Annotated in this window: 41 protein-coding genes; 27 read left to right on the top strand and 14 right to left on the bottom strand. The window is 66.5% G+C overall.

All coding sequences use genetic code 11. The features are described from left to right. Positions 1–91: 91 nt before the first annotated feature. Positions 92–973: a protein-methionine-sulfoxide reductase heme-binding subunit MsrQ gene (locus FHS74_RS28855; RefSeq protein WP_184807722.1), complete on the bottom strand. Its 882-nt coding sequence runs from the start codon at positions 971–973 to the stop codon at positions 92–94. 253 nt (positions 974–1,226) lie between these two features. Between FHS74_RS28855 and FHS74_RS28850 the strand changes: the two genes are divergently transcribed. From FHS74_RS28850 to FHS74_RS31245, 4 genes are all read left to right on the top strand, one after another. After that, entirely contained in the window at positions 1,227–1,685 is a 459-nt protein-coding gene (locus FHS74_RS28850) for a spore coat protein U domain-containing protein (protein ID WP_184807721.1), read from the top strand. 276 nt (positions 1,686–1,961) lie between these two features. After that, entirely contained in the window at positions 1,962–3,476 is a 1,515-nt protein-coding gene (locus FHS74_RS28845) for a DUF4153 domain-containing protein (RefSeq protein WP_184807720.1), read from the top strand. Next, entirely contained in the window at positions 3,476–4,201 is a 726-nt protein-coding gene (locus FHS74_RS28840) for a response regulator transcription factor (RefSeq protein WP_246463450.1), read from the top strand. Before FHS74_RS28845 ends, FHS74_RS28840 begins: the two co-directional genes overlap by 1 nt. After that, a complete protein-coding gene (locus FHS74_RS31245; RefSeq protein ID WP_211106615.1) occupies positions 4,198–5,835 on the top strand; it encodes an ATP-binding protein in 1,638 nt (545 codons plus the stop codon). The genes FHS74_RS28840 and FHS74_RS31245 overlap by 4 nt, the downstream gene beginning before the upstream one ends. A gap of 7 nt (positions 5,836–5,842) precedes the next feature. Here FHS74_RS31245 and FHS74_RS28830 read toward each other — a convergent pair whose 3' ends face one another. The 4 genes from FHS74_RS28830 to FHS74_RS28815 all read right to left on the bottom strand — a co-directional run bounded on the left by FHS74_RS28830 (position 5,843) and on the right by FHS74_RS28815 (position 9,830). Further along, positions 5,843–7,063: a YbfB/YjiJ family MFS transporter gene (locus tag FHS74_RS28830; RefSeq protein WP_184807719.1), complete on the bottom strand. Its 1,221-nt coding sequence runs from the start codon at positions 7,061–7,063 to the stop codon at positions 5,843–5,845. Positions 7,064–7,104: 41 nt separating this feature from the next. Further along, positions 7,105–7,812: a glutathione binding-like protein gene (locus FHS74_RS28825; protein ID WP_184807718.1), complete on the bottom strand. Its 708-nt coding sequence runs from the start codon at positions 7,810–7,812 to the stop codon at positions 7,105–7,107. Positions 7,813–7,844: 32 nt separating this feature from the next. Beyond that, positions 7,845–8,426, bottom strand: coding sequence for a TetR/AcrR family transcriptional regulator (locus FHS74_RS28820; RefSeq protein WP_184807717.1), 582 nt, complete (start codon positions 8,424–8,426; stop codon positions 7,845–7,847). A 159-nt stretch (positions 8,427–8,585) separates the two neighbouring features. After that, complete coding sequence (locus FHS74_RS28815; protein ID WP_211106614.1) at positions 8,586–9,830, bottom strand: dipeptidase; 1,245 nt, start codon at positions 9,828–9,830, stop codon at positions 8,586–8,588. Between the two features lie 214 nt (positions 9,831–10,044). On the opposite strand from FHS74_RS28815, the gene FHS74_RS28810 reads away from it, so the two are divergent. Further along, positions 10,045–11,754, top strand: coding sequence for a saccharopine dehydrogenase family protein (locus tag FHS74_RS28810; RefSeq protein WP_184807716.1), 1,710 nt, complete (start codon positions 10,045–10,047; stop codon positions 11,752–11,754). Here FHS74_RS28810 and FHS74_RS28805 read toward each other — a convergent pair whose 3' ends face one another. After that, the gene (locus FHS74_RS28805; protein ID WP_184807715.1) at positions 11,755–12,606 is read right to left on the bottom strand and encodes a LysR substrate-binding domain-containing protein; all 852 of its coding nucleotides are present in this window, start codon (positions 12,604–12,606) and stop codon (positions 11,755–11,757) included. Positions 12,607–12,743: 137 nt separating this feature from the next. Here FHS74_RS28805 and FHS74_RS28800 point away from each other — a divergent pair, with 137 nt between their 5' ends. The 9 genes from FHS74_RS28800 to FHS74_RS31070 all read left to right on the top strand — a co-directional run bounded on the left by FHS74_RS28800 (position 12,744) and on the right by FHS74_RS31070 (position 21,190). Beyond that, a complete protein-coding gene (locus FHS74_RS28800) occupies positions 12,744–13,805 on the top strand; it encodes a bile acid:sodium symporter family protein (protein ID WP_425491388.1) in 1,062 nt (353 codons plus the stop codon). 183 nt (positions 13,806–13,988) lie between these two features. Then, on the top strand, positions 13,989–14,210 hold the full coding sequence (locus FHS74_RS28795) for a hypothetical protein (protein WP_184807714.1): 222 nt from the start codon (positions 13,989–13,991) through the stop codon (positions 14,208–14,210). Positions 14,211–14,251: 41 nt separating this feature from the next. Continuing rightward, a complete protein-coding gene (locus FHS74_RS28790; RefSeq protein ID WP_184807713.1) occupies positions 14,252–15,790 on the top strand; it encodes a hypothetical protein in 1,539 nt (512 codons plus the stop codon). Beyond that, complete coding sequence (locus tag FHS74_RS28785; protein ID WP_184807712.1) at positions 15,775–16,575, top strand: GNAT family N-acetyltransferase; 801 nt, start codon at positions 15,775–15,777, stop codon at positions 16,573–16,575. The genes FHS74_RS28790 and FHS74_RS28785 overlap by 16 nt, the downstream gene beginning before the upstream one ends. A 591-nt stretch (positions 16,576–17,166) precedes the next feature. Beyond that, complete coding sequence (locus FHS74_RS28780; RefSeq protein WP_184807711.1) at positions 17,167–18,120, top strand: sulfotransferase family protein; 954 nt, start codon at positions 17,167–17,169, stop codon at positions 18,118–18,120. Next, positions 18,110–18,979 carry a phosphotransferase gene (locus tag FHS74_RS28775; RefSeq protein ID WP_184807710.1) on the top strand — a complete coding sequence of 290 codons (870 nt, stop codon included), beginning with the start codon at positions 18,110–18,112 and terminating at the stop codon, positions 18,977–18,979. The genes FHS74_RS28780 and FHS74_RS28775 overlap by 11 nt, the downstream gene beginning before the upstream one ends. Before the next feature lie 91 nt (positions 18,980–19,070). Next, positions 19,071–19,898 carry a transketolase gene (locus FHS74_RS28770; protein WP_184807709.1) on the top strand — a complete coding sequence of 276 codons (828 nt, stop codon included), beginning with the start codon at positions 19,071–19,073 and terminating at the stop codon, positions 19,896–19,898. After that, on the top strand, positions 19,895–20,827 hold the full coding sequence (locus FHS74_RS28765; RefSeq protein WP_184807708.1) for a transketolase family protein: 933 nt from the start codon (positions 19,895–19,897) through the stop codon (positions 20,825–20,827). Before FHS74_RS28770 ends, FHS74_RS28765 begins: the two co-directional genes overlap by 4 nt. 120 nt (positions 20,828–20,947) lie before the next feature. Then, complete coding sequence (locus FHS74_RS31070) at positions 20,948–21,190, top strand: hypothetical protein (protein WP_211106613.1); 243 nt, start codon at positions 20,948–20,950, stop codon at positions 21,188–21,190. An 11-nt stretch (positions 21,191–21,201) separates the two neighbouring features. Here FHS74_RS31070 and FHS74_RS28755 read toward each other — a convergent pair whose 3' ends face one another. Further along, the gene (locus tag FHS74_RS28755) at positions 21,202–21,531 is read right to left on the bottom strand and encodes a hypothetical protein (RefSeq protein ID WP_184807707.1); all 330 of its coding nucleotides are present in this window, start codon (positions 21,529–21,531) and stop codon (positions 21,202–21,204) included. A gap of 193 nt (positions 21,532–21,724) precedes the next feature. Between FHS74_RS28755 and FHS74_RS28750 the strand changes: the two genes are divergently transcribed. After that, entirely contained in the window at positions 21,725–22,672 is a 948-nt protein-coding gene (locus FHS74_RS28750) for an NAD-dependent epimerase/dehydratase family protein (RefSeq protein ID WP_184807706.1), read from the top strand. A 114-nt stretch (positions 22,673–22,786) separates the two neighbouring features. Here the strand turns inward: FHS74_RS28750 and FHS74_RS28745 are convergent, their stop codons facing one another. Genes FHS74_RS28745 through FHS74_RS28735 form a run of 3 tightly spaced genes read right to left on the bottom strand, consistent with a single transcriptional unit; the run spans position 22,787 to position 26,321 of the window. After that, positions 22,787–23,818 carry an adenosine deaminase gene (locus FHS74_RS28745; RefSeq protein ID WP_184807705.1) on the bottom strand — a complete coding sequence of 344 codons (1,032 nt, stop codon included), beginning with the start codon at positions 23,816–23,818 and terminating at the stop codon, positions 22,787–22,789. A gap of 44 nt (positions 23,819–23,862) precedes the next feature. Continuing rightward, a complete protein-coding gene (locus tag FHS74_RS28740; RefSeq protein WP_184807704.1) occupies positions 23,863–26,103 on the bottom strand; it encodes a TonB-dependent receptor in 2,241 nt (746 codons plus the stop codon). A 14-nt stretch (positions 26,104–26,117) separates the two neighbouring features. Next, positions 26,118–26,321, bottom strand: coding sequence for a hypothetical protein (locus tag FHS74_RS28735; protein ID WP_184807703.1), 204 nt, complete (start codon positions 26,319–26,321; stop codon positions 26,118–26,120). 134 nt (positions 26,322–26,455) lie between these two features. Here FHS74_RS28735 and FHS74_RS28730 point away from each other — a divergent pair, with 134 nt between their 5' ends. From FHS74_RS28730 to FHS74_RS28680, 11 genes are all read left to right on the top strand, one after another. Beyond that, entirely contained in the window at positions 26,456–27,463 is a 1,008-nt protein-coding gene (locus FHS74_RS28730) for a LacI family DNA-binding transcriptional regulator (protein WP_184807702.1), read from the top strand. 196 nt (positions 27,464–27,659) lie between these two features. Then, positions 27,660–30,188, top strand: coding sequence for a TonB-dependent receptor domain-containing protein (locus FHS74_RS28725; protein WP_184807701.1), 2,529 nt, complete (start codon positions 27,660–27,662; stop codon positions 30,186–30,188). A 55-nt stretch (positions 30,189–30,243) separates the two neighbouring features. Beyond that, a complete protein-coding gene (locus FHS74_RS28720) occupies positions 30,244–31,329 on the top strand; it encodes an alkaline phosphatase D family protein (RefSeq protein ID WP_184807700.1) in 1,086 nt (361 codons plus the stop codon). Between the two features lie 34 nt (positions 31,330–31,363). After that, complete coding sequence (locus FHS74_RS28715) at positions 31,364–32,263, top strand: nucleoside hydrolase (RefSeq protein ID WP_184807699.1); 900 nt, start codon at positions 31,364–31,366, stop codon at positions 32,261–32,263. Further along, positions 32,260–33,330, top strand: a complete 1,071-nt coding sequence (locus FHS74_RS28710) for a BMP family ABC transporter substrate-binding protein (RefSeq protein ID WP_184807698.1) — start codon at positions 32,260–32,262, stop codon at positions 33,328–33,330. Before FHS74_RS28715 ends, FHS74_RS28710 begins: the two co-directional genes overlap by 4 nt. Next, positions 33,327–34,877 carry an ABC transporter ATP-binding protein gene (locus tag FHS74_RS28705; protein ID WP_184807697.1) on the top strand — a complete coding sequence of 517 codons (1,551 nt, stop codon included), beginning with the start codon at positions 33,327–33,329 and terminating at the stop codon, positions 34,875–34,877. Before FHS74_RS28710 ends, FHS74_RS28705 begins: the two co-directional genes overlap by 4 nt. Continuing rightward, positions 34,870–35,952 (top strand): ABC transporter permease, encoded by a 1,083-nt coding sequence (locus FHS74_RS28700; protein ID WP_184807696.1) that lies wholly within the window; start codon positions 34,870–34,872, stop codon positions 35,950–35,952. Before FHS74_RS28705 ends, FHS74_RS28700 begins: the two co-directional genes overlap by 8 nt. After that, complete coding sequence (locus tag FHS74_RS28695) at positions 35,949–36,950, top strand: ABC transporter permease (protein WP_184807695.1); 1,002 nt, start codon at positions 35,949–35,951, stop codon at positions 36,948–36,950. The genes FHS74_RS28700 and FHS74_RS28695 overlap by 4 nt, the downstream gene beginning before the upstream one ends. 29 nt (positions 36,951–36,979) lie before the next feature. Then, complete coding sequence (locus tag FHS74_RS28690; protein WP_184807694.1) at positions 36,980–38,041, top strand: ADP-ribosylglycohydrolase family protein; 1,062 nt, start codon at positions 36,980–36,982, stop codon at positions 38,039–38,041. Beyond that, positions 38,038–39,087 (top strand): SIS domain-containing protein, encoded by a 1,050-nt coding sequence (locus FHS74_RS28685; RefSeq protein ID WP_184807693.1) that lies wholly within the window; start codon positions 38,038–38,040, stop codon positions 39,085–39,087. The genes FHS74_RS28690 and FHS74_RS28685 overlap by 4 nt, the downstream gene beginning before the upstream one ends. Beyond that, a complete protein-coding gene (locus FHS74_RS28680; RefSeq protein ID WP_184807692.1) occupies positions 39,084–40,061 on the top strand; it encodes a carbohydrate kinase family protein in 978 nt (325 codons plus the stop codon). Before FHS74_RS28685 ends, FHS74_RS28680 begins: the two co-directional genes overlap by 4 nt. Before the next feature lie 45 nt (positions 40,062–40,106). On the opposite strand, the gene FHS74_RS28675 is transcribed toward FHS74_RS28680, so the two are convergent. The 4 genes from FHS74_RS28675 to FHS74_RS28660 all read right to left on the bottom strand — a co-directional run bounded on the left by FHS74_RS28675 (position 40,107) and on the right by FHS74_RS28660 (position 44,259). Further along, positions 40,107–41,339 carry an NAD(P)/FAD-dependent oxidoreductase gene (locus tag FHS74_RS28675; protein WP_246463449.1) on the bottom strand — a complete coding sequence of 411 codons (1,233 nt, stop codon included), beginning with the start codon at positions 41,337–41,339 and terminating at the stop codon, positions 40,107–40,109. 11 nt (positions 41,340–41,350) lie between these two features. Next, positions 41,351–41,668, bottom strand: a complete 318-nt coding sequence (locus FHS74_RS28670) for a 2Fe-2S iron-sulfur cluster-binding protein (RefSeq protein ID WP_184807690.1) — start codon at positions 41,666–41,668, stop codon at positions 41,351–41,353. A 387-nt stretch (positions 41,669–42,055) separates the two neighbouring features. Further along, a complete protein-coding gene (locus FHS74_RS28665; RefSeq protein ID WP_184807689.1) occupies positions 42,056–43,195 on the bottom strand; it encodes an FAD-dependent monooxygenase in 1,140 nt (379 codons plus the stop codon). Further along, complete coding sequence (locus FHS74_RS28660) at positions 43,192–44,259, bottom strand: aromatic ring-hydroxylating dioxygenase subunit alpha (protein ID WP_184807688.1); 1,068 nt, start codon at positions 44,257–44,259, stop codon at positions 43,192–43,194. The genes FHS74_RS28665 and FHS74_RS28660 overlap by 4 nt, the downstream gene beginning before the upstream one ends. 151 nt (positions 44,260–44,410) lie before the next feature. Here FHS74_RS28660 and FHS74_RS28655 point away from each other — a divergent pair, with 151 nt between their 5' ends. Further along, on the top strand, positions 44,411–45,388 hold the full coding sequence (locus tag FHS74_RS28655) for an AraC family transcriptional regulator (protein WP_184807687.1): 978 nt from the start codon (positions 44,411–44,413) through the stop codon (positions 45,386–45,388). Positions 45,389–45,477: the final 89 nt, after the last annotated feature.

The following is a 45,477-nucleotide window of genomic DNA, read 5'->3' as shown; positions in this document are numbered from 1 at the left end:
ATATGACTTGCCCATGATCCACCTCCGACAAAGGGGAATCACATTCGACCTTCAATGGGAATCCTCTGATTCCGACTTCTGGTGCGATGCTCTAGGCGCGCGCCCGGACAAGTTGGCGCGCCCGTTGCCGGGCGTCACCCACCACCGCCGCCAAGGTCAGCCCCAGCCCGCCCGCCAGCACGTACCAGGCGGGACGGATGCCCACATCCAGGTCGAAGCTGAGGTTGGCCTCAAGCACCAGGTCGGGCGGCAAGTGGCGCACCGCCCAGAAACCCACGGCCTCCGCCCCCGCCGTGGCCAGCGCCACCAGGACGCTGAACCCCAGCAGCGGCGGAACGGCCCGCGCCTGCCCGTCCGGCAAGACGCGATTGAGCGCGCGGTATCCCAACAACCAGGTGAGCCATCCGGCCATCAGCGTCGGCTCCGTCACGTCGGCCTTGGCCTGCAGGAAGAAGTGGACCACAGCCAGGATGGCGATGGGATAGGCCAGGGCGTGCAGCCGGCGCCAGCGCGGCCCGCCCAGACGCCGGATCATGCCGTCGGTGGAGGTGACCCCCAGCGCCACCAGGCCCAGCAGCGCCACGAAGCCGATGGTGAGATAGATCCGGCGCGCGATCTCGGACGCGATGTGAACCAGATCAAGCGACTGGTCGACGGCATAGCCCGCGAGATGCACGACGGCATAAAGGCAGGCCGCCACGCCGATGCGCCGCCGCACCGTCATCAACGCCGGCCAACGGGCGATGCGCGCCAGCGGGGTCACCAGCAGCGACAGCAGCAGAAAGCGGAAGGCCCACAGACCCACCTGATGGATGAAGGCGCTGTAAGGCCGGGGCCCCAACTGGCCCAGAAAGGCGTCAGCGGCGATCAGCAGGATGGGCAGGCACAGGCCCACTAGGACCACGGTCAGCAGCCAGGAGAAGCGGCTGGCCCGGTCCCGCCACAAGCGCCAGTTCGCAGGCCGCCCCGTCATGCCCGCCCCCGATGGGGGGAAACCCCAATGCATTGCGCAATACTATTTGCAAAACTGCTATCCGCTCCGGTCGCCGGCCTCATTGCGTATTGCACTGCTTTCGCCTCTTCAACGGGATAGGGGTACGTGCCCCTACCTGATTAATCCCTTATTTACCGTACTGAGTGCGGCCATGCGCCGCATCTGGCCCGATGTTTGCGTAATACGGTCCCAAACGGGCTCCGAAGCCCCAGGAACCGAAGGACGCCTTCCCATGACCCGCCTCTTGTCAGCCCTGCTTGTGGGCTGGCTGGCGCTGACCGCCATCGCGCCGGCCCGCGCCGCCAGCCTCAACCGGACCATCGCGCTGAAAGCCAGTGTGGCCACCGCCTGCACGGTGGCCGTCACCGATCTGGGCGTGGCCCTGGATGTGGTGGCGGGGGAGACCGCGCGCCAGGTGGGCAGCGTGGTTGAGAACTGCAACGACGGCAAGGGCTACAGCATCAGCGTCTCCTCCGCCAACAGCGGCAAATTGAAGTCCGGAAAGGACACCGTCAGCTTCACCACGCTGTACGACGGCACCACCGGCAACGCCAGCGGCGCCGTCGCCGTCACCCGGGCCAAGGCCACCTTCGCCAAAACCGCCGCCCTGGCCGTCACCATTCCGGCCAACGCCAAGACCATCGCCGGCAGCTATAGCGACACGCTGACCGTCACCATCAAGGCGAAGTGACCCCGGAACGGCGTCGCGCAAGGCCAAGGAAGGCAGCGGTGGCCCTTCTGCATAAAATCTGCACGAAATCCCGGGAATATCTGCGGAGGTGCGCCCCCAGGGCTGCACGGGAGGGCGGCATAACGGCGGCATGACACCCGCCAGCCCCCACCCCCTGACCACCCCCAAGCCGCTACCCGATCGCGTCCTGCGTGACGGCTGGTGGCTGGTGGCGCCCCAGCGCGCGGCGGGGCCGGCCGTCATCCTGCCTTTCCAGCCCCGGAAGCCTCCGCCCAGATGACCGACATCCCCAGCATCGCGACCGCCAGCCCCCAACCTGGCGGTGACGCCCCCTCCTTGCCCGCTCCCAACGCGTGGGCCGAGATCGCTCTGGCTGGCCTGGCCACCCTGGCCACAGCCCTGTTCTACGGCACGCCCTGGGGCATTGCGCTGCCCGCCTTCCTGGCGCTGGTGTGCGGCGGCGCCCTGGCGCTGAACCCACCGGTGGCGGGCGGAGACGCACGACTGGGAGGGATCGCCACGCTGGCCGCCGTGCTGATCCTGCTGGCCGACGCCGTCACGCCGCTGTCGCTGTTGCTGGCCATCCCCGCCGTGGCCGCCAGCTTACTCGCCCTGACCTGTCGTTGGCTGCCCGACTTGGCGGACAGGGTCCGCGCGGTGGGCGCCATGCTGGTGCGGGGGCCGCAGCTGCTGCTGCGCGACGGCCGGGCGGCCTTCGCCTGGTGGTCGGCCCACGGCGGGCGCCAAGCGGCGGTGAGCGGCATTGGCCGCTGGATCCTACCGCTGGGGCTGGGCCTCATCTTCTGCCTGTTGTTCACGGCGGCCAACCCGGTGCTGCGCGGGTGGCTGGACCAACTGCCGGTCGGTGATGTTGATGCAGGCCGCGTCGTTTTCTGGATGATGGCGCTGGCCTTGCTGTGGCCCTTCCTCCGCATCCCGGCCCCCGCTGGCAACCGGGCACCCAAGCCCATCTCACCCGACGACTGGCGGCAGGACCCGCTGTTGGGTCTGCTGCTCTCCCCCGCCGCCATCGTGCGGGCCCTGATCCTGTTCAACGCCCTGTTCGCCTTACAATCGGCACTGGACGTCTATTATCTCTGGACCGGCCACGCCCTGCCGCCGGGCATCACCCACGCCACCTACGCCCACCAAGGGGCCTATCCCCTGATTCTGACGGCCCTGCTGGCCGCCCTGTTTGTGCTGGTGGCGCTGGAGCGGCGACCGGTGCCCAGGGCTGTACATGGCCTGATCATCGCCTGGATCGCGCAGAACATTTTGCTGGTGCTATCGGCCATGCTGCGGCTGGCCACCTATGTCGAGGCGTATTCTCTGACCCTATTGCGCTTGGCAGCCTTCATCTGGATGGGACTGGTGGCGGCGGGCTTGGTCCTGATCCTGGCGCGGATGGCGCTGGGCCGGCCCAATCGCTGGCTGGTGGGGGCCAACCTGTGCAGTCTGGTTCTGACCCTCTACGTCGTGGGCTGGGTCAACGTGCCCGCGCTGATCGCCGAATATAACGTCAGCCACTGCCTTGAGATGGCGGGCGGCGGCCCGGCCCTGGATTGGGAGTATCTGGGGCGCCTGGGACCCCAAACCATCCCGGCGCTGGACCGCTACACCGCCTTGCCGGCAAACGACGACCTAGCGGGCGCGGCCGAGTTGCGCCGAGAATTGGCCCAACGCTTCCTGTCCACCCACACCGACTGGCGGAGCTGGACCCTGCGCGACCAGCGCCTGAAGGACTATCTGGCGGCGCATCCCGATGGTATCGATCATGGGGGCCAACCTTGATGGGCATCATGCACCGCATCCTTGTCGTCGACGATGATCCGCATATCCGCGACGTCCTCTGCTTCGCGCTGGAAAAGGCGGGCATGGCGGCGGATTGGGCCGGCAACGGCGTGGACGCGCTGGACATGGCCACGCGCAGCCCGCCCAGCCTGGTGGTGCTGGACGTGGGCATGCCGGAAATGGACGGGCTGGAGGTCTGCCGCCGCCTGCGCCGCACCTCGGACGTGCCCATCCTGTTCCTGTCCGCCCGGGATGAGGAGATCGACCGGGTGCTGGGGTTGGAGATGGGTGGCGACGATTACGTCACCAAGCCCTTCAGCCCGCGCGAGCTGGTGGCCCGGGTCACCGTCATCCTGCGCCGCGCCCGTGGCCCCGCCCCGCCGGTGGCGGCACCGCAAGAAGAGGCGCCGCCGCTCGTCCGGGGCGCCCTGGTGCTGGACAGCGCCGGGCATCGCGCCACGGTGGGGGACCGCGACCTGGGCCTGACGGCACGGGAATTCATGATGCTGAAGACCCTGGCCGCCCGGCCGGCCATCGTCTTCAGCCGCAACCAGCTGATGGACGCGGCCTACCCCGACAATATCCACGTCTCCGACCGGACCATAGACAGCCATGTCCGCAACATCCGGGCGAAGTTCCAGGCGGCGGGCTGCGAGGACGTGGTGGAGACGGTGCACGGCGTGGGTTTCCGCTTGGGACCTTGCACCGTCGGAAACCGGTCGTGACCCCCCCTTGGGTCCGGGCCAAGTGGCGCCCGTCGCTGGGCATGATCGTGGTGGCCGTCCTGCTGGCGGTGGCGGCCCTGCCATTGGCGGGTTTGTTCTTTTTCCGCCTGTATGAGAACCAGCTGGTCCGCCAGACGGAAGCGGAGCTGATCGCCCAGGCCAGCGTGCTGGCCGCCGCCTACGCCGAAGCGGTGGAGCGGCTGGACCCGCCGCCCGCCCTGCCCCCCACACCGGTGGCGCTCGCCGATCCGGACGAGCGTTTCCACCCCATCGAGCCGGCGCTGGACCTGACGGGCGACGATGTGCTGGGCGCCCGGCCGGCGGCGGTGCCGGCCAACACCGCCGTCGACCCGGCCTTGCAGTCCATCGGGGTCCAGGTCTACGCCCTGGCGCGCCGGACACAGGACCAGATGCTGTCCGGCGTGCGCGTGCTGGATTTCAACGGCACCATCCTGGCGGGGGCGGAGGAGGTGGGCCTGTCGCTGGCGGCGGTGCCGGAGGTGGCGGACGCCCTGGCCGGCCACTATCACGCCGCGCTGCGCATCCGCCGGTCCCAGCATGAGCCGCCGCCGCTCTATTCCATGAGCCGGGGAACAGGCGTGCGTGTCTTCGTCGCCCTGCCCGTGATCGTCCACACGGGGGGCCATACCGGGACGCATACCGGGGCCCACGGCGCGGATGGCGACCGGGTGGCGGGTGTCATCTACGCCTCGCGCACGCCCAACAACATCTTCCGCCACCTGTATGGGGAGCGGCGCAAGGTGGCGCTGGCCGGCGGCGGCATCCTGGCCGTCATCCTGATCATCGCCTTCGTCTTCTCCCGCACCATCACCCGCCCCATCCACCAGCTGGTGCGCCAGACGCGGGAGCTGGGCACGGGAGCGCTGGCCGAGGGGCCGGCGGACGCCCCCCATTACGGCACCCGGGAAATCGCCCTGCTGTCGCAGAGCTTCCATGACATGGCCCAACGCCTGTCCGACCGCTCCCGCTACATCACCACCTTCGCCGCCCATGTCAGCCACGAGCTGAAATCCCCCCTGACCGGCATCCAGGGGGCGGCCGAGCTGCTGCACGACGATTTGGAAAGCGAAAACGGTGGCATGGACGCGGACCAGCGCCGCCGCTTCCTGGGCAACATCCTGGCCGACACCCGCCGCCTGACGGCGCTGGTACAACGCCTGCGCGACCTGGCCCAGGCCGACAACCCCGTGCGGGGCGGCGATACCAGGCTGTCCACCGTCTGGCCGGACCTGGCGGCGCGGTTCCCGGCCCTGGCGCTGGACATTGGCGGAGAGGACGCGGCGGTCGCCATGTCGGCGGAAAACGTCCTGATCCTGTTCGGCCACCTGGCCGACAACGCCGGCCGGCATGGCGCCACGACGCTGACCATCACCGTGGCGCCGCGCGACTGGGCGGTGACCGTTACCGTGGCCGACAATGGCCAGGGCATCTCCGCCCCCAACCGCGGACGGGTGTTCGATGCCTTCTTCACCACCCGGCGGGACAGCGGCGGCACCGGCATGGGCCTGCACATCGTGCAATCCCTGCTCCGCTCCCATGGCGGCGACATCCAGCTGACAGCGGAGCAAGGCGGAAGCGGGGCGATGTTCGAGATCACCCTGCCCCGCGGTTAGCCGGCCATCACTTCCGCCCGCCCAGGGCCGCCGCCGTGTCCGCGATCAGCGCCACCACCAGGGCGCCGGCGCCACAGAGGAAGATCAGGCCGTAGTTCTGGCCGGAATGGGTGAACAGGTAGGAATAGCCATAGCCGGCCAACGCCTGGAACAGGGCGAAAGCGGTGGTGGCGCGGCTCCACGCCGCCTGCTGCAGCTTGTGGCTATGGGGCAGCAGCTCGCGGATGCGGCCCAGCACCAGGGGCACGACGCCGGGCGTGAACATGCCCAGGACGATGGTGGCGACGGCGATGGCCGCGGGGTGGGCACTGACGGCCAACAGGGCGACGGCGGCGGCCTGCAAAGCCAGCGACAGCCGATAGGCCCAGCCGGCGCCGATACGGTCGGCCACGGGGCCGCAGACCAGGGGGCCGGCGATGGCGGACAGGCCATACAGCACCCAGTAGAGCGCGCCCATGTCCGCCCCCCGGCCAAGGCCCCGGGCGACATAGTCGACCAGCAGCACCATGGCCGGCACCAGGCCCAGGGCGTTCAGCGCGTATTCGGCGTAGAGCACGCGCAGCAGGCCACCGGTGCGCCCACCCTCCGCCTCGCCCGGGGCGGCGACCGGCGCCGGCAGGTCCTTGGGCGGCCAGCCGGACCAGCTGATGGCGGTCAACGCCAGGGACAGGAGGCCGAGGCCGGCCCAGGTCTGCACCAGGCCCAGGCGCAGCAGCGCCGGGACCAGCGTACCTGACGCGGCAATGCCCAGGCCCAGGCCCACGAAGATGATGCCGCTGACCATGCCGCGCCGGGCGGGCGGGATGTGGGGCAGGATGGATGTCGCCACCAGCACCATGATGGCCCCGCCCGACACGCCGGAGAGGAAGCGCCAGACGAAGAACCAGGCGACCGACAGCGGGAAGGCGCAGGCGAAGAAGGCGGCGGTGGCCGCCAGCATCATCAGCCGCAAGGACCAGCGGCTGCCCAAGGCGCCCGCCAGGGGCCGGCCCAGCAACGCGCCGGCCAGGTAACCGGCGAAGTTGGCCGCCCCCAGGGTCACCACATCACTGGCGGCGAACCAATGGGCGCCGATCAATGAGGGGATCAGGGGCGTGTAGGCGAAGCGGGCCAGGCCGATGGCGACCAGGCTGCCGCTGAGGCCGGCGACCGCCGCCATCCACGAGGCGGCGGACAAGCCGGGGGCGTTCCGGTGGACGGTGGCGTCCCCGGTGGAGGTTGTGGACATGGGATGAACTGCCTTTGCCGCGGCCGGTCTCGGGCGCGGCCTTATTTGATGGCGGGTGCGTTGGCGGAGGTCTGGCCGAACAGGATCTTCCTGCCCTCCTCCGTCACCGTCGGGCGGCTGCGCAGGGGTTCCCCCTTGGCATAGGCGCGGACGGTGGCGGGGCGGGCGGCCACGGCCTCGAACCAGCGCTTCAGGTCGGGGAAGTCGTCCAGGTTCTGCCGCTGGCGCTGCCACGGCACGATCCAGGGGTATATGGCCATGTCGGCGATGGAATAGTCGTCCCCGGCCACAAAGGCGCGGCCGGCCAGGCGCCGGTTCAGCACGCCGTACAGCCGGTTGGTCTCATTGACGTAGCGGGTCATGGCGTAGGGGATTTTCTCCGGCGCGTACTGCACGAAGTGGTGGTTCTGACCGGCCATGGGCCCCAGACCGCCCATCTGCCAGAACAGCCATTCGGTCACGGTCTTGCGGCCCCGCACATCGGCCGGGATGAAGCGGCCGGTCTTTTCCGCCAGGTACAGCAGGATGGCGCCGCTCTCGAACACGGTGATGGGCTCGCCCCCATCCGCCGGTGCCGTATCGATGATGGCGGGCATGCGGTTGTTCGGGGAGAAGGCCAGGAAGTCCGGCTTGAACTGGTCACCGGCGCTGATGTCTACCGGGTGGATGGTGTAGTCCAGCCCCGCCTCTTCCAGGAACAGGGTGATCTTGTGGCCGTTCGGGGTGGGCCAGTAATAAAGCTCGATCATCGGGGCACCTTCGGGATTTCGGGTCGAGGGGATCAAGGGGTCAACAGGGCCAGCACCGGGCGGGCCATGCCCTCCAGCTGGTCGCGGTCGGCGTGCAGACGGGCCATGACGCGGATGCCCAGCACCACCCCCAGGAACAGGCGGGCCAGGTCTTCGGCCGACTGGGCGGTGGATATCGTGCCGTCCGCCTGCCCGGCCTGGACGTGGCGCTGAAAGAAGGCGCGGATCTGCTCCATGCCGCCGGCCACCTTGTCCCGGATTTCCGGGTCCTGGGCCGTCACGTCCAGGGCGGCGTTGATCAGCATGCAGCCACGGCGCTGCGGATCGGCCAGGGAACGCTCCACCACGTCGGCCACGAAACCCGCCACTGCTTCACGCGGGGGCAGCGGATCCAGGCGGGCGATGCGTTGACGCAGCGTCTCTACCAGATACTGGTCCAGCGCCTTGAGGAACAGGCCGCGCTTGTCACCGAAGGCATTGTAGAAACTGGCGGTGGTCAGGCCCATGCGGGCCGCGAGGTCACGGGTGCCGGCCGCCCCATAGCCCTGGGCCCAGAACCCATCGATGGCGGCGCTGAGCGCCACCCCTTCATCAAACGCGCGCGGCCGCGCCATGGCGGAGCCCTCCTCAGGACAGGCGAACCGCCGCGCCAAGCACGTCGGTTCTGTATCGATCGCTCCAATTAAATTAGAGCACTCGATACAGAACGCAAGAGGCATGACATGGAATTCCGCGCGCCATGGCGTGGATGATGGGGGAAGCGACAGCGCCCCTCACGCCCCCCACACATCGCGCGCGAAGCGCAAGACGTTGCCGCCCAGGATCTTGTCGATGCGCGCGGCCTTATGCCCGCGCTTGGCCAGCAGGTCGGCCAGGCGGGCGAACTGGCCGGGGCCGCGCAGGTCGACGACGAAGGGGTAGGTGTCCTCCCCCTCGCCCGTGGCGCTGATGCCGGCGGCGCGGCGGGCCTGGATTTCCTTGCGCAGCACGGCGCGGTAGCGGTCCAGGTCATCGATACCGGTGACCTCGCCATCCGTGCCGATGGCCACGTGGTCCTCACCGCAGACGTCCAAGGCGTGTTCGATATGCCGCACCACGTCATCGGCCTTGGCATGGCCGTCCGGCACCAGGAAAGGCATGAAGTAGATGCCGACCACACCGCCGCCCTGGGCCACGCCGCGCAGTTCGGCGTCGGTCTTGTTGCGCGGCAGGTCGCACAGGGCGCGACAGCCGGTATGGCTGATGGTGATCGGGCCCTTGGCCACGGCCAGCGCGTCCAGGCAGGTCTTCTCTCCGCTGTGCGACAGGTCGACCATCACGCGGGCGGCCTGCAGCCGCTCCACCGCCTGGCGGCCGAAATCGGTCAGGCCGGTGTTGGCAGCCCCCGCTTTATCGGCCATGGACCCGGCGCCCAACGGGTTGGCGGGGTTGTAGGTCAGCTGGATGATGCGCACGCCGAGGTCGGCGAACAGGTCCACCCGGTCCAGGTCGCCGCCCAGCTGCACCGCGTTCTGGAAGCCATAGATGACGCCCAGCTGCCCCTGGGCCTGCGCCGCCGTGATGTCGGCGGCGGTGTACACCTTGCGCAGCGCCTGCCGATGCTCCCGGATCAGGCGGTCCCAGCGGCCGATGTCGCGCACCGTGAACTCGAACGGGTCCATGGGGCCGGAGACATAGCCCAGGGTCAGGTTCACAGCGGTCAGCCCGGCCTTGCGCACGTCGGCCAACGCGCGGGCGTCCACCTTGGCCTGGGGCAGGTCGGGCAGCTTTGCGGCCGCCGACTGGGGGTCCAGCTGGGCCTCCACCTCCAAATTGGGGTTGGAGAAGCCGCCCAGGAAATTGATGAGGGGCGCACGCATCGGGGTCTCCGTACCAGGCTGGCCGGCAGGGGCGTCAGGGGCCGCCGTGGCGGCGGCGTCAGGCGTGCGACTGCGCGCCCGTACCGGGCCCGCGGCCAGGCCGCCGCCGAGGGTGGCCGCGGCACCCGCCAGCACCGCGCGGCGATCGATCATCATCATTGCCTGATGTTCCCCTTATCGGTGCCCGCCCTGCCAACCGGGACACCAGCGTCACGATTACGGAAACGCCGGTGAAAAGGAAGACCGGCAGGGTCCGCCGCCCCCCTGCCTGCGGACCTTGGTGCCCCGCCGGTTTGTCTTCCCGGCCAGACTATGCCTTGATGAAGGCGCGTATCAGCGGCGCTGGCGGTGGCGCCGAAGGGGGAGTGCACGGATGTCCAAACCGGGCTTGCGGGCCCTGATCATCGGCGGCTATGGCACCTTCGGAGGCCGAATCGCCACCCTGCTGGCGGATGAGCCTGGCCTCACCCTGGTCATCGCCGGCCGGTCGGCGGCCAAGGCGGCGACCTTCTGCGCTAAGCTGGCACGCCAGGGTGGGGCCACCGCCCTCGTGCCCCTGCCGTTTGACCGGAATGGCGACTTGGGCGCCCAACTGGCCGCCACAGCGCCGGATGTGGTGATCGACGCCACCGGCCCCTTCCAGACCTATGGCGCGGCCCCCTACCGCGTCGTCCAGGCCTGCCTGGATTTGGGCCTGCCCTACCTCGACCTGGCGGACGGCGCCGACTTCGTCACCGGCATCGCCGGCTTCGACGCGGTGGCCCGGGCCCGGGGCGTGCCGGTGCTGTCCGGTGTCAGCAGCTTTCCCGTACTGACGGCGGCGGTCGTGCGCGACCTGACCCCAGGCTGGAGGGCGGTGACGGACATCGTCGCCGGCGTGGCGCCGTCACCCCATGCCGTGGTGGGCGCCAACGTGCTGCGCGCCATCGCCAGCTATGCCGGCAAGCCCGTGCCCTTGGTGCGCGACGGCCGGCCGGCAACGGGCCAGGCGATGACGGAGGTGCGACGATACACCATCGCTCCGCCCGGGGTCCTGCCTTTGCGCAACACCCGCTTCGCCCTGGTGGAGGTGCCGGACTTGCGGGTGCTGCCGCCCCTGTGGCCCGGCCTGCGCGCCATCTGGGTGGGGGCCGGCACCCGGCCGGAAAGCGTCCACTGGGTGATGACGGCCCTGGCCTGGCTGGTGCGCCTCAGGCTGCTGCCCAGCCTGTCGCCCCTGGCCCCCCTGTTTCACTGGGGTGCCGGCGTGCTCCGCTGGGGTGAGCATCGCGGCGGCATGTTTGTCGAGGTCTCGGGCCGCGACGCCCAGGGCAAGGCCATCACCCGGTCCTGGCACATGGTGGCGGAGGGCGACGACGGCCCGTACATCCCCGCGATGCCGGCCGCGGCCCTGGTGCGCCGCTGGCTGGCGGGATCGCCCCCCACCCCCGGCGCCCGCGCCGCCGTCAGCGAACTGGACCTCGCGGACTACCAGCCCCTGTTCGCCCCACGCGCCATCCGCGCTGGTGTACGCGACACGGTGGAACCGGGAGAGCCTCTCTTCGCCCGGGTGATGGGCGATGCTTGGGGCCGGCAGCCCGCCGCCTGGCGGGCCGCGCACAGTGTGCCGGCCGATCAGCCGCTGGTCCTGGCCGGCCGCGCGACCGTCACGCGGGGCCGCAGCCTGGGGGCCCGGTTGGCCGCCCTGGTGGTTGGCTTTCCGGCCGGCGGCACGGACGTGCCTGTCACCGTCACCATGACGGGCCAGCGCGATACGGAACGGTGGGTGCGCGACTTCGCCGGCCACCGCTTCCATAGCCAACTCCATCCCGGCCGGGGCCGTAGCGCCCATCTGATGGTGGAACGGTTCGGCCCCGCGGCCTTCGCCCAAGCCCTGGTGACGGAGGGCGCCGCGGTGCGCCTGGTCTTGCTTCGCTGGACCCTGTTCGGCCTGCCCTTGCCCCTGTGGCTGGCACCCCGCAGTGACGCGGTTGAAACGGTAGAATCCACCCCCGATGGTGATCGCTTCCGCTTCGACGTCCGCATCAGCCATCCGCTGGCGGGGCTGATCGTGCATTACCGGGGGTGGTTGCGGCCCGCCTGATCACCCAGCCCCCTGCAAGCGCACCGCGCTATCCATGATGGCCTGCGCCAGGGCCGCCGCCGGGCCACGGCCACCGGCGCCAGGGCCCGCCAGGACGAACTCCACGTCGGCCAGGGGCGGCAGGTGGGACACCTCCACCATACCGCTGGGCAGCATGGCGCGGGGCTGGACGGTGACACCCAGGCCCGCAAGCGCGGCGGCGCGCAGGCCGCTGAGGCTGCCGCTGACGCAGGCGATGCGCCAGGGGCGGCCATGGCGTTCCAGGGTTTCCAGGGCGACCGAGCGGCTGATGCTGGGTGGGGTGAACAGCACGAGGGGCACGGGCTTGGCGGGATCCAGCGCGTCGCCCTCGCGCCCCGCCCATACGAAGCGGTCGCGCCACAGCGGGCGGCCCAGGGTGTCGCCCGGGCGGCGCTTGGCCAGCACCAGATCCAGCTCGCCCGCGTCCAGCTTCTGGTAGAGGAAGCCGCTGAGCCCCACCGTCAGTTCCAGGTCCACCGCCGGGTGGCGGCGGACGAAGGCGGCCAGCACGTCGGACAGGTGGGAGATGACAAAGTCCTCACCGGCACCCAGCCGCACCCGGCCGCGCAGGTCGGCGCCGGCGAAGTGCTGCCGCGCCCGTTCCTCCAAATCCAGCATGCCGCGGGCGAATTCCACCAGCGCCTCGCCATCCGCCGTCAGGCGCACGGTATGGGTGTCGCGCACGAACAGGCGGCGGCCCACCGCCTCCTCCAGCCGGCCGATCTGCTGGCTGACGGTGGACTGGCGCAGGCCCAGGCGGCGCCCGGCCTCGGTGAAGCCCTGGGCCCGCGCCACCTCCATGAAGGTGCGCAGCAGCGTCGTATCCAGCATTCTTAATTCCTTCCGACGATGCGATCATTCATAAATATGATCACAGTAACAATTGTAAGCAGTCTTCAAGATGGGCCGTCCAGCGCTTTATGATGCGTCATCTTGACCGCCTGCATTCCCGCCCAAGGTTGTTGATCATGTCAGCCCCCGCCGTGACCGCCCCAAAACAGCCCACCACCGGCCAGCCCGCCCCCCCTTCCGGCCTCACCCTGTGGCTGGCGCGATTGAAGCCCGACACCTTCACCCTGTTGCTGGTGGGCACGGTGGCCCTGGCGTCCGTGCTGCCGGCCAAGGGCGCCATGATCGGCGTCGCCAACGGGGCGACGGACGCCGCCGTCTTCCTGCTGTTCTTCCTCTATGGCGCCCGGCTGTCGCGCGAGGCGGTGATCGGCGGATTGACCCAGTGGCGGCTGCACCTGCTGGTCACCTCATGCACCTTCGTGCTGTTCCCGCTGGTGGGCCTGGCGCTGAAGCCGCTGGTGAATTTGGGCGTGCTGACGCCGGACCTGTACCTGGGCGTGCTGTTCCTCTGCACCCTGCCCTCCACCGTCCAGTCGTCCATCGCCTTCACCTCCATCGCCGGCGGCAACGTGGCGGCGGCCATCTGCAGCGCGTCGGCCAGCAACCTGTTGGGCATGGTGCTGACGCCCCTGCTGGTGGGCCTGCTGTTGGCCAAGGCCGGCGCCGGCTTTTCCGCCGACGCCCTGACCTCCGTCTTCGTGCAGCTGCTGCTGCCCTTCATGCTGGGCCAACTGTTACGGTCGCGCATCGGCGCCTGGGTAGCGCGCAACAAGAAGGTGCTGGGCCCGGTGGACCGCGCCAGCATCCTGCTGGTGGTCTACGGCGCCTTCAGCCACGCGGTGAACGAGGGCATCTGGCATCAGCTAGACGCCGTCAGCCTGCTGAAGGTGGTGCTTGTCAATATCGGGCTGCTGGCCCTGATCCTGACCATCACCACGGTCGTCAGCCGCCGCCTGCACCTGTCGCGGGCCGATGAGATCGCCGTGGTCTTCTGCGGGTCGAAGAAAAGCCTGGTCAGCGGCATCCCCATGGCCAACGTGCTGTTCGCCGGCCACACCATCGGCATGATCGTCCTGCCGCTGATGCTGTTCCACCAGATCCAGCTGATGGTCTGCGCCGTCCTGGCCCGGCGTTACGCCAGCGCCAACCCGACGGCGCATGGGGAGGACGCCGATTGACGTCCGGCCGCGCGCGAGAAGCAGACCGCCCTTGGCCAGTCGAGGGTCACGGAGCCATTCAGCCTTGGCATTAAAGTTCATTTCCGAATGGCAATGATGAAGATTGCAACCGTTATTGGTATTCGCCCCCCGCCCCGATCTGAGGTATGACAGGGGTAAGGCTCCCCCGCGTGTTTTGGAATCATGGGCGACATCCTTATAGAACCCGCCCAGAACGCGCCTTCCGGCGCGAGGCAGCATCCCACGCTGGCCCCCAGTCCATTCAACAAGCCCCGCATGGTGGATAACGAGCTTCGCTATGTCGCCGACGCCGTGGCCAATCCCCATACCAGCGGCAACAGGCCGTTCACCCATCGGGGCGAAGCCTTGCCGCAGCGGCGCGTGGCCGAGGCGGGCGCCCCGTGATGGGCGGCGCCATCCGCGGTCTTCGCCGAAGGGTTCAGGGCGTGGACACCCTCGTCCTGGGCGTCGCCCTGGTGGCAACCATGGTGCCCAGGCTGTGGGTGATCGGCCAGCCCCCAGCGATTGACGAGGGCATATACGCCTACTATGCGCAGTTGGTCCATCGCGGCCTGTCAGCGGGAAACGGACTGCCGACGGAAATGCCGCTGATGCTGTATTCCGTGCTGGGCTCCTGGGTATTCGCCGTCAAGGCCAACCCGTTCATCCTGCTGCGCCTCATGGATATGGCGGTGGCGGCGGTCATGGCCTGGCTGTTTTGCCGGGCGATGCGGGTTGAAAGCGACAGCCGCCTGGCCAGCGCCGCCATCGCCGGCCCCATCCTGTGGGTGATGAACCAACCCCTGTTCATTGACTCAGGCTTCCGCAATCCCATCGTCTGCGCCTCCGTGCCGCTGCTGCTCGCGTGGATGAGCGTCCAGTCGCCGCCATTGTCACGGCAAGCGCGACGATGGGCGCTGTCAGGGGCGCTGGTCGCCTGCGCCGTCCTCTTGCGGGAGCCATTCGCGCCCTACGCCTTGCTGGGTGGCGTGGCGGCCCTGTGGACACGCCGGTGGCTGAATTTCCTGGCCTTCACGCTGGGCGGCGGGGTGGCGACAGCCCTGGTGCTGGGCATCCTCGCGCTGATCCGCGGCGGCCTGGCCGGCCTGATGAAGGCGTACCTCGACATTAGCGTCCTCTATGGCGACCTCGGCTATTTCGACTGGGCGCTTTTCTGGGACAGTGGTCTGCGATCGGCAAAAGTCGCTTTTCCCATCATCCTCATGGGCCTCATCAGTCTGGCGGCGGCGGTTCCCATCGCCTTGGGGCCGGGTCGCGCGCGCGCCCTGCCCCGTCTGTGCTTCTGGCTGGCCGTGGCCCTCATCCCATTGCTCGAACCCATGGTGAAAATCGGCTGGCCCTATCATTTCGCGAGCTGCCTTCCCGGCCTGGGCGGCGTGGCGGCGGTCACATGGCGGCAGGCCCGGGAAACGGGCCACTGGCGGAAGGTTCCCCATCCCCGCTTGGTGGTCGCACTGGCCCTGATCGCCGCGGTGGGATGGGATGCCCGACACCCCATCTGGCGATCAACGCCGACACTGGAAGCCGTGGCGTCGCGGGACTGGCCCGCCGGGATGGTACCAACGTCCAATTTCCTGCTGATGGCGCAAGCCATCCGCGCGGCGGCTCCCTCCCAGGGGACCCTGAGCGTCCCCTGGTTCCTGGAAGCCCTCTTCCCGCTGACGGGCCTGAGGGCGCCCACGTACCAGATGGCCAACCTGAACGCCCTGGTCGCGCGGGCCCACAATGACAAGGACAGGGTGCGGGCGATGCTGGCCGCGTGCACCCCGGACCTGCTCCTGATCAGCAGCGTGGGAACCATCGGCTTTCCCCAGTGGGCCATCCTGGCGGAAGCTGTTCACGATTCCGGCTTGTTTGAACCGGTGGTGGAGATTCCCGCTATACCCGAGAACGCCAATGGCAATATAAGCGGCACTCTTTACCGCCGGATTTCCCTTCAGGAGCGGACATGCGACAGCCTGTGATGGAACGGACATCGGGGCCCGGTTTGGAGTTGACCCATCATCTCAACCCTTGGGACCGCGCGACCTTCCAGGGCAACACGGCATCCATCACCACGGTCAGCATGACCGGGACGGATGGGGCGGCGCAAACCTTCGCCGCCTTCCGCGACTGGTGCCTGGAAAACAGGGTGCTGCTGGTCGATTGCCGGCTGCGGCATGACCAACTGGCCGAATGCGCCCTGCTCCAGGGGCTGGGGTTCCGCTTCATCGAATTGGCCTACCGACCGGCCGTCACCGATCTGGCGCGGTTCCCGCCCGATCCGGAGCTGACCATTTCACCCGCCACGGAGGCCGACCGCCCCATCGTCAGCGCCATTGTGGCCGGCTCGTTCCAGACCGGCAGGCTGCACGCGGATCCCCAGGTGGGGCCGGAGCTAGGCACACGCCGCTACGTCGCCTGGGCGGACAACGCGTTCAGCACCCCCGGACAGTCCGTGCTGGCATGCGGGCTGAACGGAAAGACCATCAGCTTCATGACCCTTGCTGAGCGGGGCCCGACACGGCGTCAGTGGAACCTGACCGCGCTACCCCCGGAGTTTCAAGGGCAGGGATTGGCAAAGCGGATGTGGAAAGCCATCCTGCACTATCATCATCAGGAGGGCGTGGAGGAGGTGACGACGGCCGTTTCCTCCCTCAACACCAAATCGTTCAACGTGCTGGCGGCTATCGGCTTCCGTTTCCCGGCACCGGAAATCAATATGCACTGGTGTCCGTTTGGCCCCTTAAACCAGGCTGATCGAGTTTAAGACCGACGGCGTTTCTTATACTAAGCGATAAAACACCGATCTGTCGACTTCAGCGAAAAAATATCTTTGCGCTGCCCACCCAATGTGGTTATTTAATCGATCGCGAAAGAGATTTTGATGCCGAATATTTTCAACATTAGAATTGTAAATATTATTGAAGAAAATATTATTTGATTCTTAGATGTCGGCACCAAAAATGCCGATTTTGGATATATTTTATATGCGTTATTTGTTTTGATGGCATCATACCAGATCTCCACTTCTCATTTTCACAGCTCTGAGGGTGAATATTACTGCGAAATTTTGCAATTTCCCGACGGCAACATTCCAGTAGATACAGCGGAATTCCAGTTAATCGGCCGCATGGTGACGGATTATTTACTCCAGTCGGAATATTGACATTGACATCGAGCGCGAGCGGATCAACTTGCCCCCCCCTCTCGGCGGCAAACCGGCGGGAGGAGCGAAGCGCAATCCTGACGATACCCATCATCGCTCTTGATGCTTTTCACCGCGGGCTTTATGTGACCATTGAAAACAAGGGGCCCGTCGGGCAGTCCGAGTTGAGCCCTTCTTGACGGAGCCAGCTTCATGAGCGAGTTCAATTTTGTAATGATTTCGGCAGGCTTTGAGCACGGTGGCAATGTTATGCACCGTCATCTCGACGGCCATTCCAAGCTGTTGGTGTACCCGTTTGAATCCCAACTCGGGAACCGGAACTTCAACGATTTCCTGTCTTCAGTGGAGCGGGTTCAGTACCGCTATCCCGAGTTCGCCGAAGGCCTGACGCCTGCCGAGCTTTATGAGCAGATCATCGATGAGGAAATGAAGACCTTCCTGCGCAAGCGCAACGGATCAAAGTTCAAGGACGCCAATCTTGAACTGGATGAGAAGGAGCGTATTGCCGATTTCGTCAAAATCATCGGTCAAGCGCCGCATTTCCGTCGCAACGTCATCGAGGCGTTTTTCCGGTCCACGTTTTCGTCCTGGAAGAACTATTACACGCCGCAACGCGAGGGCATGACGTATGTTGGCTATTCGCCGACCGTCGGCATCGACGCCGACCGGATCGTGCGGGATTTCCCGCAAGCCCGTATCGTGCACATCGTCCGCAATCCTTTTTCAGCTTACCGTGACACGAAGCGGCGGCCTTTCCCCCAAACGCTGACCCGGTACCTGATTACCTGGAACATCTATCATTCCACGGTGGAAATGTTCGCCAAGATGTATCCGGATAATGTCAGGATTTTCCGCTACGAGGATCTGGTTGGCGACAAGAAGGCCTTCATGAATGATGCCTCCACGTTCATCGGCGTCGATTTCGAGCCCAGCATGCTTTACCCGAGTTGGAATGGCGAGGAGATCAAGGACAATATCGCGCCCTGGGGTACGGTGTTGAAAAGCACGGCTGAGTACAACGAGGAGATCATCTCAGACCTGTCGGCGCAGGATAAAAGGCAGATCGCGGACGGCACGCGCGCCCTGGCCCGTCACTTCGGCTATCATAAGATTCCGTATCTGGCCGAGTATTACGGTGCTGACTAAGCTCCGCCATTTTTCGACGGACCGGCCTTTGGCTGGTCCGCCGGTCTTGGACTGGCCCTCCGTCGAGAGGCTGTTTGGCGACCGGTTGGGGGGGCGCCGCCCTGTCAACGGGGGCACCCTTGGCATCGGCTTCCTGGCCGAACTCGACGGCAATGACGTTTTTCTCAAGACCCATCTGACCTCGGACGGACGTCAGACACTCTGTCGGGAAGCCGCTTTTCTGCAGGCCGCCTATGGCGGCTCCTTTGCGGTTGACTACCGGGAGGCGGTTGACGAGCACTTTGGCAAACGTGGCTGGCTGGTCATGCCGGCGTTGCAGCCCCTTGCCATCACCCCGGCCCCCGATACCATTCACAGCATGGTGGAGATGTTTGGGCGGGTCCAGTGGAGCGTGACCGCGGCCCCGAATGATGATTTGGCCCTCTTGCTCAGGGAGGCATGGGCGGGACTTCAACGGCTGAATGACATGACGCTGGTCCAAAAGGACGTGGCGGCGGCTGTATTCAAGCGGCTCACTCTCCTGGAGGACCGTCTGAGTGATTTCCCAAGAATCGTTTGTCATGGGGATTTAGGCCCCAAAAACATCCTTTCCTGGAACGGCGCACCCATAGCCATCGATTGGGAAGACGCACTTTGGGGAATTGAGGGCTACGATTTCCTTTATTGGCTGACCTTCATGGACAATCAGCGTCATTGCAGCCGGTCCACGCTCGGACGATCTCCCTGGGGGATTGATGTCGAACTTTCTATATTGGTCTTGATCGTCCTTCTGAAGTGTTACTTATCCATTCTGACGGGCGATCACCATTTCCACAGAACCAGTATCAACCAACGCTTGACGGATATTATCAGTTTGTGATCAACCACCGCAGTGTGTTCCGATTGTTTATTCTCCACTGCAACGTCGCTACGGCAGGTCATAATATATTTATTCTGAACGGGGTTCCTGGATGTCGGTTGAAAATTTTCCGTCGGCGGCTATTGCCGGGCTAGCCAGAGAGGCCAAGCTCGAAGCGTTGCATATGGTGCACCGAACGCGGGCGTCCCATATCGGGAGTTGCTTTTCCGCCGCGGACATCCTTGCGTGCCTCTACGGCCACGTGTTGCGAATTCGCCCGGAAGAACCGGATTGGCCGGGTCGGGATCGCTTCATCCTAAGCAAGGGGCACGCGGCGGCCATTCTTTATGCCATCTTGGCGTTGAAAGGTTTCTTTCCTCGCGCCTGGCTGCAGGACTATTGCGGAAACGCGCAACCCTTGGGGGGGCACGCGACCGCGACGGGAGTGCCGGGTGTGGAGGTGTCCACTGGTTCTCTGGGGCATGGTTTGTCCATTGGCCTGGGAATGGCGATCGGGCTACGCGGGACCGACGGCGACCATCCCAAGGTTTACGTGATGCTGTCCGACGGGGAATGCGATGAGGGCAGCATCTGGGAAGCGGCCTTGTTGGCCGGTGCCCGCCGGGTCGACAACTTGGTCGCGATAGTGGATTACAACAAGATTCAAAGTTTCGGGCGCGTCGCGGACATCATGGATCTGGAACCCTTCGGGGCCAAATGGGCGGCGTTCGGTTGGCATGTGATCGAGGTCGATGGTCACGACCACGCGGCGGTTTGCACCGCCCTGGGGGAGGCGGGAAGCGTTGGCAAGCCCTCGGTCCTCATCGCCCACACGGTGAAAGGCAAGGGGGTCAGCTATATGGAGGACCAACTGCTTTGGCACTATCGCTCGCCCACGGCGGATGAGTTGCGGCAGGCCATCCAGGAGGTCAGCTCATGAGGACCGCTTTCCTCTCCCGGTTGGTCGAGTTGGCGGAGCAGGATGAACGGATCCATCTGCTGACGGGGGATCTGGGCTTTTCCGTGCTTGAGCCTTTCAGGGACCGTTTCCCCGACCGCTATATCAATGTCGGCGTGGCCGAACAGAACATGATCGGCGTCGCTGCGGGCCTGGCGCTGACGGGCAAGAAGGTTTTCACCTATTCCATCGTCAATTTCGCCGTGACCCGCCCCCTGGAACAGATCCGTGTGGATGTCTGCTACCATAACCTGGATGTCACGGTGGTGGCGGTCGGCGGCGGTGTTCCCTATGGGACGCAGGGCTATACCCATCATGGGTCGGAGGACGTGGCCTTCACCCGCGTTCTCCCCAACATGGCCGTGATGGTGCCTTGCGATTCTCATGAGGCGGCCTGGGCCACCACCCGCCTATACCAACGGCAAGGGCCGTCCTATCTGCGCCTGGGTCGGGGGGGGGAACCGACCATCCATGGCGCACCCCAGCCCGATGTCAGCGGCCCCGGCTGGTTTGAGTTTGGGGGCACGGGGCGCGTCGCCGTGCTGGCCAATGGCCCCATCCTCGGCGAATGTCTCAAGGCTGCGGCGACGCTGGCGACCCATGGCATTGGCGTGCGGGTTGTGTCCGTTCCGGCGGTCAGCCCATTGCCGGCGGAGCCGCTGCTGAGCCTCGCCCGTGCATGCGATCGCCTGGTGGTTGTGGAGGAACACAGCCGCATCGGCGGTTTGGGCAGCGCCGTCGCCGAAATCGTAAGCGAACATCCGGGCTTGCCGCCGGTGAAGCGCCTGGGTCTTGATAGCGCCAAGATCAAAATCATCGGGGACCAACGGTTCCTTTGGCAGGCGAACGGCATTGATGCGGCTGGCATCACGACCGCCGTCCTGTCTTGGGTGGCGGCGGCTCCGACCTAACAGGGAATAATGACCGCCGGCCATCCGGCCCGCGACGAGCCACAGTCTGGGGCGTTTAGGCGGGCAGTCGAGCTTAATCGTCACGGGGGGGGGGGGGCGGCGCGGCCGGGGAAGTAGGCAATGATCAGTCCGGATTTCTGGAGGGGCAAGAAGGTCCTGGTTACCGGCCACACTGGTTTCAAGGGGTCTTGGTTGTCTTTCTGGTTGCATCAGATGGGCGCGGACGTGGCCGGCTATTCCCTGGCGCCACCAACTGAGCCAGCCCTCTTCACTGAAGCCCGGCTGGACCAAATACCGGATCACCATAACGATTTTGTTATTTGTTTTGGCTGCAAAGGGTATGCGGTAAATGAATATTTCTAAAATTATTATCTTTATAATTCTGGCACCACCATCAATGCCGCCAAGAACCAATTGATCACGTATCGGAATACGGCGGAGCCGTGGTCCATCACGCTGGTCGATACCGGCGACAGCTCCATGACAGGCGGGCGCATGGCCGGATCAACAAATGCCTGGGTGACGACGATACCTTCTGTCTCACCTACGGCGGCAGCGTGGGTGACGTGGATGTCTCGGCGCTGTTGGCTTTCCATAAGGATCATGGCCGGGATGCGACGGTCACGGCGGTGCGGCCACCCAAGCGGCCCGGCATCATGACGCTTGACGGCGACACCGTCACGGCCTTCGAGGAAAAGCCGCACACCGAAGCGGGCTGGATCAATGGTGATTTCTTTGTGCAGTCGCGCAGGGTCATGGATCGCATTGAGGGCGTCTGGTCAAGGACGACCAGCTGCGCGCATTCCGGCACGAGGGTTGCCGGCAGCCGATGGATACCCTGCACGACAAACAGTATCTTGAGGGGCTGTGGAACGACGGCAAAGCGCCGTGGAGGGTATGGTGACATTGATCAACGGCACGGGACAGCGGCGCATCCTGCTGACGGGCGGGTCAGGTTTCGTCGGCGCCGCCGTGGCGCATCAGCTGGCCGCGACGGGGCGCACGGTCGCGCTGCTGCTGCGCGCCAATGGCGACCGGTCGCGATTGAAGAGCCTGCCAGCACCGCCCCTGATCATCGAAGGGGACCTGACGCAGCCCGGTTCCTGGGAGCGGAAGATTGCCGATTTCCGGCCCGATGCCGTGGCCCATCTGGCCTGGCGGGGGGTCAAGGGTAAGGACCGCGACAACCGGGAACAGTGCGACAATGTGACCGCCAGCCTGCGGCTGCACGATGCCGCCGTTGCGGCGGGCTGCCGTCGCTTTGTTGGCCTGGGGTCACAGGCGGAATACGGCCCGTGCTCCGCCAGGATCGATGAGTCGGTTCCCACCCGGCCGACGACGCTCTATGGCGCGTCCAAGCTATCCACCTACCTCATGCTGGACCGGCTGGCCGCCAAGGACGCGGTCTCCTTCGCATGGTTGCGCCTGTTCTCATCGTATGGGCCTGGGGACGACCCCAGCTGGTTGATCCCCTATATCACATCGGAGCTTCTGTCCGGCCGTCGCCCCAAGCTGACCGCGGCTGAGCAGATGTGGGACTACATCCATGTCGATGACGTGGCGGCGGGAGTGATCGCCCTGTGTGACAGCGACGCGACCGGCGTGTTCAACATCGGCTCAGGCAAGGCCGTTCCCTTGCGGGACATCATCAGCGCGGTGCGCGATTTGGTCGACCCCACCCTGCCTGTGGGCTTTGGCGAACTGCCCTATCGGCCGGATCAGGTGATGCATCTGGAAGCCGACATCACCGCATTGAGCGCGGCGACCGGCTGGCGTCCGAAAGTCCCTCTCGAAATCGGGCTGCGGTATACCGTCGAGTGGTATCGGGGTGTGCTGAGAGAGTAATGACCTGACAGTACCGGCCACACCGGCCCCCGCGGGGGCCGGTGTGGCCATGTCCCCTCTGGTGGGGTTTGATGGAGACGATGAGCCGCCAGATTCAAAACCCAGCTGCCTCCGTCAATCCCGATATGGTTCAATCTGTCGCAACCTTGCCAGGTGGGGCGCCTGGGCCGCGGCGTCCAGGAAGGACCCGGCGATGCTGTTGCGGGCCAACCGTGCCAGATGTCCCCGCTCCAGTCCCAGGGCTGCCGCCACCCGCACGTAATTGTCCAGCAGATAGCCGCCGAAATAGGCGGGATCGTCGGCATTGACCGTGGCCCTCAGGCCCAGATCCAGCATGCGGCGCAAGGGGTGCACCTCCAGGCTGGGCACGACGCAAAGCTTGAGGTTGGACAGCGGGCAGACCGTCAGCGTCGTACCCTGGTCCGCCAGGCGGCGGATCAGGTCCACATCCTCCAGCGCGCGGTTGCCATGGTCCAGCCGGTCAACGCCCAGGATATCCAGCGCCTGCCAGACATAGTCGGGCGGCCCCTCCTCGCCCGCGTGGGCCACCAGCTTCAACCCCCGCTCCCGTGACGCCTGGAACACGCGCGCGAACTTGGACGGGGGGTTGCCCACCTCCGACGAATCCAGCCCCACGCCTGTGATGCGGTCCAGATAAGGCTCCGCCGCCCTCAGCGTGGCGAAGGCGGCATCCTCATCCAGGTGGCGGAGAAAGCATAGAATGAGGTGGGAGGTGATGCCCAGTTCGTCCGACGCCGCCGCCATGCCGGCCAGCAGGCCGTCGGCCACGACCTGGAAGGGGATGCCCCGGTCAGTATGGGTTTGGGGGTCAAAGAAGATCTCGGCATGCACCCCACCATCGGCCGCCAGCCGTCGGAAATAGGCCAGCGCCAGGTCACGGAAATCATCCTCTGTGCACAGGACCTGGGCGCCCTGGTAATAGATGTCCAGGAAATCCTGCAGGTTGGTGAAGGCGTAGGCGGCCCGCACCTCCTCCACCGTCCGGAAGGGCAGCGCCACGCGGTTGCGGCGGGCGAACTCGAACATCTGCTCCGGTTCCAGGCTGCCTTCGATGTGCAGGTGCAGCTCGGCCTTGGGCAAGGACCGGATGAAATCGGCCGAGGGTGGGGCAAGAGTATTGGTCATTGTCGCTCCTGATCCCCGGGGCTGCCCCCGGGGATCGCTGGTCCTCAGAAATGGGTGGAAAGTTCGACACCATAGGTGCGCGGGTTGGTGAACACGCCGGCATAGCCGTTGACGTTCACGGCGCTGGTCAGGACGGAGGCGTCCGTGATGTTGCGTACCCAGGCCGCGACCTGAGTGCGGCCGAAGCGATAGCCCGCCCGGGCCCCGCCCTCCCAGTACCCCTGCCCCCGGAATTGCGGCTGGACGAAGCTGGTCAGTTGGAAATTCTCGTCGCCGCGGCAAGTCCAGTCGGTGCCCAGGAACAGTTCCCGCCCGCCCCCCAGTGGATAGGTGTAGTCGGCCGTCAGCGAGCCGGTCCATCGCGGAGCGAAGGGGAAAGGCTGGCCAGCGATATCCAGGGGGTGGCCGGGATTGCGAGGGTCGTCCACCTCCGTCGGGCCCTGGATTTCCGTCTTCACGAAGCCCAGGTTGGCACCCAGCAGCAGGCCGTCGGTCACCTGCAGCTTGGTTTCCAACTCGAAGCCGGTGCCGATGCCGCCCTTGGCGTTGATCAGGCGGATGATCTCCTGCCCCGCCGCCAGGGTGCTGTACGCGACCAGCTGCTGGTTGCGGTAGACGTAGTGGAAGACCGACAGGTCGGTACGCAACCGCCGGCCGAGGAAGTCGGCCTTCACCCCCGCCTCATACGACGTCACCGTTTCAGGGTTGGCCTTCTGCAAGGGATCGAACATCGCCTGCCCGGTGATCACGCCGGCGTGATAGCCCTCCGCTATGCGGGCAAAAAGGTTAGTCTGGTCGTCCAGGCGATAGGCCACGCTGCCGTCGTAGGTGACCTTGCCCCAGCGGCCGTCGGTGCTGGAGAACCGCGGCAGGAACCAAGGGCCGGGACCACGGCCCGCCACCCGGTAGAAGGGGTCGGTGGCGAAATTGGGAAAGGCGGCCAGATCCGTGGGCTTGGGCGTGAAGGAAGAGGAGTCCTGCCAGAAGTCCACCGCGTCGACGGTGTAGCGCAGGCCGGCCGTGAGGGTCAGGCGCTCGGTCGGGGAATAGTTGGCCTGGCCAAAGGCCGCGCCGCTGTGGCTGTGCTGCCTCGCCCGCTGATAGGCACCAAAGCCGGGCATGCCATCCGCCGTCTGGAAGCTGTTGTTGGCGGTGGTGTTCCAGTAGTTCAAATCCTCAGAGAAATAGTACAGGCCGCCCTGCCAGCCGAAGGGCCCGCCGGGGTTGGAGGCGAGACGCAGCTCCTGCGTCACCTGCGTCAGCCCGTCGACATCGGATGCGTTGACCAGCGCCGGCCGGGGGGAGCCGTCGACATCGCCGACGCTGAACATGCTGCCTGTCAGCCAGGCGGTGATCGAGGTCAGGGTAACGTCATCGAATTCATAGGCCGCGTTCAGGGTGACACCGCGCGTGGTCACCTTCTGCCGGTTGTTGTTATCGCTCTCCTCCGCGATGTCATACTTGTCGAAGGGCAGGACGCCGACGGTCGCATCGGTACCAGCACCGTGGAACAGCGTGGAGGTTCCATCCAGAGAGCGGCCGAAAGCCTGAACCAGGGCGGTGAACCGCTCGCCGGGCTTCCACTGTATCTGCACCCGGGCCGCCAGGTCGTCATATCCATCCAGCTTGTTCCCCGTGACCACATTGCGCACCCAGGGGTCGCGGTGCTGATACAGCACGGACGCCCGGGCTGAGAGGCCGTCGCCCAGGCTGCCACCCACCGCCGATTCCGCCGTGTAGCTGCTGAAGTTGCCATAGGTGACGTCGGCATACCCCTCGGTGGCGTCCGTGGGCTTGCGCGACACCAGATGAACGGCGCCCGCCGTGGTGTTCTTGCCCCACAGCGTGCCCTGCGGGCCGCGCAGCACCTCGACCCGCTCCAGGTCGAAAGCGGGCATGCCCTTCAGCACCGGGTTCTCCAACACGACGTCGTCATAGTAGAGCGCCACCGGCTGCGACGCGTTCAGGGTGAAGTCCTCGTTCCCCAGGCCCCGGATGTAGAAGCGGGGATAGACACGGCCGAAGGTGGACTCGGCGTTCAGATTGGCCACGCGCCCGGACAACACGCGGATATCATCACCCGAAACCGCCAAGCCGCGCATGTCGCCGCCGTTCACGACGCTGACGGACAGCGGCACCTGCTGCAGGTCCTCCGTTCGTTTCTGCGCCGTGACCACGATCTCCTCCAAGGCGGGCGGGCCGTCCGCCGTTTCCGCCGCCCGCGCGACCGCCGCCAATTCCCCCGTCGCCAGCGCCACCAGCGCCACCGCCGTCGTCACCCTCATGAGTCCCATCATTCTCACTCCCATTGTTCATACCCTGTCCGTTGCCGCCGCGCGCCCACCAGGCCGCTGTAGCTTGTTTTAATTAAACGTTTCATTTTTAAGGCGTAGGAAGGCACGCTCGGCGGCTGCGCGCCGCCGAACTGATTTCCTATACTCCCCATGCTTGCCTGGCTTTTTTCGCCCGTCAAGTTTTGATCTCGGCATTTTAAACGATTCATAACCTCCTCGTGCTTGACGGGCGCTCCCAACCCTCATCAACTGGGGCCCAACCATGGCCCTTCCCATTCCCAGCGGGATTGGGCTGAAATACCGCCACAAACGATTAACCAGCCCTGTTGACCTAGAGACTCTGATGACCAAGGATGAAAACAGCGGCAAGCGGCCCACCCTGAAGGATGTGGCGCTGGCGGCGGGCGTTTCGGTGGCCACGGCTTCGTACGCGCTGAACGACGTCGGCTCCGTGGGCGGAGACACGCGCCGGCATGTGCTGGAGGTCGCCGCGCGCCTGGGCTATCGCCCCAACCTCAGCGCCAAGGCCATGCGCACGGGCAAGACCAGCGCCATCGGCCTGATCCTGCCCGACCTGACCAACCCCTTCTTTCCGGCCCTGGCGCAGAACGTCGTCCATGCGGCGCGGGAAAGCGCCTACAGCGTCTTCGTCACCGACACGCAAGGGTCGCCCGAGGCCGAGCGCGCCGCCGCCCAGGCCCTGATCCAGCGCGGGGTGGACGGCCTGATCTGGTTCCCTATCAATGACGAGGACACGCTGGCCGAGCTGACGGGCGGCCTGCCCGTGCTGGTGCTGGACCGCGACAACCCCCGCCACGACCTGATCCAGATCGATGTCGATTCCGGGGGGCGCATGGCGGCGGAACGGCTGATCCGGGCGGGACATCGGCGCATCGGGGTCATCTCCGGCCCCACCGACGTGCGCAGTTCCCGCCAGCGGTCAGAGAGCAGCGCCGAGGTGCTGCGCCGGCACGACGCCCTGGCCTGGCATCTGCACAACGCCTATTCCTTCGATCTGGAGCCGGCGGTGGCCGCCGCCGTGGCGGATGGGTCGGCCACCGCGCTGTGCGTGGGCGCCGACCTGATCGCGCTGGGCGCCATCAACACTTTGCGCCAGCGGGGCCTCCGCGTGCCGGAGGATATTTCCATCATCGGGTTCGACAACATTCCTTATGGCGCCCTCGCCTTCCCCGGACTGTCCACCATCAACATCCCGGTGGAGGAAATGGGGATCGAGGCGGTGAACACCCTACTGCGCCGCATCGCCAAGCCAACGGAATCCCGGCGGCGCCTGGTATTCGATGTGACCTATGTCGAGCGCGGCACCGTGGCGCCCCCGCCCGCCCCCTGACACCCCTTCCCTGCCCGACGGCGCGTCGGCTGGACACGCCCCTTCGTGACATTTAGGTGAAACGTATAAGTTGACATTGCGGCGGCGCTGCACTTTAAATATGAAACGTTTCATCGCAGCCCCACAGTGGATCGAGGCACTGCGGCGGGGGCCGCAGGGATCAAGCGGGGCCGAAACCAAGAAGGGGTATTGGGGCATGAAGCGGATGATGGGGCGCCGGACGGCGAAGCAGGCGCGAGGGAAGCGGGTGCACGGATTGACCGGGGCGGCCTTGGCCGGCGCCTCGCTCTGGATACTGGCCGGGGCGTCCCCCGGGATGGCCAAGGCGGCGGATGCGGCAGGGACTGAGGACGCCCCCCTGGATGAGATCGTCATCACCGCCCACAAGCTGGGCCTCGGCGAGACGCGGGCCAACAGCGTGGTGGACGCCGAGGCCATCAAGGAACTGCCGCCGGGCCTGGACCCCCTGAAGATGATCAACCGGGTCCCGGGTGTGCTGGTGGGATCCAGCGACGCCATGACCGGCAGCTTTTCCATGCGGCTCAGCATGCGCGGCCTGAACAAGGAGCAGATCGGCGTTTCCGTCGACGGCATCCCCAACGGCTCCACCCTGTCCAATGGCGGCACCATGCCGTCCCGCCTGGTCGATGGCGGCAACCTGGAGCGCATCTCCGTCTCCCAATCGGCGGGTGAGATCGGCACGCCGTCGAACCAGGCCCTGGGCGGTTACATCGATTTCCAGAGCCGCGATCCCGCCGCCACCGCCGGCGGCGCCGCAGAGCTGTCGGGGGGCGACGTCGGCTACCGTCGCGCCTTCGCCCGGCTGGACACGGGCGAAATCGCGCACGGCTTGACGGCTTATGTCAGCTATTCGCGTGAGCAGCTGAACACCTGGCCGGGCGCCCAGTCGGGCGAGAGCAAGCGCGACCATGTCGATTTCAAGATGGTGAAGGAGTTCGACAACGGCGCCAAGGTGAAGGCCAGCTTCAGCTACAACGACCTGTCGGATAACGACTACGACGCCGTGGCCCTGCGCGCCGTCAGCGCGCCCTTCTACAAGGCCAACTTCGAGACAAATCCCAACACCGACGGCCTGACGGACGCCTGGACCGGCGATCCCAGCATCGACCAGAACAACCGGCGTACCCGTGGCATCGACAGCCGCGAATACTTCAGCCACATCGACATCAGCACGCCCCTGACGGACACCATCTCCTTCTCCGTCAAACCCTACTATCACCATGAGGAGGGGGCGGGCTGGTTCTATGTGCCCTATGTCCAGCTACCGACCAACGGCCAGCTTTACAGCACGGTGGCACCGGGCGGTAAGGCCACCGGCACGGTGCAGGAGTGCTACGCCAACCAGTACGCCCACACCGCCAGCGGCGCCCTGATCCCGGTGGCGGCCGTCACCTACCCCAGCGGCACCAGTGCCGCGGCCCTGAAGGCCGCAGGCTGCCCGGCCGCCGCCAAGTATCAGATGAACGCGACAAGCCAGTGGGGCGCCCGCGAAGCCTCCCGCCGCAAGGGTGGGTATGAGATGGATCGCGAGGGCGGCCTGAGCGAGGTGAAGGGGACCATCGGCGACAACCAGGAACTGCGCGCCGGCCTCTGGGTCGAACACATCGACCGCGCCAAGACCCGCAATTGGTACAAGGTCACCGATCCCAAGCTCAGCGACGACTACAGCGACAGCGGCCTGTACTCGATCACCCAGGATCGCCACTACGCGTCCGACACACACATGTACTATGGCCAGTACAAGCTGCGCTTCCTCGACAGCAAGGTTGAGCTGTCGGCCGGCCTGACCTATCAGGATTTTGACGAGACCTACCGCTCCCCCGTCGAATTCGCCGGCACGCGTGAACTGAGCGTCCATTCCGACGTGCTGCCCAAGGTGGGCCTGCTGTACCACCTGACCGACAGCCTGGAACTGTTCGCCAGCGGCTCGCAGAACTTCAGCGCGCTGCCCGACAGCGTGTTCGAGGGCACGGCCGCCATCAACAGCAAGAAGGGCATCCAGCCCGAAACCTCCACCAACTATGACGTCGGCGCCCGCTGGGCCCTGGGGAATTTCGGCTTCTCCGTCCAAGGGTATTGGATCGATTACGATAACCGCATCTCCATCCAGAACGGCAATCCGGACGGCGACATCTTCAGCCGCGACGCCACCACCACCTTCCTGAACCAGGGCGGCATCACCTCACGCGGGGTGGAGGTGACGGCCACCGCGCAGTTCGGCGCCTTCGATCTTTACGGCAACTACGCCTTCAACGACGCCTTCTACAAGGTGGCGACCCCGGCGGAGGCCATCAGCAAGGGCGATCCCGTTCTGGGTCAGCCCCGCCATAGCCTGTATGGGGAGGTCGGCTGGCGGCCCATCGATCCGCTGCGCGTGATGGTCAACGCCCGTTATGTTGGCCGTCAGGCCGGCACCTACGGCGCGGTGCAGAACACGGTGGTGACCGGCGGCCCGGCCTATTACCCGCGCGAATACATGCCGGCCTATACCCTGGTCGGCCTGTCGGCCACCTACCGCCTGGATGACGACTGGACGGGCCCGCTGCACGACACGGAAATCGCGGTCAATGTCGACAACCTGCTCGACCAGCATTACCTGGCTGGCATCGGGATGGAGCTGACGACCAGCAACCCGCTGACCTCGGGTCGCTATTTCCTGGGCAGCCCCCGCACCTTCGTCGTGACCCTGCGCACCAAGTACTGAGCCTCACCGGCCCCCGCCGGCAACGGTGGGGGCCTTTCCATTCCCGGGGTGCCCGATGTTCAACCGCCGATCCCTGCTGGCCGCCACCGGCGCCACGCTGCTGACCCGCCTGGGGCGGGCGGCACCGACGCCGCGCGCGGTGGGCCAGCGCCTGACGCGCATCGCCTTCGGTTGCTGCGACCATCCGGAAATGGCACAGGACATCTGGCCCGCCATCGCCGCCACCGATCCCGACCTGTTCCTGTTCCTGGGCGACACCGTTTATGCCGACGACGCCGTGGCGGCCAAGGTGGGGATCATCCCGGCACTGGCCGAGATGTACCAGCGGCTGGACGCCGCCCCCGAATTCCAAACCTTCCGCGCCCATGTGCCGATCGAGGCCACCTGGGACGACCACGACTATGGCGTCCATGACGGCGGCGCCGACTTCCCGGAGAAGGAGGCCGCCCGGGCGCTGTTCCTAGATTTCTTCCAGGTGCCCACGAACGATCCCCGCCGTACCCGCCCCGACGGGGTCTATCGTGCCGTGGAGTTGGGCCCGCCCGAGCGGCGCGTCCAGATCCTGCTGCTGGACTTGCGCTACAACCGCAGCCCCCTGCTGCGCCATGCCGAGCCGGAGCGCACGGCCAAGAGCGGCTTCGGCCCTTATCTGCCCAACCTGGATCCGGCTGCCACCATGCTCGGGGTCGCCCAATGGCGCTGGCTGCAGGCGCAACTGCGGCGACCGGCCCAGGTGCGGCTGATCGGGTCCAGCGTGCCTTTCGCCGCTGGCCACCGCGGCTATGAGGCGTGGACCAACTTCCCCCTGGAGCGCCAACGCCTGGCCGACGTGATCGCCCGCACCGGCGCCGGCGGCGTCATCTTCCTGAGCGGGGAGATCCATTACGGGGAGATCAGCGTCCTGACGCGGAACACGCCCTATCCCCTGTACGACGTCACCAGCAGCGGCCTGACCCATTACTGGCCCCTGCCCGGACCCAACCTGAACCGCCTGCCCATCGGCACCGTCACTCAGCGTAACTTCGGCATGGTCCACATTCTGTGGGAGGCGCCGGAGCCCGAGGTGGTGATGGAGGTGCGGACAGCCGACGGCGGCATCGGCATCCAGCACACGGTGGCCCTGGATAGCCTGCACACCTGAAACACGCTTTTGCTATCTCCCAAGAAAGACGTTCATGACTGCGGTTCTGATCGACTGTGATCCCGGTATCGACGACGCCCTGGCCCTGGCCCTGGCGGTGGCATCCCCCGAACTGGACGTGCGCGCCGTGACCTGCGTGGCCGGCAACCGGCCAGTGGACATCACAGCCGCCAACGCCCGGCGCCTGCTGGACCTGTTCGGCCGGCCGGATATTCCCGTTCACGCCGGGGGTGCCCGCCCGCTGCTGTACCCCGAACCCCGGACCAATCTGGTGCATGGCGAGGATGGGCTGGGTGGCGTGGTCGTCGGCCGACATGCGCGCCCGATCGCGGCGGACCACGCCGCCGACGTTCTGGCCCACCTGCTGCTGTCGCCGCGGGGGGCGGACCTGACGGTCGTGGCCATGGGGCCGCTAACCAACCTGGCCCTGGCGGAGATCCGGCACCCCGGCCTGCTGGCCCGGGCCCGCGCCATCCACGTCATGGGCGGGGCGGCGCACTGCCCCGGCAACGTCACCCCAACGGCGGAATTCAATTTCTGGGCCGACCCTGCGGCGGCCCACGTGGTCATGACCGCGGGCGCCAGACTGGAGGTCTTTCCGCTGGACGTGACCAGCCAGGCGGCCATGACCCCCGCCTGGCTGGCGGCGCTGGCGGCCCAATCGACGCGATCCGCCCAGGCCCTGGCCGCCATGCTGGCCGTTTATGGCGAGCAAGATCCCTTGCTGCACGACGCCTGCCCGGTGGCGGCGCTGCTGCGGCCCCGGCTGTTCAGCGGCGGGACGGGCCTGCTGGAGGTGGATTGGCGACCGGGTTCCGACGAGGGGCGCAGCCATTTCCATGCGGGTGGAGAGATCAACGCCGTGCTGCACACCGGCTTGGATGCGGACGGTCTGCTGTCCCTGATGGCCGAGCGCCTGGCCCGGCTGCCATGAGGGGACAGCCGCTCGCCCTGGTGCTGATGGTTATGGTGATGGCGGTGCTGACGCCAGCCGGCGCCGGGGCGCGTGCGGCCGACGGCCGGCCACAGCGCGTGGCCTTCTTCGTCAATGGGGCGTTGGGTGACAAGTCCTTCTTCGATTCCGCGGCCCGGGGCCTGCGCCAAGCCAAGGCCGACCTGCACCTAGCCACCCGCACCATCGAGGGCGGCTATGATCCCACACGGTGGGAAAGCGGGCTGGTGGACCTGGCCGACAGCGGCGACTTCCCCATCATCGTCACCGGCACCTACACCATGGGGCCACTGGTGCAAAAGGTGGCACCCGACTATCCGGACGTCACCTTCATCCTGTTCGACGGCGTGGTCGATTACGCCCACTGCGCTTGCCACAACGTCTATTCCATGCGCTTCCGCCAGAACGAGGGCGGCTATCTGGCCGGCGTGCTGGCGGCCGGCCTGATGCGGACGGGGGCGATACCGGGCGCGGCCCCGGGGTTGGTGGGACTGGTGGGCGCCATGCCCATCCCCGTCATCAACGATTTCGCCGCCGGCTATGTCGCCGGGGCGCAGGATGCCGCGCCCGGCATCACCGTCCTGCGCCAGTTCGCCAATTCCTTCTCCGACCCCGCGATGGGCAAAGAGATCGCCAAGGCCCAGTACGGCCAGGGCGCCGGCGTCATCTTCCAGGTCGCGGGGGCCACCGGCCAGGGTGTGATCGAGGCGGCGGAGGAAACCGGGCGCTACGTCATCGGCGTGGATTCCGACCAGGCCGCCCTCTACCGCGTCTCCAGCCCCCGCCGCGCCGCCCGCATCCTGACCTCCGTCATGAAGAATGTGGACACCGCCATCCTGCGCGCCCTGCGGCTGTGGCAACAAGGCCGGCTGCCACTGGGCCGGACGGAGTCCCTGGGCCTGAAGGAGGGCGCCATCGGCCTGGCGGACAATCCGGACGCGGCCCTGACCGTACCGCCCGCCGTGCGCGCCGCGGTGGCCGCCGCGCGCCAGCGCATCATCGACGGCACCCTGACCGTGCCCACCGCTTTCGCAGGGGGGCGGCCATGACCGTCGCCCCACTCGCCATCGCCTTGGAGGATGTGGAGAAGCGCTACCCCAACGGAACCCTGGCCAACAGTGGCGTCAGCTTCACCGTGGCGGCGGGTGAAATCCATGCGCTGGTGGGCGAGAACGGCGCCGGCAAGTCCACCGTGATGAAGATGCTGTATGGGCTGGAGCGGCCAACGGCGGGCGCCCTGCGCATCCATGGCCTGCTGGCGGACTTCCGCCACCCTGGTGACGCCATCGCCGCCGGGGTCGGCCTGGTCGCCCAGCACCTGAACCTGGTGCCATCGTTGACGGTGGCGGAAAACGTGGTGCTGGGGCATGAGCCCCGCAAACCCGGCGGCCGGCTGGACCGGGTGGCGGCGGCGGCCCGCGTCCGGGAGTTGGTGGGGCAATCCGGGCTGGCGGTGGACCCGGCGGCGACGGTGGCCAGTCTGCCCGTGGGGGTGCGCCAGCGGGTGGAAATCCTGAAAGTGCTGCACCGGGGCGCCCGCATCATCCTGCTGGACGAGCCCACGGCCGTGCTGACCCCGCCGGAGACGGCGACCCTGTTCGCCACCCTGCGCCACCTGGCGGCCGCTGGCCATACCGTCCTGGTCATCACCCACAAGCTGGATGAGGTGAAGGCCCTGGCCGGCGGCGTGACCGTCCTGTGCCAGGGCCGCGTCACCGGCAACGCCCGTATGGCGGACGTGAACGAGGGTACGCTGGCTCGCCTGATGGTGGGCCGGGACCTGCCGCCGCCACCGCCCCGTCGGCCAGCCGGCGCCCGCCTGGCGCCGCGCGTCATCGCCCGCGACCTGGGTTATGTCGACGGTGACGGGGCCATCCGGCTGCGCGACGTCGGCTTCGAGGTAGCGCCCGGGGAGATCCTGGGCATCGCCGGGGTGGAGGGCAACGGCCAGGACGTGCTGGCGCGCCTGCTGTCGGGCGCCGCCGTTCCCACCACCGGTGACGCCCGGCTGGACGGCCGGGTTTTCACCGGCCTATCCCCCCGCGCCGCCCGCAGCCTGGGCGTCGCGGTGGTAACGGAGGACCGGCTGCACGACGGCGCCGCCCCGACGCTCAGCATCGTCGACAACCTGCTGGCCACCCGCTACGCCCAGCCCCCCCTGTCGCGCCGGGGCCTTATCGACCGCGGAACCGCGCGGCGCTGGGCGGAAGCGGTGATCGCCGGATTTGACGTCCGCGCGACCGGGCCGCACCAACCCATCGGCGCGCTGTCCGGCGGCAACATGCAGAAGCTGATTCTGGCGCGGGAGATCGCTGACGCCCCCGCCTTCCTGGTCGCCAGCCAGCCGACCCGGGGCGTGGACATCGCGGCCGCCGCCGCCCTGCACACCCGCCTGGTGGCCCTGCGCGACCAGGGCGCCGCCATCCTGCTGATTTCGGCCGACCTCGATGAACTGCTGGTCCTGTCGGACCGCATCGCCGTGCTGTACCGGGGACGGATTGTCGCCCGGTTCGAAGCCGGGGCGGTCGACGCCCGGACCCTGGGCTTGCATATGACGGGGCTGGGACCCGAACCAAAAGGGGGCGACCATGACTGAAGGCGCGCGCATCGCCCTGGCGGTAGGCGCCGCCCTTGCCCTGGGCTTCCTCGTCATGGCCTGCGTCACCGACCAGCCCTGGGCCGCCTTCCGCGCCCTGGTGACCGGGCCCCTGCCATCGATGGAGCGGGCCGCCGACGGTCGCCTGGTCATGCATCGGCTGGTACGGTTCGGTGCCTGGCTGCAGGACGCCACCACCCTGACCCTGGTGGGGTTGGCGATCGCCATTCCCTTCCGCGCCCGGCAATTCTCATTGGGGGCGGATGGCCAGTTGTTCATGGGCGCGTTGGCGGCGGCGGCCCTCAGCCTGGGCCTGGGGGACGTGCCCGCAGCCATCGCCCTGCCGCTTGCCTTCCTGGCTGCGGCGATGGCCGGCGCCGCCTGGGGCTTGGCGGCGGGGCTGTTGAAAACCCGGTTCGAGGCCAACGAGATCGTGACCACCCTGATGCTGAACGTGGTGGCGGTGCAGGTTTACCGCCTGATCGTGGGGCGGGTGCTGAACGATCCCACCGCCGGCTTCATCACCACGCCCCCGCTGCCCGGCGCCGCCACCCTGGGGCCGCTGATCGCGCGCACCAACGTGACGGCCATGGTGCTGGTGGCGCCGGCGGCCGTGGCGGCGGTCGTGTTCCTGCTGCGCCGAACCACCCTGGGGTACGAGATCGACCTCGCCGGCGCCAACCCCTGGTTCGCGGCCCGGGCCGGGGTGCCGGTGGCCCGGGCCACGGTTTTGGCGTTCGCGCTGGGCGGCGCATTCGCCGGACTGGCGGGATTCCATGTGTCGAACGCCCTGCTGAAGCGCCTGCCCGTCGACCTCACCCCCGGCATGGGGCTGGAGGGCATCGTGGTGGCGCTGCTGGCGCGCGGGCGGGTGGCCGCCCTGCCCCTGGCGGCCTTGGGTTATGCCTACCTGCGCGTGGGTGCCCAGGCGATGGAGCGGGCTACCGACGTCCCGCGGGAGGTGGTGCTGGTCATCCAGGCGCTGATCATCCTGTTCGTGGTGTCAGACCGCCTGGCGCCGCTGGCCTTGGGATCGCTGCGCCGGGTTTGGATGCGCATCGGGAGGACGGCATGAATCTGGACCTGGTCGCGACCGGCACCGCGGCCGCCGTGGTGGCGGCCGCCACGCTGCGCGCCGCCACCCCCATCCTCTTCGCCAGCCTGGGCGGACTGATCTCCGAACTGGCCGGCTGCATCAACGTGGCGCTGGAGGGCGTGATGCTGGTGGCCGCCTTCGCCGGCGTCATCACCTCCGCCTATTCCACCCTATGGTTCCCGGACGCCCCTCTGTGGCTGCACCCATGGCTGGGCTGCGCCGCCGGCCTGCTCGCGGGCACGGCCCTGGCGGGCCTGCTGGCCGTGTTCCATCTGGAGCTGGGGGCCGACCTTATCGTCGCCGGCATCGGATTAAACATCCTGGCCCAGGGCTTGACGGTCCTGTTGATGGCCCACCTGACGGGCGACAAGGGCTCCACCGCCAGTCTGGCCAGCTTCGCCTTGCCCAGCCTACGCTGGCCTGGAATAGGTGCTGTTCCGGTGCTGGGCGTCCTTTTGAACGGCGACGAGGACACGGGCCACAACGTGTTGGTCTACGTCGCCATGGCGGCCACCGGCCTGATCGCGTGGGCGCTGCGCCACACCGTCTTCGGCCTGCGCCTGCGGGCGACGGGAGAAAACGCGGAGGCGGCGCTGGCCGCCGGGCTGCCGGTGAGGCGGCTGCGCTATGCCGGCCTGCTGCTGAGCGGGCTGCTGGCCAGTGGCGGCGGGGTGTTCCTCGGCATGGGCTACCTGACGCTGTTCCAGGCGGACATGGCGGCCGGGCGGGGATACCTGGCCCTGGCCGCCGTGTTCCTGGGCGGCCGCCGGCCCCTGGGCACGGTGGTGGCGGCTCTGGTGTTCGGTGCCGCCAGCGTCACGGCTGCCCGCCTGGGCCAGCTGGCCGTGCCGGCAGAGGTGGTCTTCATGATCCCGCCCCTCGTCACCATCGCCGCCCTGGTCCTGGTCAAGCAGCACCAGCGCCTGGCCACCAGGCGCCGCGCCGCAGCCGGCCGGGCGGCCCTTCTTTCCCCCTAACGGACATGACATCACGGGACATGACATCCATGAGCACACCCTCCCTGCACGACCGGATCGCCGGCTCGCTGTTGTTGGCCGGTATGGGCGACGCGCTGGGCGCGCCCACCGAGCAATGGTCCATGGCCGAGATACTGGGCACCCATGGCGGTCTCGTTTCCGGCTTCGTGACGCCGACGGCCGACACCTTCGCCGGCGCCAACGCCGGCAAGAGGGCTGAGGTAACGGACGATGCCAGCCAGATGTACTATCTGGCCCGCGCCCTGGTGCGCGGCGGGGGCGTCCTGGACGCGGCCGGCTGGGTCGCCTGCCTGCTGGACTGGGCCGATACCTCGCCCAAAGCGGGTTTCATGGGGCCCAGCACGGTGGGCATCGTGGCGGCCCTGCGCGCCGGCACCGACCCGGCCCTGGTGGGGGTGATCGGCCAGTCGCGGCGCAAGATGACGACGATCGGCACCACCAACGGCGCGGCCATGCGGGCCGCCCCCGCCGGCCTGGTCCATCCCGGCGACCTGGACGCCGCCTGCGCCCAAGCGCTGGTGACTTGCCTGCCCTCGCACGATACCGACGTCGCCATCGCGGCCGCCTGCGCCATCGCCGCTGGTGCGGCCCAGGCGCTGGTGACGGACGACATCGCCGATGTCGTCGCCGCGTGCGTCGAGGGGGGGCGCCAGGGTGCGACCCTGGCCGCCCGGCATGCCCGCGTGGGGCCAGGCCCCCGCTTCCAGGCGCGTCTGGACCTGGCGTTGGAGATCGCCGCGCGGGCGACGGATGACCTGGTCTTCCTCGACGCCCTGGACGCGCAGGTCGGCGCCTCGGTCCTGGCGGCGGAATCCGTGCCGGCGGCCATCGCCATTCTGGCCTACGCGAAGGGCGATCCGCTGCGCACCATCGCCCTGTCGGCCACCATCGGCAACGACACCGATTCCATCGCCACCATGGCCGGAGCGCTGTCCGGCGCCTTGCGCGGCGCCTCCGCCCTGCCGGCCGACCTCGCCGCTCAGTTCCGCACGGTGAATGAGGTGGAGTACGGCCTGGGCGCCCTGGCGGCCGACCTGACCGCCATCGCCCGGCGGCGGTTGGCGGCATGACGGAGGCCGACACCCTGATGCCCCTGCCCGCCACGGCGCGGGAGCGGGCGGACACTCCCTCCGCCGTGGCGCGGGCGCTGGCCCACCTGGCGGAGCCGGTGCGGGACCTGGCGGCCGCGCTGACCGCCCGGCGGAGCAACCGCCTGCTGGTGGCCGGGTCAGGCGACAGCCTGTCCGTTGGACTGATGGCCACGTCAGCCTTCGCCACCTATACCGGCATTCCCTGCCAGGCGATCCAGGCCTTTGAACTGGCGCGGTACGGCCACCCCGATCTAGGGCCCCGCACCGCCGTGGCGGTGGTCAGTTCCAGCGGGCGCCCGTCACCGGCCCACGACGCTCTGGTTCGCGCCCAAGACAGCGGCGCCCTGGTCATCGGCATCTGCGATCGGAAGGGGACGCCCTTCCTGGCGCCACCCGTTTGGGGCCTGTGCCCCGGCGCCAGCAAGAACGGCATGCCCACGCAATCGACCGCCGCCACCCTGGCCATCCTCATCCTGCTGGCGCTGAAGTGGGGCGGCGCGCGGCAGCACCCCGTGGCGGCGGGCGTCCACGGTGACGTCGCAGCCCTACCGACCATCCTGAAGGGCGTCCTGCGCTCCGACACCGGGGTCCACACCCTGGGCGCCACGCTGGCCGCCCGGCGCCATCTGCACATCGTCGGCGCCGGCCCCAACACCGGCACCGCACGCGGCATCGCCGACCTGCTGACAGCGGCGGCGGGACTGGCCCCCCTGCCCCACGCGGTCGAGGAGTTCCACCACGCCTTGCGCCTGCAGGCCCTGACGTCCGCCGACCTGGTGCTGGTCCTGGCGCCACCCAAGGCCCGCGCGGCGGACCGCCTGGCCGACACCGCCACCGCAGCGCGTGCACGTGGTGCGGCGGTGGCGGTGCTGGGCGGGCCGGACTTCCCCATCCCCGACCTGGATGAACCCATGACGCCGCTGCCGCTGCTGATGCAGGGTCAGGCCCTGGCCCTGGCCGCCGGTGACGTGGCCGCCAGTGCCGGCGGCTTCCGGACGATCCCTAGCACGGGAGCCGTCCGATGATCCCGCCCGGTCCCCGCCGCTTCGGCCTGCTGGCCTATGGCGACCCCAACATCGACCTGGTCTTCGCCGTCGACCGTGTGCCGGCGGCGGATGACAAGGTGCTGGGCCGGCACCTGGGCCGCCATGCTGGCGGTACGGCGGCCAACGTGGCCTGCGCCGCCGCCCGCCTGGGCCTGCCCGCGGCGGCCTACGGCCGGGTCGGTCGCGATGACGGCGACGGCGATTTCCTGGTGACGGAGTTCCAGTGCTTCGGTGTCGCCGTGCAGTGGGTGCGGCCGGTGGCGGGGCCCTGCGCCACGGCCCTGATCCTGGTGCAGGGGGACGGTGAAAAGGCTCTGGTCTACGCGCCGCTGCCCGGCTGGCCGCTGGATAAGGCCACCTTGGCCCAGGCCCTGGAACAGTCACGCGTGGTCTATGCCATGCCCTACGACCTGGCGGAGTTCGAGGCTGTGAGCCGTCTGGCCCGCGCCGCCGGCGCCCTGGTCGCCATCGACGTGGAGGCGGCGGTGGCCCCCAACCCGGAGCGGCTGGCGGCCCTGCTGCCCCTGGCCGACATCGTGTTCTTCAACGAAGGCGGGTTCCGCGCCGCGACCGGCCTGCGTCCCACCACGGACCACACGCGGCCGCTGCTGAAACAAGGGCCAAGGCTGGTGGTGGTGTCCATGGGCGCCCGAGGGGCCATCGCCGTGCAGGGCGACGACAGCGTGATCCAACCCGCATTCCCCGCGCGCGCGGTCGACGCGACCGGGGCCGGCGACTGCTTCAACGCCGCCGTGCTGGCCCGCCTGCTCAACGGCGACCATCTGGCCAACGCCCTGCGCTTCGCCGCCGCCGCCGCCAGCCTGGCCATCACCGCCATCGGCGCCCGCGCGGGTTTCCCCGATCATGAAGCGGTGGCCGCGATGTTGAGCACCGCAGACCAGGCGGTGAACAACACCGGGCAGGTCCATCATTTTGGACCTTCGAAAACTTGACCTCCTCGGCGCCGTCCATTCCGGCAGCAGCCCAACGCTCGTCGATCACAAATTGAATTCCTTGAGCGACCTTGCTGGGTCAGCCAGCGCGCCGATGTCGGGGGTAGCGCCAGCTTCCACCAGCTTTCGGCCCTGAACATAGTCCTTGACCGTGTTGACGCAGTCGAGCGCAATCACGCGGTTCGCCTTCAAATACACCACGCTGAAACTGCGCGCCGCCAGATCGCCCCGCAGCACGGCCTGGTCATAATCCGATGAGATACCAACGGTTTGCAACTTGAGGTCATACTGATTCGACCAGAACCACGGCGTTGCGTGAAAAGGCTTCATCTCGCCGAGGATCGCCTTGGCGACGCAATTGGCCTGCTCATTGGCGTTCTGCACCGATTCGACGCGCATCAACTTGCCGCCAGCAAAGGCGCATGAAAAGGCTGCGCAGTCGCCCACGGCGAAGATGTCGGGCAGAGATGTACGGCAGAATTCGTCGACATTGACGCCATTGACGCCCGCGGCTCCAGCCGCAGTCAAAGGTGCCACCGCAGGCGCTATTCCGATGCCGACAATCACCGCGTCGACCGTGATAACCTCACCGTCAGTCAGTTCAACGCCGGTGACGCGCCCCTCGCCGATCAGCGCAGCAACGCCAACATCCGTGCGCAAGTCAACGCCATGTGCGCGGTGCTGGGCCTCATAAAAGGTGGAAATTTCAGTCCCCGACACCCGCGCCAGCACGCGTGGCGCAGCCTCAAGCAGGGTGACGTGGCAGCCCAGCTTGGTCAGCACGGCAGCGGCTTCGAGCCCGATATAGCCGCCGCCGACCACAGCGATCCGGCGCGCGCCGCCGTCGATTTCACCCATCAGCGCGTCACAGTCGGCACGGGTGCGTACGCCATACACGCCGGCCAGGTCCGCCCCCTGGCATGAGAGCTGCCTCGGGTCGCCACCGGCAGCCCACACCATTTGTCCATAGCCCATGGTTCGCCCACCTGAAAGCAGGGCGGTATGCGCCTGTGCGTCCACCGAGACAACTTCGGTGCCAAGGATCAGCGCGATATCCTTCTCAGCCCAGAACGCCTGCGGGCGTATGTAAAGCCGGTCAAAGGCCTTCTCACGCGCGAAATACTCTTTCGATAGAGGCGGGCGCTCGTATGGCGGCTCGTTCTCGCGCCCGACGATGGCAATGCTGCCCGCAAAGCCACCCTGACGCAGCGTGATCGCGCATTGCGCCCCTGCGTGCCCGCCGCCTACGATCAGGACATCAACAGCTTGTCTCATCATAGCTTTTCCAATCAATCCGCCGGGGCTAGGCGTACGCGGATTGAATCCAGATCGTCGGTCAGGCTGACCTGGCATGAAAGGCGGGAATTAGGCTGACGGTGGTCGCTACTATCGAGTAGATCGTTCTCATCATCACTCATGCATTGCAACAATGTGCTCGGACCGGCCTCGATATAAACATGGCATGTGGCACACGAGCAGCATCCGCTACATAGCGCCAGCACCTCATCGAAGCCGTTATCGCGCAACGCTTCCATCAGCGTTGCCCCGTCCTTGCTGGAGATGATTTTCTCGGCCCCGTCGAGCCCAATCACGTGAATATTGGTCATTTAAAAATCCTTATGCGTTCAGCCGTTCGGCACGCCACGCCACATGCCCGGCCATGACGGTGGAGATGAAATAATACGAGTGGTCATAGCCTGCTTGCCTACGGAGGGCCGCCCTTTACCCCGCCTTCTCGCGGGCCTCGACCGGCGGATGCGTTTTCAATTGCCCCTCAAGGAAAGGGTCGTCTTCGCCCTGGTCTACCAGCAGGCCAGGCACCCGCGTGCCGCCGGCAATCAGCGCGCAGGCATGATAGTCCCGCGACGCCGCCCGATCCGGGCCTAAATAGATTCCGGGCTGCAGTGGCTGAAATCCACGGTTATCCAAGGCTGCCAGATCACATTGGGCAGGAAGCGATGTGACGCCGCCATAACCACCCGGAATCTTGGGATTTACATTGGCGCTGCCAATTGCATTGCCGTTTCGCGCATGATGGCGTGAATGTCTACGTCTTTACGGTGCTCCACCTCAGCGCGCGCAAGTTGCCAGCTTGCTTCGACAACGCGTCTCGCCCGGTCGTACCTGCGCTCGACAAAGCGATTGAGCGCGTCGGGGATATCACCGGGCGTGGCCGAAATTTCTTCCGCCAGAACGATCGCGTCCTCAATGCCCATGGCCGCTCCTTGCGCGAGGACCGGTGGATTGGCATGCGCCGCATCGCCAATCAGCACGACCCGACCTTTGCCCCAGGGCTTTGGCACGATCATGGCGGGCAAAGGACTGAAGTTGACCTGGGTAGGGTCGGTGACATGCTTGACGAGTTCGGCAATTAGGCCACCATATCCTTCGACTTCATCGGCAAAAATCTCGTGCAAGCGCGTGGGATCCTGCCTTCCTCCATCGTAAGCCTGCACGATATACATATAGGCAAGGTCATCTGAAATCGGGCAGACGCCGACCGCGCCGTGCTTACCACCGAAAAATAAATGCGTCCTGTCAATGCCTGGCGGCCGAGGGACGGGCACGCGCCAGCAGGCTTGCCCCGATGGATTGGGCTTGATATCCGGCATCAGCTCGGCTCGGGTCGACGAATTAAGGCCATCAGCCGCAATCATGAGATCGTAAGCCGCGCTGTAACCAGTGCTGAACGTGACAAGGACCTGTCCGCGCTCTTCGCTCCATCGGGTCGCAGTTTCCCCGCAACGCAACGATGAGATGACGTTGCCAGCGGCTTCCAAAAGGATCGCGTGGAATGCGGCGCGTCTGATTCCGGTGCCGCCCGGCCATTCGGAGCCGCCAATCCTAGGCACAGGATTTTCCATAAGCAGCGTTCCATCCGCGCGCATTATGTTGAGAAAATCGGCTGGGACACCGGCCTCCACGCATTTATGGGCAACCCCGATCACATCGAGCGCCCGCATTGCGTTACCAATCAGCGTAAGGCCGACGCCGCCGCTGTCATCGATGGAGCTCTTACGCTCGATTACATCGACCTGCCATCCCTGCCGGCCCAGCGCGGTGGCGGCGGTCAGTCCAGAAATCCCGGCGCCCACGATCAGAACGCGGCCCTTTTTGCCTTGCGCTCCGCTCATGACGTCACCTTCGCCGCCCGCTGTTCCTGCGCGATTTGTCCGGCAATCAAGCGGCGCGTTCGGATTGCACCCTCGTCTGACCTTACTGAAATCTCGGGCGCTCTGTCTTGGCCAAGCCGATCAAACAGGATCTGGATATCGTCCAAAGCGACAACATCTTCCATCAGCAGGTGACGAAGATCTTCGAAGACACCGGGGTGGGTGTTTTCATAATCATTGGCCATGGCCACAAACTGGATGCAACTGCGCGGGCCGGTCGGCGTGATGCCGAAAATCAGCCGGCTGTCACGGCGGGCGCTGTGTTCGCCGTCGGTCTCCACGAAGTGCTGCCGCACGACACAAGTGCTGGGCGCATAGCTGATGAGTTCGAGCGTGCGGTCGGCCCGCTTGCCCTTCAGCGCCATTGCCTTGGCAACCATCGGGGCAATGGTCTCATTTTTGAATTCCCGCACCATCGACACGCGCACGCCGTCCTGATGACAGGAGAAGGGGTGCGCCGCGACGTTTCCATCGTCGATCAACCCATGATGCAGAAAGGAAATGTGCGTGGCATCGACAAGATTTTCCAATGAAAATAAATAATTGGAGTTAGCCTCCAGCGCCAGACCATAATAGGCGTGAAAGCCGGACGCCGTGATTCCCAATGCATCATGATCGGGAATGATGCTTTCATCGGCAAGCTCGGCCTCACCTGCCCAGATCCAGATCCAGCCACCGATTTCCTTAAGCGCATAACGCCGCACAGACATGGCCGATGTCGGTGTCCCGCCCGAGGGGATCAAGCAGCCCCGGCCCTTTTGATCAAAACGGATGCCATGATAGTGGCACTGGATGGTGTTGCCAAACAACACCCCGCCATTTGAAAGCCGCATGCCCCGATGCGGACAACGATCAAACAGCGCCACCGGCTCGCCCGCTTCTGTTCGATAGAACACGATCGGTTCGTCGAACAGGGTGCGGTGCATGGGCTCGCGCGTGACCTCGCAGCTGAAGGCGGCAACATACCATTGATTGCGCGGATATTCGGCAGCGCCGGGCTGCACGTTAATGCCCTTGATGATCATTTCTCCCATTCCTTCGTTATGATTTGTTGTGGGCGAGCAAAGCAAGCCAACTCGCGCTTGGCTAGATTATCGGATCAATTGTGTATTTCTAGCGGGTGCCAATCCAATTTTTTGCTATATTCGTCCAAAACGCGCGGGAGGGAGGCGCAATATGGACATTCTGAGCAGAGCGCTATCGGATAAGAGGCTGCGCGGTTCGCTTCTCGCCATGCTGGATTTCTCCGACCCTTGGCGGGTTGATTTCGAAACCGCACCTTCGGGCGCGCCGATGCATTATATAATCGAAGGATATGCGTGGCTTGAGCGGCCCAATTTACCAGCGATCCGATTGGGTCCTGGCGATCTGGTCATGTTTCCTCGCTGGGATCGTCACTGGCTGCGGAGCGCGGACGGACACAAGCGGGACCTCACCGTGCGCGAGGTCGTGCGGCTGAACGAGGGGGATGTGTGGGCACCTGGTCAATGGCTTGATCGCCCGCTTAAACTGTCGCTGAAAGGCGGCAACGATCGGACACGGATTCTTTCGCTCGTGTTCGAATTGGACGAATCCACTCCGCACCCCCTTCTGTTGGGCCTGCCGCGCTACATTCATCTCGATGCCGCAGACACGGGCATGGAACGATGGCTACGCATGACGCTGGATTTTCTGTCCGAGGAATCCGAGCAGCAGCAGAGTGGCTATGCGGTGGTCTCCAGCAGATTGGCTGATCTGGTTTTCATGCAAATCCTGCGATCACACATATTGCGGCACCCTGATCAGGTTGCCGGGTGGCTCCGTGCCTTGGTCGATCCGGGGATCGGCGCCGCCCTGGCGGTGATGCACGACAGACCTGAAGATGACTGGCCGCTGCACAAGCTGGCTAAGCACAGTGGCATGTCGAGAAGTACATTTTGTTCAAAATTTAAATATCTTGTCGGGCAAACGCCTTATAACTATTTACGAATAGTTCGCCTTGAACGAGCAAAGGAACAACTGATTGGCGGAGAACGAATAAAATCTTTGATCAGTCAAGCCGGATATTCGACTCATTACGCATTCAGCAAGGCATTTAGAGACCATTTTGGGATATCTCCGCAAAAAATGCGGGGAAATAGAGCATCGCACCGGAAGTCGGAATCAGAGGATTGAACGAACCCGCTGTCGCGGGAATGGCGCCGCTGTTGGCGTATGAGGCCTCCGGTCTGAGGATTGCGGTTGTCGAAGCCCAATCCACAGAC

Source organism: Nitrospirillum iridis (genome assembly GCF_014205765.1).
Lineage (GTDB): Bacteria > Pseudomonadota > Alphaproteobacteria > Azospirillales > Azospirillaceae > Nitrospirillum > Nitrospirillum iridis.
Note: the sequence above shows the minus strand (reverse complement) of the source record. Positions and strands in the feature narration are given on the sequence as shown.

Coding starts and splice junctions, on each gene's coding strand:
- FHS74_RS28785 (WP_184807712.1), top strand. CDS start 15,775: ATGCGACAGCCTGTGATGGAACGGACATCGGGGCCCGGTTTGGAGTTG.
- FHS74_RS28700 (WP_184807696.1), top strand. CDS start 34,870: ATGACTGAAGGCGCGCGCATCGCCCTGGCGGTAGGCGCCGCCCTTGCC.
- FHS74_RS28770 (WP_184807709.1), top strand. CDS start 19,071: ATGTCGGTTGAAAATTTTCCGTCGGCGGCTATTGCCGGGCTAGCCAGA.
- FHS74_RS28730 (WP_184807702.1), top strand. CDS start 26,456: ATGACCAAGGATGAAAACAGCGGCAAGCGGCCCACCCTGAAGGATGTG.
- FHS74_RS28800 (WP_425491388.1), top strand. CDS start 12,744: ATGTCAGCCCCCGCCGTGACCGCCCCAAAACAGCCCACCACCGGCCAG.
- FHS74_RS28745 (WP_184807705.1), bottom strand. CDS start 23,818: ATGACCAATACTCTTGCCCCACCCTCGGCCGATTTCATCCGGTCCTTG.
- FHS74_RS28675 (WP_246463449.1), bottom strand. CDS start 41,339: ATGATGAGACAAGCTGTTGATGTCCTGATCGTAGGCGGCGGGCACGCA.
- FHS74_RS28720 (WP_184807700.1), top strand. CDS start 30,244: ATGTTCAACCGCCGATCCCTGCTGGCCGCCACCGGCGCCACGCTGCTG.
- FHS74_RS28670 (WP_184807690.1), bottom strand. CDS start 41,668: ATGACCAATATTCACGTGATTGGGCTCGACGGGGCCGAGAAAATCATC.
- FHS74_RS28780 (WP_184807711.1), top strand. CDS start 17,167: ATGAGCGAGTTCAATTTTGTAATGATTTCGGCAGGCTTTGAGCACGGT.
- FHS74_RS28685 (WP_184807693.1), top strand. CDS start 38,038: ATGACGGAGGCCGACACCCTGATGCCCCTGCCCGCCACGGCGCGGGAG.
- FHS74_RS28680 (WP_184807692.1), top strand. CDS start 39,084: ATGATCCCGCCCGGTCCCCGCCGCTTCGGCCTGCTGGCCTATGGCGAC.
- FHS74_RS28820 (WP_184807717.1), bottom strand. CDS start 8,426: ATGGCGCGGCCGCGCGCGTTTGATGAAGGGGTGGCGCTCAGCGCCGCC.
- FHS74_RS31070 (WP_211106613.1), top strand. CDS start 20,948: ATGATCAGTCCGGATTTCTGGAGGGGCAAGAAGGTCCTGGTTACCGGC.
- FHS74_RS28855 (WP_184807722.1), bottom strand. CDS start 973: ATGACGGGGCGGCCTGCGAACTGGCGCTTGTGGCGGGACCGGGCCAGC.
- FHS74_RS28655 (WP_184807687.1), top strand. CDS start 44,411: ATGGACATTCTGAGCAGAGCGCTATCGGATAAGAGGCTGCGCGGTTCG.
- FHS74_RS28665 (WP_184807689.1), bottom strand. CDS start 43,195: ATGAGCGGAGCGCAAGGCAAAAAGGGCCGCGTTCTGATCGTGGGCGCC.
- FHS74_RS28845 (WP_184807720.1), top strand. CDS start 1,962: ATGACCGACATCCCCAGCATCGCGACCGCCAGCCCCCAACCTGGCGGT.
- FHS74_RS28795 (WP_184807714.1), top strand. CDS start 13,989: ATGGGCGACATCCTTATAGAACCCGCCCAGAACGCGCCTTCCGGCGCG.
- FHS74_RS28805 (WP_184807715.1), bottom strand. CDS start 12,606: ATGCTGGATACGACGCTGCTGCGCACCTTCATGGAGGTGGCGCGGGCC.
- FHS74_RS28660 (WP_184807688.1), bottom strand. CDS start 44,259: ATGATCATCAAGGGCATTAACGTGCAGCCCGGCGCTGCCGAATATCCG.
- FHS74_RS28810 (WP_184807716.1), top strand. CDS start 10,045: ATGTCCAAACCGGGCTTGCGGGCCCTGATCATCGGCGGCTATGGCACC.
- FHS74_RS28740 (WP_184807704.1), bottom strand. CDS start 26,103: ATGAGGGTGACGACGGCGGTGGCGCTGGTGGCGCTGGCGACGGGGGAA.
- FHS74_RS28765 (WP_184807708.1), top strand. CDS start 19,895: ATGAGGACCGCTTTCCTCTCCCGGTTGGTCGAGTTGGCGGAGCAGGAT.
- FHS74_RS28840 (WP_246463450.1), top strand. CDS start 3,476: ATGGGCATCATGCACCGCATCCTTGTCGTCGACGATGATCCGCATATC.
- FHS74_RS28710 (WP_184807698.1), top strand. CDS start 32,260: ATGAGGGGACAGCCGCTCGCCCTGGTGCTGATGGTTATGGTGATGGCG.
- FHS74_RS28695 (WP_184807695.1), top strand. CDS start 35,949: ATGAATCTGGACCTGGTCGCGACCGGCACCGCGGCCGCCGTGGTGGCG.
- FHS74_RS28705 (WP_184807697.1), top strand. CDS start 33,327: ATGACCGTCGCCCCACTCGCCATCGCCTTGGAGGATGTGGAGAAGCGC.
- FHS74_RS28850 (WP_184807721.1), top strand. CDS start 1,227: ATGACCCGCCTCTTGTCAGCCCTGCTTGTGGGCTGGCTGGCGCTGACC.
- FHS74_RS28825 (WP_184807718.1), bottom strand. CDS start 7,812: ATGATCGAGCTTTATTACTGGCCCACCCCGAACGGCCACAAGATCACC.
- FHS74_RS28750 (WP_184807706.1), top strand. CDS start 21,725: ATGGTGACATTGATCAACGGCACGGGACAGCGGCGCATCCTGCTGACG.
- FHS74_RS28690 (WP_184807694.1), top strand. CDS start 36,980: ATGAGCACACCCTCCCTGCACGACCGGATCGCCGGCTCGCTGTTGTTG.
- FHS74_RS28725 (WP_184807701.1), top strand. CDS start 27,660: ATGAAGCGGATGATGGGGCGCCGGACGGCGAAGCAGGCGCGAGGGAAG.
- FHS74_RS28735 (WP_184807703.1), bottom strand. CDS start 26,321: ATGAATCGTTTAAAATGCCGAGATCAAAACTTGACGGGCGAAAAAAGC.
- FHS74_RS28815 (WP_211106614.1), bottom strand. CDS start 9,830: ATGATGATGATCGATCGCCGCGCGGTGCTGGCGGGTGCCGCGGCCACC.
- FHS74_RS28715 (WP_184807699.1), top strand. CDS start 31,364: ATGACTGCGGTTCTGATCGACTGTGATCCCGGTATCGACGACGCCCTG.
- FHS74_RS28830 (WP_184807719.1), bottom strand. CDS start 7,063: ATGTCCACAACCTCCACCGGGGACGCCACCGTCCACCGGAACGCCCCC.